The sequence below is a fragment of the Paraburkholderia sp. RL18-101-BIB-B genome (assembly GCF_046026985.1).
GTDB lineage: Bacteria > Pseudomonadota > Gammaproteobacteria > Burkholderiales > Burkholderiaceae > Paraburkholderia.
Window position 1 is genome coordinate 1 of record NZ_JARESV010000008.1, and the last position, 57671, is coordinate 57671.

The 57671-nt window shown below is 63.7% G+C and carries 50 protein-coding genes and 1 pseudogene (1 of these 51 running past the window's edge); 17 read left to right on the top strand and 34 right to left on the bottom strand.

Annotated features, from left to right (window positions below):
• Positions 1–126: 126 nt before the first annotated feature.
• The 3 genes from P0D73_RS14405 to P0D73_RS14415 all read left to right on the top strand — a co-directional run bounded on the left by P0D73_RS14405 (position 127) and on the right by P0D73_RS14415 (position 2830).
• On the top strand, positions 127–1419 hold the full coding sequence (locus P0D73_RS14405) for a THUMP domain-containing class I SAM-dependent RNA methyltransferase (RefSeq protein WP_132376029.1): 1293 nt from the start codon (positions 127–129) through the stop codon (positions 1417–1419).
• A 220-nt stretch (positions 1420–1639) separates the two neighbouring features.
• Positions 1640–2023: a VOC family protein gene (locus P0D73_RS14410; protein WP_408178339.1), complete on the top strand. Its 384-nt coding sequence runs from the start codon at positions 1640–1642 to the stop codon at positions 2021–2023.
• Between the two features lie 66 nt (positions 2024–2089).
• Complete coding sequence (locus P0D73_RS14415; protein ID WP_132376031.1) at positions 2090–2830, top strand: helix-turn-helix transcriptional regulator; 741 nt, start codon at positions 2090–2092, stop codon at positions 2828–2830.
• 57 nt (positions 2831–2887) lie between these two features.
• On the opposite strand, the gene P0D73_RS14420 is transcribed toward P0D73_RS14415, so the two are convergent.
• The 3 genes from P0D73_RS14420 to P0D73_RS14430 are packed head-to-tail and all read right to left on the bottom strand — an operon-like array spanning position 2888 to position 5822.
• Entirely contained in the window at positions 2888–4342 is a 1455-nt protein-coding gene (locus P0D73_RS14420; protein WP_408431747.1) for an NAD(P)(+) transhydrogenase (Re/Si-specific) subunit beta, read from the bottom strand.
• On the bottom strand, positions 4342–4668 hold the full coding sequence (locus P0D73_RS14425) for an NAD(P) transhydrogenase subunit alpha part 2 (RefSeq protein ID WP_012431753.1): 327 nt from the start codon (positions 4666–4668) through the stop codon (positions 4342–4344). Before P0D73_RS14425 ends, P0D73_RS14420 begins: the two co-directional genes overlap by 1 nt.
• A gap of 11 nt (positions 4669–4679) precedes the next feature.
• Positions 4680–5822 carry a Re/Si-specific NAD(P)(+) transhydrogenase subunit alpha gene (locus P0D73_RS14430; RefSeq protein ID WP_408178337.1) on the bottom strand — a complete coding sequence of 381 codons (1143 nt, stop codon included), beginning with the start codon at positions 5820–5822 and terminating at the stop codon, positions 4680–4682.
• Positions 5823–6089: 267 nt separating this feature from the next.
• Here P0D73_RS14430 and P0D73_RS14435 point away from each other — a divergent pair, with 267 nt between their 5' ends.
• The 8 genes from P0D73_RS14435 to P0D73_RS14470 all read left to right on the top strand — a co-directional run bounded on the left by P0D73_RS14435 (position 6090) and on the right by P0D73_RS14470 (position 15237).
• Positions 6090–6569 carry an NUDIX hydrolase gene (locus P0D73_RS14435; protein WP_408431749.1) on the top strand — a complete coding sequence of 160 codons (480 nt, stop codon included), beginning with the start codon at positions 6090–6092 and terminating at the stop codon, positions 6567–6569.
• A gap of 58 nt (positions 6570–6627) precedes the next feature.
• Entirely contained in the window at positions 6628–7773 is a 1146-nt protein-coding gene (mnmA, locus tag P0D73_RS14440) for a tRNA 2-thiouridine(34) synthase MnmA (RefSeq protein WP_408293050.1), read from the top strand.
• A 216-nt stretch (positions 7774–7989) separates the two neighbouring features.
• Positions 7990–9600, top strand: coding sequence for an FMN-binding glutamate synthase family protein (locus tag P0D73_RS14445; RefSeq protein ID WP_408431751.1), 1611 nt, complete (start codon positions 7990–7992; stop codon positions 9598–9600).
• A gap of 203 nt (positions 9601–9803) precedes the next feature.
• A complete protein-coding gene (gene glyQ, locus P0D73_RS14450) occupies positions 9804–10811 on the top strand; it encodes a glycine--tRNA ligase subunit alpha (RefSeq protein ID WP_106310562.1) in 1008 nt (335 codons plus the stop codon).
• Between the two features lie 15 nt (positions 10812–10826).
• The gene (glyS, locus tag P0D73_RS14455; protein WP_408431753.1) at positions 10827–12926 is read left to right on the top strand and encodes a glycine--tRNA ligase subunit beta; all 2100 of its coding nucleotides are present in this window, start codon (positions 10827–10829) and stop codon (positions 12924–12926) included.
• Positions 12927–12936: 10 nt separating this feature from the next.
• Positions 12937–13491: a D-glycero-beta-D-manno-heptose 1,7-bisphosphate 7-phosphatase gene (gene gmhB / locus P0D73_RS14460; protein ID WP_132376042.1), complete on the top strand. Its 555-nt coding sequence runs from the start codon at positions 12937–12939 to the stop codon at positions 13489–13491.
• Positions 13492–13531: 40 nt separating this feature from the next.
• Positions 13532–14290 (top strand): lysophospholipid acyltransferase family protein, encoded by a 759-nt coding sequence (locus P0D73_RS14465; protein ID WP_408178332.1) that lies wholly within the window; start codon positions 13532–13534, stop codon positions 14288–14290.
• A gap of 44 nt (positions 14291–14334) precedes the next feature.
• Positions 14335–15237, top strand: coding sequence for a M48 family metallopeptidase (locus P0D73_RS14470; protein WP_408312993.1), 903 nt, complete (start codon positions 14335–14337; stop codon positions 15235–15237).
• Between the two features lie 68 nt (positions 15238–15305).
• Here the strand turns inward: P0D73_RS14470 and P0D73_RS14475 are convergent, their stop codons facing one another.
• From P0D73_RS14475 to P0D73_RS14485, 3 genes are all read right to left on the bottom strand, one after another.
• Positions 15306–15704, bottom strand: a complete 399-nt coding sequence (locus tag P0D73_RS14475) for a hypothetical protein (RefSeq protein ID WP_132376045.1) — start codon at positions 15702–15704, stop codon at positions 15306–15308.
• A gap of 26 nt (positions 15705–15730) precedes the next feature.
• A complete protein-coding gene (gene gloA, locus P0D73_RS14480) occupies positions 15731–16117 on the bottom strand; it encodes a lactoylglutathione lyase (RefSeq protein ID WP_132376046.1) in 387 nt (128 codons plus the stop codon).
• A gap of 87 nt (positions 16118–16204) precedes the next feature.
• The gene (locus P0D73_RS14485) at positions 16205–17326 is read right to left on the bottom strand and encodes a porin (RefSeq protein WP_408431755.1); all 1122 of its coding nucleotides are present in this window, start codon (positions 17324–17326) and stop codon (positions 16205–16207) included.
• Between the two features lie 254 nt (positions 17327–17580).
• Here P0D73_RS14485 and P0D73_RS14490 point away from each other — a divergent pair, with 254 nt between their 5' ends.
• Complete coding sequence (locus P0D73_RS14490) at positions 17581–18516, top strand: DMT family transporter (RefSeq protein WP_408178331.1); 936 nt, start codon at positions 17581–17583, stop codon at positions 18514–18516.
• Between the two features lie 33 nt (positions 18517–18549).
• Here the strand turns inward: P0D73_RS14490 and rsmA are convergent, their stop codons facing one another.
• The 4 genes from rsmA to P0D73_RS14510 all read right to left on the bottom strand — a co-directional run bounded on the left by rsmA (position 18550) and on the right by P0D73_RS14510 (position 24350).
• Positions 18550–19380, bottom strand: a complete 831-nt coding sequence (rsmA, locus tag P0D73_RS14495; RefSeq protein ID WP_408431757.1) for a 16S rRNA (adenine(1518)-N(6)/adenine(1519)-N(6))-dimethyltransferase RsmA — start codon at positions 19378–19380, stop codon at positions 18550–18552.
• A gap of 146 nt (positions 19381–19526) precedes the next feature.
• On the bottom strand, positions 19527–20537 hold the full coding sequence (gene pdxA / locus P0D73_RS14500) for a 4-hydroxythreonine-4-phosphate dehydrogenase PdxA (RefSeq protein ID WP_408431759.1): 1011 nt from the start codon (positions 20535–20537) through the stop codon (positions 19527–19529).
• Positions 20538–20542: 5 nt separating this feature from the next.
• A complete protein-coding gene (locus tag P0D73_RS14505) occupies positions 20543–21904 on the bottom strand; it encodes a peptidylprolyl isomerase (protein ID WP_132376051.1) in 1362 nt (453 codons plus the stop codon).
• Between the two features lie 79 nt (positions 21905–21983).
• Entirely contained in the window at positions 21984–24350 is a 2367-nt protein-coding gene (locus P0D73_RS14510) for an LPS-assembly protein LptD (protein WP_132376052.1), read from the bottom strand.
• Positions 24351–24572: 222 nt separating this feature from the next.
• Between P0D73_RS14510 and P0D73_RS14515 the strand changes: the two genes are divergently transcribed.
• Positions 24573–25664 carry an aminoglycoside phosphotransferase family protein gene (locus P0D73_RS14515; protein WP_408257898.1) on the top strand — a complete coding sequence of 364 codons (1092 nt, stop codon included), beginning with the start codon at positions 24573–24575 and terminating at the stop codon, positions 25662–25664.
• Positions 25665–25667: 3 nt separating this feature from the next.
• Positions 25668–26381: an N-acetylmuramate alpha-1-phosphate uridylyltransferase MurU gene (gene murU / locus P0D73_RS14520; protein WP_408178327.1), complete on the top strand. Its 714-nt coding sequence runs from the start codon at positions 25668–25670 to the stop codon at positions 26379–26381.
• Positions 26382–26458: 77 nt separating this feature from the next.
• Here the strand turns inward: murU and P0D73_RS14525 are convergent, their stop codons facing one another.
• Positions 26459–28348 (bottom strand): ABCB family ABC transporter ATP-binding protein/permease, encoded by a 1890-nt coding sequence (locus P0D73_RS14525; RefSeq protein ID WP_408178326.1) that lies wholly within the window; start codon positions 28346–28348, stop codon positions 26459–26461.
• Positions 28349–28633: 285 nt separating this feature from the next.
• Here P0D73_RS14525 and P0D73_RS14530 point away from each other — a divergent pair, with 285 nt between their 5' ends.
• Positions 28634–29029 (top strand): acyl-CoA thioesterase, encoded by a 396-nt coding sequence (locus tag P0D73_RS14530; RefSeq protein ID WP_132376056.1) that lies wholly within the window; start codon positions 28634–28636, stop codon positions 29027–29029.
• Between the two features lie 62 nt (positions 29030–29091).
• On the opposite strand, the gene P0D73_RS14535 is transcribed toward P0D73_RS14530, so the two are convergent.
• Both P0D73_RS14535 and P0D73_RS14540 read right to left on the bottom strand, forming a co-directional pair.
• Positions 29092–29427: a DUF4148 domain-containing protein gene (locus P0D73_RS14535; RefSeq protein WP_408178325.1), complete on the bottom strand. Its 336-nt coding sequence runs from the start codon at positions 29425–29427 to the stop codon at positions 29092–29094.
• Between the two features lie 197 nt (positions 29428–29624).
• Positions 29625–30557 carry a LysR substrate-binding domain-containing protein gene (locus tag P0D73_RS14540; RefSeq protein ID WP_408431761.1) on the bottom strand — a complete coding sequence of 311 codons (933 nt, stop codon included), beginning with the start codon at positions 30555–30557 and terminating at the stop codon, positions 29625–29627.
• A gap of 158 nt (positions 30558–30715) precedes the next feature.
• Between P0D73_RS14540 and P0D73_RS14545 the strand changes: the two genes are divergently transcribed.
• Positions 30716–31330: a glutathione S-transferase gene (locus tag P0D73_RS14545; protein WP_408312984.1), complete on the top strand. Its 615-nt coding sequence runs from the start codon at positions 30716–30718 to the stop codon at positions 31328–31330.
• A gap of 18 nt (positions 31331–31348) precedes the next feature.
• Here P0D73_RS14545 and P0D73_RS14550 read toward each other — a convergent pair whose 3' ends face one another.
• Both P0D73_RS14550 and P0D73_RS14555 read right to left on the bottom strand, forming a co-directional pair.
• Positions 31349–34459: a sensor domain-containing protein gene (locus tag P0D73_RS14550; protein ID WP_408431763.1), complete on the bottom strand. Its 3111-nt coding sequence runs from the start codon at positions 34457–34459 to the stop codon at positions 31349–31351.
• A gap of 200 nt (positions 34460–34659) precedes the next feature.
• Entirely contained in the window at positions 34660–35136 is a 477-nt protein-coding gene (locus tag P0D73_RS14555; protein ID WP_132376060.1) for a nitrate reductase associated protein, read from the bottom strand.
• A gap of 149 nt (positions 35137–35285) precedes the next feature.
• Between P0D73_RS14555 and fdhD the strand changes: the two genes are divergently transcribed.
• Complete coding sequence (gene fdhD, locus P0D73_RS14560; protein ID WP_408431765.1) at positions 35286–36125, top strand: formate dehydrogenase accessory sulfurtransferase FdhD; 840 nt, start codon at positions 35286–35288, stop codon at positions 36123–36125.
• A gap of 51 nt (positions 36126–36176) precedes the next feature.
• Here fdhD and P0D73_RS14565 read toward each other — a convergent pair whose 3' ends face one another.
• The 19 genes and pseudogenes from P0D73_RS14565 to P0D73_RS14655 all read right to left on the bottom strand — a co-directional run.
• Positions 36177–36947 (bottom strand): enoyl-CoA hydratase, encoded by a 771-nt coding sequence (locus P0D73_RS14565; RefSeq protein WP_408178321.1) that lies wholly within the window; start codon positions 36945–36947, stop codon positions 36177–36179.
• Positions 36948–37089: 142 nt separating this feature from the next.
• Positions 37090–38289 (bottom strand): acetyl-CoA C-acyltransferase, encoded by a 1200-nt coding sequence (locus P0D73_RS14570; RefSeq protein WP_408431768.1) that lies wholly within the window; start codon positions 38287–38289, stop codon positions 37090–37092.
• 76 nt (positions 38290–38365) lie between these two features.
• Entirely contained in the window at positions 38366–40798 is a 2433-nt protein-coding gene (locus P0D73_RS14575) for a 3-hydroxyacyl-CoA dehydrogenase/enoyl-CoA hydratase family protein (RefSeq protein ID WP_132376064.1), read from the bottom strand.
• 138 nt (positions 40799–40936) lie between these two features.
• Positions 40937–42724: an acyl-CoA dehydrogenase C-terminal domain-containing protein gene (locus P0D73_RS14580; protein WP_408178318.1), complete on the bottom strand. Its 1788-nt coding sequence runs from the start codon at positions 42722–42724 to the stop codon at positions 40937–40939.
• Positions 42725–42822: 98 nt separating this feature from the next.
• On the bottom strand, positions 42823–43422 hold the full coding sequence (locus P0D73_RS14585; protein WP_106282004.1) for a TetR/AcrR family transcriptional regulator: 600 nt from the start codon (positions 43420–43422) through the stop codon (positions 42823–42825).
• A gap of 423 nt (positions 43423–43845) precedes the next feature.
• A pseudogene (locus tag P0D73_RS14590) lies at positions 43846–44082 on the bottom strand (tetratricopeptide repeat protein); the annotation flags it as partial.
• Between the two features lie 100 nt (positions 44083–44182).
• On the bottom strand, positions 44183–45442 hold the full coding sequence (gene clsB / locus P0D73_RS14595; RefSeq protein WP_408178317.1) for a cardiolipin synthase ClsB: 1260 nt from the start codon (positions 45440–45442) through the stop codon (positions 44183–44185).
• Positions 45439–45954 (bottom strand): dihydroneopterin triphosphate diphosphatase, encoded by a 516-nt coding sequence (gene nudB / locus P0D73_RS14600; protein WP_408178346.1) that lies wholly within the window; start codon positions 45952–45954, stop codon positions 45439–45441. The genes clsB and nudB overlap by 4 nt, the downstream gene beginning before the upstream one ends.
• A gap of 171 nt (positions 45955–46125) precedes the next feature.
• The gene (gene aspS, locus P0D73_RS14605) at positions 46126–47925 is read right to left on the bottom strand and encodes an aspartate--tRNA ligase (protein ID WP_408431770.1); all 1800 of its coding nucleotides are present in this window, start codon (positions 47923–47925) and stop codon (positions 46126–46128) included.
• 63 nt (positions 47926–47988) lie between these two features.
• Positions 47989–48642 (bottom strand): DUF502 domain-containing protein, encoded by a 654-nt coding sequence (locus P0D73_RS14610; RefSeq protein ID WP_012431717.1) that lies wholly within the window; start codon positions 48640–48642, stop codon positions 47989–47991.
• Between the two features lie 75 nt (positions 48643–48717).
• The gene (locus P0D73_RS14615) at positions 48718–49095 is read right to left on the bottom strand and encodes an FmdB family zinc ribbon protein (RefSeq protein ID WP_132376068.1); all 378 of its coding nucleotides are present in this window, start codon (positions 49093–49095) and stop codon (positions 48718–48720) included.
• Positions 49096–49277: 182 nt separating this feature from the next.
• Entirely contained in the window at positions 49278–49901 is a 624-nt protein-coding gene (locus tag P0D73_RS14620; protein WP_408312973.1) for a class I SAM-dependent methyltransferase, read from the bottom strand.
• Between the two features lie 23 nt (positions 49902–49924).
• On the bottom strand, positions 49925–51502 hold the full coding sequence (gene ubiB, locus P0D73_RS14625; protein ID WP_408178314.1) for a ubiquinone biosynthesis regulatory protein kinase UbiB: 1578 nt from the start codon (positions 51500–51502) through the stop codon (positions 49925–49927).
• A 15-nt stretch (positions 51503–51517) separates the two neighbouring features.
• Positions 51518–52162: a ubiquinone biosynthesis accessory factor UbiJ gene (locus tag P0D73_RS14630; RefSeq protein ID WP_132376071.1), complete on the bottom strand. Its 645-nt coding sequence runs from the start codon at positions 52160–52162 to the stop codon at positions 51518–51520.
• Positions 52163–52319: 157 nt separating this feature from the next.
• Entirely contained in the window at positions 52320–53312 is a 993-nt protein-coding gene (locus tag P0D73_RS14635; RefSeq protein ID WP_408431772.1) for a Tim44 domain-containing protein, read from the bottom strand.
• A gap of 38 nt (positions 53313–53350) precedes the next feature.
• Complete coding sequence (ubiE, locus tag P0D73_RS14640) at positions 53351–54082, bottom strand: bifunctional demethylmenaquinone methyltransferase/2-methoxy-6-polyprenyl-1,4-benzoquinol methylase UbiE (RefSeq protein ID WP_408312967.1); 732 nt, start codon at positions 54080–54082, stop codon at positions 53351–53353.
• A gap of 66 nt (positions 54083–54148) precedes the next feature.
• A complete protein-coding gene (locus P0D73_RS14645; RefSeq protein ID WP_132376073.1) occupies positions 54149–54562 on the bottom strand; it encodes a gamma-butyrobetaine hydroxylase family protein in 414 nt (137 codons plus the stop codon).
• 80 nt (positions 54563–54642) lie between these two features.
• Positions 54643–55071 (bottom strand): HIT family protein, encoded by a 429-nt coding sequence (locus tag P0D73_RS14650; protein ID WP_132376074.1) that lies wholly within the window; start codon positions 55069–55071, stop codon positions 54643–54645.
• 34 nt (positions 55072–55105) lie between these two features.
• Positions 55106–57671, bottom strand: partial view of a DUF3683 domain-containing protein gene (locus P0D73_RS14655; RefSeq protein WP_408284235.1) — the 3' portion only. 1529 nt of this gene lie beyond the right edge of the window; 2566 of the gene's 4095 nt are visible here — the last part of the coding sequence; its start codon lies beyond the right edge, outside the window; its stop codon occupies positions 55106–55108.

A 57671-nucleotide genomic window follows, 5' to 3' on the forward strand; every position in this document is an offset into this window, starting at 1 on the left:
CAATAAACCACCGTGAATTCAAGGAAAGGCCAACACCACAAAAACCGCCACGCAGGCACCCATGCAAAAGCACAACACCCCGACCGCGTACAATAGCGCCTTATCCAACGCCTTCCGGCAACCTCAATGTCCTTCGATTTCTTCCTCCCTTGCCCACGCGGCCTTGAAGCCTCGCTTGCGGCTGAACTCGCCGAAATTGCAGCCCAACACCTGAACGGCGCCCCGTTCACGGCCGGCGCACAAGTGCCGGGCGGCGTGCATTTCCGCGGAGGCTGGGCCGCCGGCATGGCCGCCAACCTGTATTCGCGTCTCGCAAGCCGCGTGCTGCTGAAAATCGCGCATCGCCCGTATCGCAGCGAGCAGGACATTTATGCGCTCGCAGTCGAACAGCGTTGGGAACAATGGTTTTCGGCGAACGAAACGCTGCGCGTGGACGTCACGGCGATCAAATCGCCGCTGCGCAGCCTGGAATTCACGACACTGCGCGTCAAGGACGCCATCTGCGATCGTCTGCGCGAAGTCAGCGGCGCGCGTCCAAGCATCGACACCGCCATGCCCGACGTGCGCGTGTTCGCCTTTCTCACCGCCACCGACTGCACGCTGTATCTCGACACCTCGGGCGATCCGCTCTTCAAGCGCGGCTGGCGCCTCGACAAGGGCGCAGCGCCGCTGCGCGAGAATCTGGCCGCGGGCATTCTGCGTTTGACCGGCTGGACCGCCGGCACTCCTCTGTACGACCCGATGTGCGGCAGCGGCACATTCCTCGCGGAAGCCGCGCAAGTGGCGCTGAATATCGCGCCGGGCGCGGAACGGCGCTTCGGCTTCGAGAAGCTCAAGCAATACGAAGCCAAAACCTGGCAAACACTCAAGGCCGCCGCGCTCGACGCGAAGCACGCCGCGCGCAGTTCGCGCGCCGATCTGCAAATCTTCGGCAGCGATATTTCCGGCGACATGCTCGACAAGGCGCGCGCCAACTTCCAGCGCGCCGGCTTGCCGTCGATTCCCCTCAAACAGGTCGACGCGCGCGGCATGACGCCGCCGACGTCCGCCGCAGGCATACTCGTCGCCAATCCGCCGTATGGCGAACGGATCGAAGTGCGCGGGCGCAATGCCCGCGGCGAGCTTCGCGAAGGCCGCGGCAATCGTGAGAGCCGCGAAGACGAGGGTTTTCGTCGCGCGCAGGAAGAAACGCCGGACAGCGAATTTTTCCAGTCGCTCGGCGATGCGCTCAAGCAGCGCTTCACCGGCTGGCACGCGTTCATCCTGACATCGGATCGCAAGCTGCCGGGCCAGTTGCGTCTGCGTGAATCGACCAAGACGCCGCTCTTTAACGGCGCGCTCGAATGCCGTCTGTTCCGCTTCGATCTGATCGCGGGCAGCGTGCGGCAGCGTCCGCAGAGCGACACGCCGGCGGCGTGAAATGCGCTGCGTCTGACAGGTAGTTTGGCGACGAAAACCGCGGACTGGCTCCGCGGTTTTTTTTCGCCTGTGGCTTGCGAGCCGTCCGTTTTTTTCGCTGCCCTGTCCATCGCTCCTGCCACCTCCTACTGACACCACGCTGTCAGTAGCACCCCCGCACACTCCTTCTCACGCCATCCGGCGCTTTACACGGCTTACCCGCCATCCACAGGAGAGTGACATGTCCGCATCATCCAAAGTTGTTGCATGGTTCGAGATTCCATCCGTCGATTTCGATCGCGCGGTCCGTTTCTATGAAGCGGCGCTCGACGTCAAACTGAATGTCCAGGAAGTCGGCGGCCAGCCGATCGCCGTGTTCGGCTACGAGGAGCCGGCGACCGGCGGCGCGATCGTCCACAGCCCGTCGATGACCCCGACCGACGACGGCGTGCTCGTCTATCTGAACGCGCAACCGACCGTCGACGCCACCCTCGCGCGAGTCGAGCAAGCCGGCGGCAAGACCGACGGCCCGGTGATCAAACTGCCGCAGGACATCGGCTATATCGCGTTCTTCACCGATACGGAAGGCAACCGCCTCGGCCTGCACTCGCGGACCAACGGCTAAACGCAACACAACGCTCGTGCGCGGCGGCCGGCGAGCACCGCGCACGAACGCCGACCGGAGCGCGGCATGCGGCGCTATCATCGCGGGACTGTCCCCGTCCTCTTCTACAAGACGCCCACGATGACGCGCCGCGCCGACCGCCTGTTCCAGATCGCCGAACTGCTGCGCGGACGGCGTCTGACCACTGCGCAACAACTCGCCGACTGGCTGCATATCTCGCTGCGCACGGTCTATCGCGACGTGCGCGATCTGCAACTGTCAGGGGTGCCGATCGAAGGCGAAGCCGGCATCGGCTACCGTCTGAGCCGCGCGGCGAGTCTGCCCCCGCTCACCTTCACCGCCGATGAACTGGCCGCGCTCGCCGCGGGCGCGCGCATGCTCGAGTCGTGGGGCGGCGCCGGCTTCGCGGGCGGCGCGCGCGGGGCGCTCGCCAAGATCGCCTCGGCCATGCCCGCCGACAAGCGCGCGACGCTGGAAAGGCTCGCGGTCTTCGCGCCATCGTTTCACATCAAAGGGGATTTTTCCGCGCAATTGGATGCGCTGCATCGCGCGATCGACACGCGGCATGTGGTGAGCTTTGCCTATGTCGATGTGAATGGCGCGGCGACCGAACGTCGTGTCTGGCCGCTCGCCCTCGCCTATTGGGGCGCGCGCTGGACACTCGGTGCGTGGTGTGAATTACGGAGCGATTTCCGCAATTTCGGGCTGGAGAAGATTCAGAACCTTCAGGTGCTCGAACAATATCCAGATCAGGAAGGCAGGCGACTCGCGGACCTGTTGCGGCATGTGAATGCGAAGCCGAAGTGAGGATCGCGGTTCGCCCCGCTGCGAGGCAAACCGCGATTTCGTTCCTTCCGCGCAGGCTTATTCCACGGCCTTCACCATGTCTTCGATCACCTTCTTCGCGTCGCCGAACACCATCATCGTCTTGTCCATGTAGAACAGGTCGTTGTCGAGCCCGGCGTAACCTGCGGCCATCGAGCGCTTGTTCACGATGACCGTACGCGCCTTGTACGCCTCGATGATCGGCATGCCCGCGATCGGTGACTTCGGATCGTTCTTCGCCGCCGGGTTCACCACGTCGTTCGCGCCGAGCACCAGCACCACGTCGACCTGACCGAACTCGCCGTTGATGTCGTCCATTTCATAGACCATGTCGTACGGCACTTCGGCTTCTGCGAGCAGCACGTTCATGTGACCTGGCATCCGTCCGGCCACCGGGTGAATCGCGTACTTCACCTCGATGCCTTTCTCGACCAGCTTGTCGGTCAGCTCCTTCAACGCATGCTGCGCCCGCGCGACCGCCAGACCGTAACCCGGCACGATCACCACGGTTTCAGCATTGCCGAGCATGAACGACGCATCATCGGCAGAACCCGATTTCACCGGACGCTGCTCAGCCGACCCACCTGCGGCTGCCGCTCCCGGCTCATTGCCGAAGCCACCGAGAATCACGTTGAAAAACGAGCGGTTCATCGCCCGGCACATGATGTACGACAGAATCGCACCGGACGAACCCACCAGCGAGCCCGCGATGATCAGCATCGGATTGTTCAGCGAGAAGCCGATGCCCGCCGCCGCCCAGCCCGAGTACGAGTTGAGCATCGACACCACCACCGGCATGTCCGCGCCACCGATCGGAATGATGATCAGCACACCCAGCACGAACGCGATCAGCGTCATGATGATGAACGGCAGCCACGACTGCGTGAGGAAGAACAGGATGCCGAAGCCGAGCATCGCGAGCGCGAGCATCAGGTTGATCAGATGCTGGCCGCCGTACACGACCGGCGCGCCCTGAAAGAGCCGGAACTTGTACTTACCCGAGAGCTTGCCGAACGCGATCACCGAACCCGAGAACGTGATCGCGCCGACGAACGTGCCGATGAACAGTTCGACCCGATTACCGTAAGGCAGGAAGCCCGGCGTCGTGTTCTCCGGATCGACGAGCCCGAACGCCGACGGCTCCGAAACCACCGCATACGCGATACACACGGCAGCGAGACCGATCAGCGAGTGCATTGCCGCGACCAGTTCCGGCATCTTGGTCATCTCGACGCGCGCGGCGACAAACGCACCGACCGCCCCGCCGATCACCAGCGCGATCAGCAGCAAACCAAGCCCCAGCCCAAGATTCGAACCGAGCCCGTTAGCCTGTTTGACGATCAGCGCGATGGTCGTAACGATCGCAATCGCCATCCCGACCATGCCGAAGGTGTTGCCGATGCGCGCCGTCTTCGGATTCGACAGCCCCTTGAGCGCCTGAATGAAGCAGACCGACGCGACCAGATAAAGCAGCGTGACGACGTTCAGACTCATTACGCGTTCTCCTTGGCGGCTGCGGGGAGCTTCTTCGGCTCTTTCTTGCGGAACATCTCCAGCATTCGTCGCGTGACGAGAAAGCCGCCGAACACGTTCACTGCCGCAAGCGCGACCGCGAGCGTGCCGAAGAACTTGCCGGGGGTGCCCAAGGTCAGACCCGCGGCGAGCATTGCGCCGACGATCACGATCGCCGAAATCGCGTTGGTCACGGCCATCAGCGGCGTGTGCAGCGCGGGCGTGACGTTCCAGACCACGTGGTAGCCGACGTAGATCGCCAGCACGAAGATGATCAGGTTGATGACGGTGTGGTTGATGACTTCCATCGCCGCTCTCCTTAAGCCTTGCGCGTGACTTCGCCGTCACGGGCCAGCAGCGTGGCCGCGACGATATCGTCCGCGAGATCGATGTTCAGGGCGCCTTCCTTGGTGATGATCAGCTTCAGGAAGTCGAGCAGGTTGCGTGCGTAGAGCGAGGACGCGTCGGCGGGCACCATCGAGGCGAGATTCGTATAGCCGACGATGGTCACGCCGTGTTTGATGACGACCTTGTCCGCTTCAGTGAGCGGGCAGTTGCCGCCGCGCTGGCCTTCGTACTCCGCGCCGCGGCCGGCCGCGAGGTCGATCAGTACGGAGCCGGGTTTCATCGCCTGCACGGTTTCGACCGAGATCAGCGTCGGTGCGGCGCGGCCAGGGATCAGCGCAGTGGAAATCACCACGTCGGCCTGTTTGGCCCGCTCATGGACCAGCGCCGACTGGCGCGTGAGCCACGAAGGCGGCATCGGCCGCGCATAGCCGCCGACGCCCTGCGCGGCTTCGCGCTCCTCGTCGGTTTCGTAGGGCACGTCGAGAAACTTTGCGCCGAGCGATTCGATCTGCTCTTTCACCGCTGGACGTACGTCGGAGGCTTCGATCACCGCGCCCAGGCGCTTGGCGGTCGCGATCGCCTGCAAACCGGCCACACCCGCGCCGAGAATCAGCACGCGCGCCGCTTTCACGGTGCCCGCTGCGGTCATCAGCATCGGCATGAAGCGCGGATAGAGCGTGGCGGCCAATAAAACCGCCTTGTAGCCCGCGATGTTCGCCTGCGACGACAGCACGTCCAGGCTTTGCGCGCGCGTGGTTCTCGGCGCGGCTTCGAGCGCGAACGCGGTCACGCCCGCAGTCGCCAGCTTTGATGAGTTTTCGGTATTAAACGGATCGAGCATGCCGACCAGCGTCGCGCCGCGTTTAAGCAACGGCAACTCGGCATCGGTGGGCGACTGGACCTTCAGGACGAGTTCAGCGCCAAAAGCGGTCGCCGCGTCGACGATCTCCGCGCCGGCGGCCGTAAAGGCATCGTCTGGAAAGCTGGCGCCGGTCCCGGCGCCGCTCTGGATCGTGACCCGGTGGCCCTGGGTCACATACTTCTTGACCGTTTCGGGCGTCGCGGCGACGCGGGTTTCGTGCGCGCGCGTCTCGGCTGGCACTCCGATGTGCATCTTGTTCCTCCTCGACTTCCTGTTTTACGACAGATCGGCCGACGAGGCCCGCCGGCTTGCGAGTGCAACGGCTAACGCCTCACTTTAACCGAAACAGGGGGGTGCGCAGAAATCGGGGACAATCCGGGGGTGCCCGGCGGACCGGCCCGACGTCGCGGACGACGAGCGGCCGGCCCCCCGGTCGTGCCTGTCACCCGCAACCGGCCGCCCGCCGCTGGCCGTCCGCTTCCCGGCAGGCGAGGCCCATAAACGGTAAAATGCGCACCCATGAAACCGGAAACCTGGCTGCCGCACGTCACCGTCGCGGCCATCGTCGAGCGTGACGGGCGTTTTCTCGTGGTCGAGGAACATACCGCCGACGGCCTGCGCCTGAACCAGCCCGCGGGCCATCTGGAAGCGGGCGAGACGCTGGTGGAAGCGGTGATCCGCGAAACGCTCGAGGAAGCAGCCCACCCGTTCGTGCCCGAGGCGCTGGTGGGCATGTACATGACCCATTTCGAGCGGCCCGGCAGTGAGGGCGTGACCTACCTGCGCTTCACCTATTGCGGCACCGGCGGCGCAGCCGATCCGCAGCGCGCCCTCGACCCCGACATCGTCCGCACGTTGTGGATGAGCGCCGACGAATTGCGCGCCTGTCCCGAACGGCACCGCACGCCGCTCGTCATGCAATGTCTCGACGATTACCTCGCGGGCCGACGTTTCCCGCTCGACTTCGTGCACACGCATTCGGTCGGGCAAAAAAGATAGCCGCAACGAGCGGCCAACCCACGATCCATGAAGTCACGCAGCACCCAGTGAGCATCTTATGAGCAAGCAGAAAGTCGTAGTAGGCATGTCGGGCGGCGTCGATTCGTCGGTTACCGCATGGCTGCTGAAGGAACAGGGCTACGACGTGGTCGGCCTGTTCATGAAAAACTGGGAAGACGACGACGACAGCGAATACTGCTCGACGCGGCAGGACTGGATCGACGTGGTCTCGGTGGCGGACCTGATCGGCATCGACGTCGAAGCGGTCAACTTCGCCTCCGAATACAAGGACCGCGTGTTCGCCGAATTCCTGCGCGAATACTCGGCCGGCCGCACGCCGAATCCGGACGTGCTCTGCAACGCCGAAATCAAGTTCAAGGCTTTCCTCGACCACGCCATGTCACTCGGCGCGGAAACCATCGCGACCGGCCACTATGCGCGCGTGCGCGAGAACGACGGCCGCTTCGAACTGCTGAAGGCGTTCGACCATACGAAAGACCAGTCGTACTTCCTGCATCGGCTGAATCAGGCGCAGTTGTCGAAGACGCTGTTTCCGCTCGGCGAGATTCCGAAAACCAAAGTCCGCGAAATCGCCGAGCAGATCGCGCTGCCCAATGCGAAGAAGAAAGACTCGACCGGCATCTGCTTTATCGGCGAACGGCCGTTCCGCGACTTCCTGAACCGCTATCTGCCGACCAAGCCCGGCCCGATGAAAACCACCGACGGCAAAGTGGTCGGTGAACATATCGGCCTCGCGTTCTACACGTTCGGCCAGCGCAAGGGCATCGGCCTCGGCGGCAGCAAGGACGGCAGCGGCGAACCGTGGTTCGTCGCCGGCAAGGACATTCCGTCGAACACGCTGTATGTCGCCCAAGGCCATGATCACTCGTGGCTGCTCAGCCATACGCTGTCCGCGGGCAATACCAGCTGGGTGGCGGGCGAACCGCCGGCGGACGGCTTTGCGTGCGGCGCGAAGACCCGTTACCGGCAAGCGGATGCGCCATGCACGTTTAGCAGAGCGGGCAGCGGCGAAGGCCTCTTCGAGCTGAATTTCGAAGCGGCGCAATGGGCTGTCACACCGGGGCAATCTGCGGTGCTCTACGATGGCGACGTGTGTCTCGGCGGCGGCATCATCGAACATGCGGTCACCGGACAGCCGGTCGCGCGTGAGCCGCAAAAAGCGGCGCTGCTGACCGCCCGTTGATCCAGACGTCCAATCGTGCGGCAACCCGGCCTGGCGCCGCACGCTTCACTTTCACGTTTCAATCTGCGCTGCGCGTGGCATCCACGCGTTCGCTCTTCAAACCGCAGCTAGCTTCACCATAACAAGCAGTCGCTCGTTTTCCTTTGCGGCGGATTCCGTCTGCGCCGGCAGCGCTGGCGATCCCGCCGTGACGATCCTCACTGCACTGGAGTCCCCATGTTTTCTCGACGTTATCTGGCCATGTGGTGCGCCGCCGCGCTGTTCGCCGTCTGCGCGGCGTTCGCCGCCACGCAGCACATTTCGTGGTTCTGGATCATCGTGCCGCTCGCACTGGTCGCGCTCGGCCTGTTCGACCTGACGCAGCAGCGCCACGCGATCCTGCGCAACTATCCGCTGTGGGGCCACTTCCGTTTCCTGTTCGAATTCATCCGCCCGGAGATCCGCCAGTATTTCGTCGAAGGCGACACGGACGAAAAACCGTTCTCGCGCGCCCAGCGCAGCATCGTCTATCAGCGCGCGAAGAACGACGTCGACAGCCGTCCGTACGGCACCGAACTCGACGTCAAAGCCATCGCGCACGAATGGATCAGCCACTCGCTCGCACCGACCACGCTCGAGAATCACGACTTCCGCATCGTCGTCGGACCGGATCGCGCGCAGCCTTATTCGATGTCGATCTTCAACGTCTCGGCGATGAGCTTCGGCTCGCTGTCGGCGAACGCGATCATGGCGCTGAACCTCGGTGCGAAAAAAGGCAACTTCGCGCACGACACCGGCGAAGGCTCGATGTCGAAATATCACCGCGAGCACGGCGGCGACATCATCTGGGAAATCGCCTCGGGCTACTTCGGTTGCCGCAACGACGACGGCAGCTTTAGCGCGGAGAAGTTCGCGAAACAAGCCGCCGAGCCGCAAGTGAAGATGATCGAGGTGAAGCTCTCGCAAGGCGCGAAGCCTGGGCACGGCGGCGTGCTGCCGGCCGCCAAGATCACGCCGGAAATCGCGGAGACGCGCGGCGTGCCGATGGGCCGCGACTGCATCTCGCCGGCCACGCACTCCGAGTTCTCGACGCCGCGCGGCCTGCTCGAATTCGTCGACCGTCTGCGCACGCTGTCGGGTGGCAAGCCAACCGGCTTCAAGCTGTGCATCGGGCATCCGTGGGAATTCTTCGGCATTGCCAAGGCGATGCTGGAAACGGGCATCCTGCCGGACTTCATCGTCGTGGACGGCGCGGAAGGCGGCACGGGCGCGGCGCCGCTCGAATTCACCGATCACGTCGGCGTGCCCTTGCAGGAAGGTCTGCTGCTGGTGCACAACACGCTGGTGGGCATCGGCTTGCGGCAACGTATTCGCATCGGCGCGAGCGGCAAGATGATCACCGCGTTCGACATCACCAAGACGCTCGCGATCGGCGCGGACTGGGTCAACGCCGCGCGCGGCTTCATGTTCGCGGTGGGCTGCATCCAGGCGCAGACCTGCCACACGGGGCGCTGCCCGACCGGCGTAGCGACCCAGGACCCGGTGCGCCAGCGCGCGTTGGTGGTTCCGGACAAGGCCGACCGCGTGGTCAACTTCCATCACAACACGCTGCATGCGCTGAAGGAAATCATTCAGGCCGCGGGACTGAAGCATCCGGCGGAACTGCGCGCGCATCACATCGTGCGGCGCGTGTCGTCGCATGAGGTGCGTTTGATGTCGGAACTGCTGAAGTATCTCGAACCGAACGATCTGCTCAACGGTCGCTACCGCTACTCGCTGTTCGAGAAGTATTGGCCGGTGGCGCAAAGCGATTCGTTCTCGCCGAAGATGGAGCTGGCGGCGACCTGATCCGCCCGCCGACGCGCCCGGTACGACGCAGGGCCGCCACACGCGGCCCTTTGTCGTCTAAAGCGCACTCGAACTCCCGTCCGACCCCGCAAAACGGACACCCCCCTCCCTTTCCGTTAAAATCTACGGTTTAGCACTTCGCTCCACGGCCACCCGGCGCGCTTCGGCGCTCACGGCGCGGCCCCATGCCCGAAAGGCACTTCATGCTCACGTTTCAGCAAATCATCCTGACACTGCAGTCCTACTGGGACAAGCAGGGTTGCGCGTTGCTCCAGCCGATCGACATGGAAGTCGGCGCGGGCACGTCCCACGTCCATACCTTCCTGCGCGCGGTCGGCCCCGAGCCGTGGCGCGCGGCGTATGTGCAACCGTCGCGCCGCCCGAAAGACGGCCGCTACGGCGAGAACCCGAACCGTCTGCAGCACTACTACCAGTACCAGGTGGTGCTCAAGCCTGCGCCGGAAAACATCCTCGATCTGTACCTCGGCTCGCTCGAAGCCCTCGGCTTCGACCTGAAGCAGAACGACGTGCGCTTCGTCGAAGACGACTGGGAAAACCCCACGCTCGGCGCCTGGGGTCTGGGCTGGGAAGTATGGCTGAACGGCATGGAAGTGACCCAGTTCACGTACTTCCAGCAGGTCGGCGGCCTGGATTGCAAACCCGTGCTCGGCGAAATCACGTACGGGCTCGAACGCCTCGCCATGTATCTGCAGAAGGTCGAGAACGTCTACGACCTCGTCTGGACCGAATGGGAAGAGCAAGGCCCGAACGGCCCGGAACTGCGTCGCCTGACTTATGGCGACGTGTACCACCAGAACGAAGTCGAACAGTCCACCTACAACTTCGAGTACGCGAACGTGGAGTTGCTGTTCTCGATCTTCAACAGCTACGAAGCCGAAGCGAAGCGCATGATCGAAGCGCAGATCGCGCTGCCCGCCTATGAGCTGGTGCTGAAGGCCGGCCACACGTTCAACCTGCTCGACGCACGCGGGGCCATTTCGGTCACGGAACGCGCGGCGTATATCGGCCGCATTCGTGCGCTGTCGAAGCTGGTCGCGCAGGCCTACTACGATTCGCGCGAAAAGCTCGGCTTCCCGATGCTCGGCAATCCGGTGCACGGCGTGCCCGGCCTCACGACCGACGAACAGGACGCCGCGATGCCCGCCTGGGCGCCGCCGCTGAAAGTCGAACGCAAGATCGACCAGGACTGACGAGAACATCAACACATGACTCAACCCCATCAAGCTACCCTGCTCGTCGAGCTGCTGACCGAAGAATTGCCGCCGAAGGCGCTCGCGCGTCTCGGCGACGCCTTCGCCGAAGGCATTGCGCAGCGCCTCGCGGCGCGCGACCTGGTCGAAGGCGAACTGTCGTTCGAACGTTATGCCACGCCGCGCCGCCTCGCCGTCACGATCAAGAACGTGCGCGCGGTTGCGCCGGAAAGACACGTGCGCGAAAAGGTGCTGCCGGTTTCCGTCGCGCTGGATAAAGACGGCCAGCCCACCGCGCCGCTCGCCAAGAAACTCGCCGCGCTCGGCTTCCCCGATTTTTCGGTGAACGACCTGGAGCGCGCGCAGGACGGCAAGGCCGAAGCCTTCTTCCTGCGCTACGCCGCGCCCGGCGCCACGCTCGCCGACGGCCTGCAAAGCGCGCTCGACGAAACGCTCGCCAAGCTGCCGATCCCGAAGGTCATGACGTATCAGCGCCCGGACGGCACCAACGTTCAGTTCGTGCGTCCGGCGCATCGGCTGACCGCGTTGCATGGCGAACAGATCGTGCCGGTGAGCGCGCTAGGCATCGACGCCGACGACACCACGCTCGGCCATCGCTTCCTCTCCGAAGGTTTCGTGCAGATCCAACACGCGGACTCGTACGCCGAGACGCTGCTGCACAAAGCCCACGTGGTGGCGAATTTCGCCGACCGCAAGGCAACCATCCGCACGCATCTGCTCGCGCAAGCCGACGGCGACCAGGTAGTGATGCCCGAATCGCTGCTGGACGAAGTGACGTCGCTGGTCGAATGGCCGGTGGTCTACGCGTGCCGTTTCGAGGACGAATTCCTGCAAGTGCCGCAGGAATGCCTGATCCTCACCATGCAGACCAACCAGAAATATTTCGCGCTGACCGATGCGAACGGCAAGCTGCGCTCGCGCTTCCTGATCGTGTCGAACATCGAGACGTCCACGCCGGGCGATATCGTCGAAGGCAACGAACGCGTGGTGCGTCCGCGTCTGGCGGACGCGAAGTTCTTCTTCGAGCAGGACAAGAAGAAGCCGCTCGCGGACCGCGTGCCGCTGCTCGCGAACGTCGTGTATCACAACAAGCTGGGTTCGGCGCTGCAACGCGTGGAGCGCGTCGAAGCGCTGGCCGGCGCGATTGCCGGATTGATCGGCGCCGACGTGGTGCTCGCGAAGCGCGCCGCGCGTCTGGCCAAGGCCGACCTGATCACCGACATGGTCGGCGAATTCCCCGAGTTGCAAGGCACGATGGGCACGTACTACGCGCGCCACGACGGCGAGCCGGAAGAAGTCGCGCTCGCATGCTCGGAACACTATCAGCCGCGTTTCTCCGGCGACGCGTTGCCCTCCACGGCAACCGGCACTGTCGTCGCACTGGCCGACAAGCTGGAAACGCTGATCGGCATCTGGGGCATCGGCCTGCAACCCACGGGCGAGAAAGACCCGTTCGCGTTGCGCCGTCACGCGCTCGGCGTGTTGCGCATTCTCGTCGAGAAGCAACTGCCGGTCGATCTGGTCGAACTGCTGCGTACCGCATACGCGCAATTCGCCGCGGTGCCGAACGTCGCCGATTCGACGCAAGCCATTTACGAGTTCAGCATGGACCGCCTGCGCGGTCTGCTGCGCGAGCGCGGCTATGCGCCGGGCGAAATCGACGCGGTGCTGGCGCTGAACCCCACGCGTCTGGACGACATCGTCGCGCGTCTGGATGCCGTGCGTGAATTCGCGTCGCTGGCGGAAGCGGCCTCGCTCGCGGCGGCCAACAAGCGCATCTCGAACATCCTGAAGAAATCGGAAGGCGCGGCGACCGGCGGCGTGCAGGCCACGCTGCTCGTCGAAGCGGCGGAAAAAGCCTTGCATGCGCAACTCGAACAGGTCGCGCCGCGCGTGCAATCGCAACTGGCCGCACGCGACTACACGGGCGCGTTGACCGCGCTCGCCGCGTTGCGCGAACCGGTCGACACGTTCTTCAACGACGTGATGGTCAACGCCGAAGATCCGGCATTGCGCGCCAACCGTTTGGCCTTGCTCGGCGCACTGCATCAGCAGATGAACTGCGTCGCCGATATTTCCCGACTCGCCGCCTGAGCCCCGCGCCATGCCAACCAAAAAAGTGGTGATCCTCGACCGCGACGGCGTGATCAACGTCGACTCCGACGCGTTCATCAAGTCGCCGGACGAATGGGTCGCCCTGCCCGGTTCGCTCGAAGCCATCGCGCGTCTGAACCAGGCCGGCTATCGCGTGGCGATTGCGACGAACCAGTCGGGCATCGGCCGCGGCCTGTTCGACATGAACGCGCTCAACGCGATGCATCTGAAAATGCATCGCATGGCGGCAGCGGTCGGCGGGCGCATCGACGCGGTGTTCTTCTGCCCGCACACGGCGGAAGATCATTGCGAGTGCCGCAAGCCTAAGCCCGGCATGTTGAAGATGATCGCCGAGCGCTTCGAGGTCGACCCGGAACATACGCCGGTGGTCGGCGACGCCATGCGCGATCTGCAAGCAGGCGCGTCGCTCGGCCATCCGACTCATCTGGTGCTGACCGGCAAGGGCCGCAAAACACTTGCGGCCGGCGGCTTGCCCGAAGGCACGATCGTGCACGACGACCTGCGCGCATTCGCACTCGACTTCCTCGCCGACGCTCAAGAGTGACGCGCGCCACGCGCGTCCCCATCCCTCACTGACCACGCCGATGCGCTTCATCCGTTCTTTGCTTCTGCTGATCTACTTCGTTCTGTTCACGGTGCCGTACGCGACCGCATGCTTCATCGCATTCCCGTTCATGCGCGCCGACAATCGCTACTGGATGGCCGCCGGCTGGTGTCGCGCGACGCTGCATACGGTGCGTTGGCTCAACGGTATCCGCTACAACATCGAAGGCTTCGAGAACCTGCCCAACGGTCCCGCGGTACTGCTCTCCAAGCATCAATCGGCATGGGAAACGCTGGCGTTTCCTGCACTGATGCCGCGGCCGCTGTGCTACGTGTTCAAACGCGAACTGCTGTACGTGCCGTTCTTCGGCTGGGCGCTCGGCATGCTGAAGATGGTTCATATCGATCGCAAGGAAGGCAAGTACGCGTTCGAATCGGTCATCAAGCAAGGCAACGCACGCATGGCGGAAGGCGCCTGGGTCATCATGTTTCCGGAAGGCACGCGCACGCCGACCGGCAAGCAAGGCAAGTACAAAACCGGCGGCGCGCGTTTCGCGACGGCCACTGGTGCGCCGGTCGTACCGATCGCGCACAACGCAGGACGTGTGTGGCCTCGCAACTCGTTTCTCAAATATGCGGGTATAGTCACAGTGTCGATCGGCAAGCCGATCGACACGACGGGGCTCACGCCCGATGAAGTGAACACGCGCGTCGAACAGTGGATCGAAGCTGAAATGCGTCGCATCGATCCTACCGCGTACCGCGCGGCGGAAAGCAGTTCCGCCGCCGCACCAATCTGACGCGCCCACGCCCTCGAAGGCGTATTTGCGCGAAGCCGAATCCGATGCAGAAGTCTCCCACGCCACAGCCCGCTGCGGCGCTCGATAACCGGCAACTCGATCTCCCGCTCTTCGCCGAGCCGGGGTCGACGTCGTCGTCCCCTTCACCTTCCGCGCCGTCGCCAGGGGTTTCGCAGAACTCGCCTGGCGGCCAGCAAACGGCCGTGCCGCTTGCGCCGGATGGCAGCAAGTTGCGCAGCCTCGCGATCGGCTCACGCACGCTCCATTACGCGCTCAAGCGTTCGGCGCGCCGCTCGATCGGCTTTGCGATCGACAGTACCGGTCTGACGATCACCGCGCCGCGCTGGGTCACGCTCGCCGATATCGAAACCGCGATCACCGAAAAGCAGCGCTGGATTTTCACGAAGCTGATCGAGTGGCAGACGCGTGTCGAGCAGCGCGCGTTGCCGAAGGTCGACTGGAAAGACGGCGCCGAGGTGCCGTATCTCGGTCAGCCGGTGCGCGTGAAACTCGGCGCGCCGCAAGGCACGCTCGCATTCAGCGCGGAAGATGCGGCGTTGCAAGTGCCGCTGCCCTTGCAGGCGGATCCGCAGCAGATCAAAGATCGCGTGCAAGGCTGGCTGCAGGGTGAAGCGAAGCGTCTGTTCGGCGAGCGCCTCGCGATTTACGCGGAGAAACTGGGCGTGAACTATCGCGCATACGCGCTCTCGTCAGCGGCGACGCGTTGGGGCAGTTGTTCGAGTGACGGCAAGATTCGCCTGAACTGGCGGTTGATTCACTTCCCGCTTTCCATCATCGATTACGTGGTCGCGCACGAGCTCGCGCACCTGCGTGAAATGAATCACAGCCCACGCTTCTGGCAAACAGTCGAATCGATCTTTCCGGAATTCCGCGAAGCGCGCCAGACGTTGAAGTCGCATCCGCCGGAATTGCTGCCGACGCTTTGAGGCCTTCCTCGCGCTTTGAATGAAACCGGCGCTTCAGCCTGAAGCGCCGGTTTGTCACGCACTGCCGCTCATTCCGAGCAGAAGGTTTCCTGCAGATGACGCCACGTCACCTTGCCATGCGCGTCGAGATCCATCACCGCCGTGGAGCGCCGCACGTTCGCGTTGCCGGCGTTGTCGCGCTGATACTCGCGATATTTCACCACCGCGCCTGACGGGTACTCAGCGACGATCTCCTTGTCGCGGATCGCGATTTGCGAGCCCGGACGCGCGCCGTGCAGCTTCGAGAAAATCTCGCGCAGGCCGGCATGATCCAGTGCGATGCCCGACGTCATGACCAGCGTGAATTGCGGTGCGAAGCGCGCCATGATTCGCTGCAGCGCGCCTTCGTCCGCGGAACCGTCGAACAGGGCTTCGATTTCGACGTGGATCTCGTCGAGTTCTTTGAAGTAGGGATTGATGTTATTCATTGTTTGATCTCGCCCTGCCGCCTGCCTTATTTCTTCTTCTGGATGAACTCGATCTTGTAGCCGTCCGGGTCCGTGACGAAAGCGATCACGGTCGTGCCGTGTTTCATCGGGCCGGCTTCGCGCACGACCGTACCGCCTTGTGCCTTGATTTTGTCACATGCGGCGTATGCATCTTCCACTTCCACGGCGAGGTGGCCGAAGCCGGTGCCGAGGTCGTAGGTGGGCGTGTCCCAGTTGTGGGTGAGTTCGAGCACGGTGCCATTGCGTTCATCTTCGTAACCGACGAATGCCAGCGTGAATTTGCCGTCCGGATAATCATCGCGGCGCAGCAGTTTCATGCCGAGCAGTTCGGTGTAGAAGGCGATCGAACGGTCCAGGTCGCCGACCCGGAGCATAGTGTGAAGAAGGCGCATTATGCACTCCCTGTTGCGTGGTAACGAGACCGTCAATGTACCCGGAATCCCGCGACGCTGCAGAGAGTGCCCTCTGTGAATCAGTACTCAGAATTGATGCCGCACGCCTGCCATCAAGCCGATCTGCGAGCCCTTCTGCGCGAGCCCGACGCTGTTGACCCCCTGCAGTTGCGCGCCGATCAGGTCGCCGCGGTACAGCGAATAATCGCCTTCCAGATAGACGTCCGTGCGGCGGGACAGGTTGTAGTCGGCGACCAGTTGGTACTGCCACGCGGAGCCGTCCTGCGCGGCGGTTTTGCCGTCCTGCAGCGTGCGCCAGACGTTCGCGGCGAAATGCCACTTGTTGCTGACCTGTTGCGTGATGCCGCCCATGATCATGCGGCGCCGCGCAAAGTCCGTGTACTTGAGCGCCGCCAGCACGGGCGCGGTGAACGGCCCGTTGGCGAAATTCGAAAAGCCCGGGTCGTTCTGATTGACGATGTAGCCGGCGGAAAAGCGCGTGAGGTTCCACGTATACGAGCCGCCGAACGTCCATGTCTTCGCGGCCGCGCCGTTGACCGAATCTTTCGACACTTCGTACGCGCCGCCGACGCTGAACGGACCGCCTACCGGCTTATAAGCCGCGGCCGCGCCGATCTGACTGCCATAGGAATTGCCCGCGTTGCCACCGAACGCGTAGCCGGCCGCGAACGTGAAGCCGTTGTATCTCGCCTGATATTGCACCTGGTTGCTGGTCCAGATGCCGCCCGTCATTGTGATTTCAGGTTGAAAACTGAAGTCGTACGGGATCCAGGAATTGCTGCCGTAGCCAGCCACCGTGACGCCTTCGATCACGACGTTGTATTGACGGCCGAGAATGATCTGGCCGTACGAATCCGAACGCACGCCGACCTGCGCTTCGTTGAAGAACGGCAGCGTGGGATCGCTTTGCCCGGTGTTGATATAGATGCGGTTTTCGAGTTTGAAGAAGGTAGACCAGCCGCCGCCGAGATCCTCGACGCCCTTCAGCCCCCAGCGGCTTTGCGTCATGCCGCCGGTACCGAGTCCGATCGACGAATCGCCCGCCTTGTTGGCGTGAGTCAGATAGCGCACGCTTTCGTCGACCACGCCGTACAGCGTCACGCTGGATTGCGCGTGCGCCATCTGACACCCCAACGACGCCAATGCCGCGGGCACCGCGGCCGCTGCCCACCTGCCTACGTTCTTCATGCCTTCTCCTCGTACAGGCTCCGCATCGCGCGGATAGTTTGTGCCTTGAATGTCCTGACGAAACGTTTGTGGCTGAACCTTATCGCGAAACGGCACCCGTGCGAAATTAGTCTGAAGCAGGTGTTGTTAAGTCAGCAAAAACGCTTGCCGGCTTGCTTTCGGCCCGTAAGAAGCACGCGTAGGCGGTGGGGTCATCGGCGGGCGGCTCGGGCAGGTTTGATATCGTACGGGCTGTTCCCGACTCGACCCACCCCATGAGCACCTCCGCCCTGCCCGCACGCCGCACCCCGGATAGCTTCGCCATCCTGTTGATGATCGGCCTGTGCGCGATCTGGGGTCTCCAGCAAGTGGCGATCAAGAGCACCAACGCGACGCTGCCGCCGGTCTTTCAAGCGGGCGTGCGTTCGGCGATTGCGGCGGTACTGGTATGGGGCTGGGCGCGCTCACGCGGCACGCCGCTCTTTCGCGACGACGGCACCCTGGGCGCCGGCCTGCTCGCCGGCGTGCTGTTCGCGGGCGAGTTCGTGTGCATTTTTCTCGGCCTGACGCTGACCAGCGCATCGCGCATGGCGGTCTTTCTGTACACCGCGCCGTGCTTCACGGCGCTCGGGCTGCACTGGTTCGTCGACGGCGAGCGCATGCGGCGGATTCAGTGGCTCGGTATCGTCGTGGCGTTCGCGGGCATGTCGCTCGCCTTCGCGGACGGCTTCCTGCACGGCCACGCCGCGCGCGGTTCGGTGCTCACGGGTGTTGTGGGCGACGCGCTCGGTGTGTTGGCCGGCGTCGCGTGGGCCGCGACCACCGTGGTGGTGCGCGCCACGCGCCTCGCTCAATCGAGCGCCAGCAAGACGTTGTTCTATCAACTGACGGTCTCGGCCGTGGTACTCCTCGCGCTTGCGCTCGGTCTCGGCCAGGCGCATGTGGCCACCGTCACGCCGCTGGCCGTGGTGAGCCTCGCGTATCAGGCGGTGATCGTGGCGTTCGTCAGCTATCTGGTGTGGTTCTGGCTGCTGACGCGCTATATCGCGTCGCGCCTGTCGGTGTTCTCGTTCCTCACGCCGCTGTTCGGCGTGACCTTCGGCGTGCTGCTGCTCGGCGAATCGTTCAGCCTGCGCTTTCTGATGGCCGCGGTGCTGGTGTTGACCGGCATTGCGCTGGTCAACGCACCGGCGAAGCGGGTGACGATCTAGAGCCTCGGCCCGTCAAAGCCCAAGCCCCAAGACTTAGGCTTTGGCCGCCACGATCTGCGCCACGCGCACGTACTCTGCCACCGGCACATCTTCGGCGCGACGTTGCAGGTCGAAGCCGAGCGCCTCGAAATCCACCGAATCGCGATACGCAGCGAGCGTGTTGCGCAACATCTTGCGACGCTGCGAGAACGCGGCCGTCACCACTTCGCCGAGCACGCGCTCGTCCACCGGCGCCAGTTCATGCAGCTCGTATGGGATCATCCGCACGATCGCCGAATCGACTTTCGGCGGCGGGTTGAACGCGTCGGGCGGCACGTCGAGTTGCTTGTCGATCACATAGCGATATTGCAGCATCACCGAAAGACGGCTGAACGCCTTGGTGCCCGGCTCCGCCACCATCCGCTCGACCACTTCGTTCTGCAACATAAAGTGCTGATCGATCACGCGATGCGCGAACGACGTCAGATGAAACAGCAGCGGGCTCGAAATGTTGTACGGCAGATTGCCGACAATGCGCAGCGACGCCTTGTCGCCGGGTGCGGCCAGCGAGCCGAAGTCGAACGCGAGCGCGTCGCCCGCATGCAGTTCGAGCAGGCCGCCGAATTTTGTCTTCAGACGGCCGATCAGATCGCGATCCAGTTCGACGGCGTGCAAGGGCGCTTCCGGCGTCGCCAGACGCTCGATCAGCGGTTCGGTGAGCGCGCCGAGGCCCGGCCCGATCTCGACCATACGCTCGCCGCGTTGCGGCCGGATGACATCGACGATCGAATCGATCACGCCCATGTCGACCAGAAAATTCTGACCGAAACGCTTGCGCGCGATATGACCCTGGTGCCGGCCCTGTTGCTGTCTGCTGGTGGACATCGAAGAAACGCTAAGAAAGAGAACTGCTTAAGAAAAGGAACCTGCTGAGCGGCGCGCGCTTGCTCGACGCGCTCGCCATGCCGCATACATAGCTAGCGGCAGGATACCAGCGAGACGCCGCGCACAGGCCGCGCGACAGCGCCGAATCAGCCCGCGCGGCGGTGCTGCGCCATCGACACCGCCGTCTCGATCGCGGCGATCAGACTGCCCGCGTCGGCGCGGCCCGTGCCGGCCAGATCGAGCGCGGTGCCGTGATCGACCGAGGTGCGGATGATCGGCAAACCGAGCGTGACATTGATGCCTTCGCCGAACGTGGCGTACTTCAACACCGGCAGGCCCTGGTCGTGGAACATGGCCAGCACGCAGTCGGCCTCATCCAGATAGCGCGGCTGGAACAGCGTGTCGGCCGGATACGGACCGCGCGCGTCGATGCCTTGAGCGTCCGCGAGGTTCAGCGCCGGCGTGATGACCTCGATTTCCTCGCGGCCCAGATAACCGTTTTCGCCCGCGTGCGGGTTCAGCCCTGTCACGAGGATGCGCGGCGCAGGCAAACCGAAGTGGTGCCGCAAATCGTGATCGATGATGCGCAGCGTTTCGACAATGCCTTCGATCGAAAGCGCGGCGGAGACATCCTTGAGCGGCAGATGCGTGGTCGCCAGTGCGACGCGCAACGGACGCTTGCCGGTGCCGGCCAGCATCATCACCACGCGCGGCGTGTGCGTGCGCTCGGCCAGATATTCGGTGTGGCCGGTGAAGGGCACGCCGGCATCGTTGATGGTGCTCTTTTGCAGTGGCGCGGTGACGATCGCGTCGAACGTGCCGGCTAGCGCCCCATCGATCGCGCTGTCGAGCAGATCGAGCACGTAGCGGCCGTTGGCCGCGTTGAGCTTGCCCGCGACGGCAGGCGCCCCGAGCGGCCGGTGTTGCAAGCGCACGCGCTTGCCATCCGCAACCAGTGCGCTCCAATCGACACCCACGGCACGCGCGCGTTCGGCGAGCAGGTCCGCGTCGCCCAACACGGTGAACTGCGCGTGGGGCCAATGCGCCGCCGCGCCCGCCAGTGCCTGCGCCGTCAATTCGGGGCCCACGCCGGCGGGCTCGCCGGTCGTGATCGCGATCTGCAACGGTGGGCGGGTGGACTGGGCGGCGCTTGTCATGACAGTTATTGCATGCTCGACTGAGTGGGCTTCACTTCCACGTACGCGGTATCGCGCAGTTCGCGCAACCAGTCGGCGTAAGCCTGTTCCGCCTTGCGCTGACCGATGGCCTGGCGCGCCAGATCCATCTGCTGCGAGACCGAACCTTCGGATTCGCGGCGGCCCAGCACCTGAATCAGGTGGTAGCCGTATTCGCTGCGAACCGGGTCGCTGATCTGGCCGTCCTGCAGGCTGTTCATGGCGCGCTCGAATTCCGGCACCGTCTCGCCCGGGCTGATCCAGCCGAGGTCACCGCCTTGCGACGACGAACCGTCTTGCGAGTATGTGTGCGCGAATTTCGAGAAGTCGCCGCCCGAAGCGATTTCGCTCTTGATTTCGAGCAGCTTCTGACGCGCTTGCGGTTCCGACATGCCGTCGCCGACGCGCAGCAGAATGTGACGCACGTGCGTTTGCACGAGCTTCGGCGCATCCGAGCTGGCGCCCTGACCCGCGCGGCGATCGACCAGACGCACGATTTCGAAGCCGTCGTTGGTGCGGATCAGATCCGGATTGACTTCGCCGGGACGCATTGTCGAAGCGGCCTTGACGAATTCAGGCGGCAGCTTGGACGGTGAAGCGAAACCCGTATCGCCGCCTTTCGATGCATCCGGCGCCTGCGAATTGGACTTCGCCAGTTTTTCGAAGTTGGCGCCGCCCTTGGCTTCGGCGAGCAATGCTTGCGCCTTCTGCTGCGCCGCTTCGATATCCGTTTCCGACGCGTTCAGCGGCGCCTTGATGAAAATGTGCTGCAGATGCAGATCGCTCGTCAGGCCGGCGTTCGGGCCACGCTGACTGGCGATGTAGTTCGCGACTTCGGCGTCCGACACCGTGACCTTGCTGTCCACTTCCTTCTCGCGCAGACGCGAGAGCGTCAGTTCGGTACGCGCGTCGCTGGTGAACGTGCTCCAGGGCACGCCTTGCGCCTCGATGCGCGAGCGATACACGTCGAGCGACAGGTTGTTCGCCGCGGCAAGCCGTTCGAGCGTTTTTTGCACGGTGGCGTCGTCGATGTTGATGCCGTCTTCCTTGGCCTTTTGCAACTGGATGCGTTCCAGCACCATCTGGTTGAGCACCTGCTGGCGCAACTGGTCCATCGGCGGGACCGGCGCGTTCTGCTGGTTCAGGCGGCGGGTGATCAGGCTCATGCGTTCGTCGAGCTCGCGCCGCGTGATGACACCGTTGTTGACCACTGCGGCAATGGTGTCGACCGTCTGGCCGCTACTGCCGCCCAGCGCCTGCGCCTGCACCGGCGCAACCGACAGGAAAGACGCCGCGGCGGCAATACCGGCCGCAAGCGTTGCCAAGCGAAGCTTTTTCATGATTGCCACAGATACTCCAATGATGTCGGGCGCGCCTGGCCCGTCTTTTCGCACTTTATAAATGATGCGCCATTCGTCAAACGATGCGTCATTCGTAGTTGGTGAACCGCGACTCCGGCGGCGGCGGCGGCGGCAACGGCGTATAGCCCGCCACGCTGGCGCGGAATGCGGTCATCAGCCCGTTGTCGACGCTCGACAAGCCCTTGAACGTCAACTGCGCGAGGAACCGCGTGCTCGACTGATTCTGCCCCGAGGTGTTCAGACCGTTCGCGTAGCGCTGGATCCCGGCCCCGAGCGTCCAGCAGTCGGCGTCGTACTGCAGGCCGACCAGACCGTCGACGATCCGGTGGCCGCCCAGGTCGTAATTGAACCGGCCCACGCCGTACACCCGGTGCGTGAGCGGCCACTGGCCCGAAATCAGCACCTGATTGATCGGCTGGTTGTCCAGCGTGGTGTTCGCGCGCGTGTAGCGGTACGCGACGTTGATCACCTTGCCGGTGGCCGGACTGAACCCGAAGCCGACGCTCGTCTTCACCAACTGGTTGTTGTCGGCATTATATTGGAACGCCGTTTCCGAAGCGAAACCGGCGCCGAGCTTGAACGACGCCCCGGCGATCAGGTCCGAATGCGTGGCCTGCGCGCTGGTCTGGGTAGGCTGCAGCGTGACGCGCTGGTCCTGGAAGTAATACTGCTGCGCGATCACGAATCGCGCCCGTTCGTCGCCCGTTGCCGCGTTGATGAAGCGCGTGGTGAGAGCAGCCGTCAGACGGTTCGCGTCGGCGATCCGGTCGTTGCCGACGAAGGTGTTCGGCGTGAAGATTTCCGCCAGCCCGAAGTCGGAGTCGGCGGTGTCGAACAGCGGCGCGGATTCCTGATTGCGGAACGGCGTGTACACGTAGTACAGGCGCGGCTCGAGCGTCTGGATGTAATCCTCGCCGAAGATCCGCACCGAACGGTCGAAGATCAGGCCCGTGTCGAACGACAGCGTCGGGATCGATTCGGTGAAATTCTTCGGCGTGCCGACCGGCACGTCGTCGCCGATATTGCGCAGGTTGTACGACGCAAAGTGCCACTGCACCTTCGGCGTGACGAAGTAACCCGGCCCGACTACCGAATACGAAATGTACGGGTTGAACATCACCCGCTGACCTTCGGTCATGTCCGCGGTGGTGATGCGGAAATTCGTGTAGTCGGCTTCCGCCCCGAAGTCGAAGCCGCCGACGTTGTACTTCGCGTACTTCACGTTCAACTGCGGCTCGCGGCCGTACGGCGCGACCGACGGCGTCAGCGTCTGCCAGTGCTGCTCGCGCGCGAGCACCGACCACGGGCCATTGTTGTAGGTCAACCCGGCTTCCTGTTGATACAGGAGCTGGGTGCCGTTCATGAACTGATTGACCGACGACGACAAATCTTCCGGATACGTGTTGTCCGAAACCTTGTTGTAGTAGATGTAGCCGCCGAACCCGTTGCCGAAGTTCTGGTTGTGCTGGATGTACAGCGCGTAGCGGTTGGTCTTGGTCAGGTGGTCGTCCGGCAGGAACTCGCCGGTGATCGAGCCGGAATACGTGGGCGACAGGTAACGGAAGGACGCCTGCGTCTGCACACCGCGCTTCGAGATCAGACGCGGCGTGAGCGTCAGATCGCGATTCGGCGCGATGTTGAAGTAATACGGCACCGACAGTTCGAAGCCGTTCGACGAACTCAGCGAGAACGTGGGCGGCAGAATCCCGCTGCGCCGCTCGCCCGAGAGCGGGAACGACAGCCAGGGCGAGGCGAACACCGGCACGCCCTGGAAGAACAGCACGCCGTTGTAGGCGACACCTTCGTCCGCGCCGGTGTCGAAATCGAACTCGCTGCCCTTGATGTACCAGGCCGGATCGTCCGCGCACGCGCAGGCCGTGTAGGTGCCCTTCGTGAAGACCGAGCGCTCGTTGTCGAGCAGGTCGACGCGCTCCGCGCTGCCCGAGCCGCCCGTCACGTTGAAGTGGTACTTCGGCGCGGTCATGAAGCCTTCGCTCGAATCCACGCGCATGTGCGCTTCCGGGCCGACGAACGAATTGCCGTTGTTGACTACGTGGACCTGGCCGTACGCGTCGGCCATATCCGTATCCTGGTCGTAATGCAGCGCGTCGGCCTTGATCACGACCGTATTGCGCCGCACCTCGGCCGAGCCCTTCGCGGCCATGTCCTGGTCAGTGGTGCCGGTGGTCGTGTCGCCGAGCACGAACGTGGCCGGTTTCTGGCCCTGCTGCAACGGACGTTCTTCCAGCTGCGGGGCAAGCTGCATGCCCCAGGGCGCGTCGATAGGTTGCGGCTGCGCGGCTTCCCCCACCAACTGGGCGTGCGCAAGCGCGGGCATCAGGCCCGGAACGGCGATCAACGCCGCGACGAGCCGCCTTTTGCGCGGCACAACAGCACAAGAGGGAGTCGTTTGGGAAAGCTGTCTAGGCGGCATGTATCGTTTGGCGAATCGGCTCGTCCGTCAGCATCTGCAGTCACGGTCCACCGCCTGCACACCCCGACCGTGACAGTCGGCTGCACATCAATATTTACAATCTGTCGAACGATGAGGCGGGCGGTAAAGCGGAATACGCGAAAGCTGGCGTGAGCCGCGTCAAAAAAGTCGTGGGGTATTATATGGCAAGACGTTGCCCCTCTGAATTTGCCGCCGGTTTTCATGACGCTGCCCCCATCCCAAGACTCCACCGATACCCGTCTCGAACTGCTCAAAGCCTGGCTGAAAGGCCACGTGGCGCGCTATGCGCTCGAGCTCGACACACTTGTCCCGGCTTCGTCCGACGCCAGTTTTCGCCGCTATTTCCGCCTGGCCGGTAAGGCGGCGGAAGGCGAAAGCAACGGCACGCTGATCGCCGTCGATGCCCCGCCGCCCGAAAAGTGCCGCGAATTCGTGCAGGTCGCGCAGTTGCTCGCGGCCGCCGACGTGCATGTGCCACGCGTGCTGGAGGTCGATTTCGAGGCCGGCTTCATGCTCGTCACCGATCTGGGCACGGCTTCGTACCTCGGCGCGCTGACCGAAGCGCAAAACGCGGACGACCCGCGCCGTGCCCGTGCGCTGATGCGCGACGCGCTCGACGCGCTGATCCGCTGGCAACTCACCTCGCGGGAAGACGTGCTGCCGCCGTTCGACGAAGCCTTCCTGCGCCGCGAGATGGAGTTGATGCCGGAGTGGTTCCTCGGCCGGCATCTGGGCCGCGGGACGGACGAAAAAGCGGACGAAAAGGTACGCGGCGTGCTCGATCGCACGTTCGCGCTGCTGATCGCGAGCGCCCGCGCGCAGCCGCAGGTGTTCATGCTGCGGGACTTCATGCCACGCAATCTGATGATCGCCGCCGAGCCGAACCCGGTGAACCCGGGCGTGCTGGACTTCCAGGACGCGGTGTACGGTCCGATCACCTACGACGTCGCCTCGCTGTTGCGCGATGCGTTCCTGAGCTGGGACGAAGAGTTCGAGCTGGATTGCTTCGTGTACTACTGGGAGCGGGCGAAAAAAGCCGGCCTGCCGGTCGATCCTGATTTCGGCGAGTTCTATCGCCAGATCGAATGGATGGGTCTGCAACGGCACATCAAGGTGCTGGGGCTCTTTTGCCGGATCAACTATCGCGACGGCAAACCGCACTACATGAAGGATCTGCCGCGTTTCATCGGCTATGCGCGCAAGGTTGCCGAGCGCTATGCACCGCTGCGTCCGTTCGCGAAGCTCCTCGACGATCTCGAGGGCCGCGCGAACGAAGTCGGCTACACCTTCTGACCGATGACGATGTCCCTGAAGAAAGCGATGATTTTCGCCGCGGGCCGCGGCGAGCGCATGCGTCCGTTGACCGACACATGCCCCAAGCCTTTACTCGACGTGGGCGGCAAGCCGCTGATCGTGTGGCAGATCGAGCGGCTCGCGCTTGCGGGCTTTCGAACCATTGTGATCAACCACGCGTGGCTCGGCGAGCAGATCGAAGCCACGCTTGGCGACGGCTCGCGCTGGCAAGTCCAGTTGCGCTACTCGGCCGAGAACGAGGCGCTGGAGACCGCGGGCGGCATCGTGCAGGCGTTGCCGCTGCTGGAGGATGACGGCGCGAGCGAAGTGTTCGTCGCGGTCAGCGGCGACGTGTATGCCGACTTCGATTACGCCACGCTGAATGTGCACGCCGAAAGATTGCGGGCCTTGCGCGAGCCGGGCATGCATCTGGTGATGGTGCCGAACCCGGCGTTTCATCCGAATGGCGACTTCGGTCTGGTTGACGGCGCGCTCTCGCTCGACGCCCGACCACGGTTCACGTTCGGCAACATCGGGCTATACGACACGCGCATGTTCCGCGATCTGCCGCGCGGCACGCGGCGCGCGCTCACGCCGTATTACCGCGACACGATCGGACGCGGTCTCGCGAGCGGCGAGTTGTATGAGGGCTTGTGGGAGAACGTCGGCACGCCGGCGCAGTTGGGCGAGCTCGATCAGCGTTTGCGCACGCGTTGAGCGCGACGCGTTCGGCGCCGGAATTTCGCATCACGCTGCATTGCCGAACGACAACGCAAAAAACCACCGCACAAGTTTTATTGCCCACCCTCTCCCGCACCCACTGCTTCCACCGCCTCCGGCGCCTCGGCCGCGCGCTGCTGCTGCAAGGCCCACATCTGCGCGAACAGGCCGTTCGCGCGCAGCAGTTCCGCATGCGTGCCGCGCTCGATGATCCGCCCTTTGTCCATCACGATGATCTGCTGCGCGTGCACCACCGTCGAAAGCCGGTGCGCGATGATCAGCGTCGTGCGCTCGCGGGCGATCTGATCGAGCTCATGCTGAATCGCGCGCTCGGAACGTGAATCGAGCGCGGAGGTCGCTTCGTCGAATAGCAGGATCGGCGGATTCTTGAGGATGGTCCGCGCAATCGCCACGCGTTGCTTTTCGCCGCCGGACAACTTCAGGCCACGTTCGCCGACCGGCGTTTCATAGCCCTTCGGCAAGCCTTCGATGAACTCGTGAATATGCGCCGCGCGCGCCGCCGCAATCACTTCCTCGCGCGTTGCCGAGGGACGGCCGTAGGCGATGTTGTAGTAGATCGAATCGTTGAACAGCACCGTATCCTGCGGCACGATGCCGATCGACGCGCGCAACGAATCCTGCGTGACGTCACGAATATCCTGACCGTCGATGGTGATCGCGCCGCCCATCGCGCGGTCAAGATCGTAGAAGCGGAACATCAGCCGCGCGAGGGTCGATTTGCCCGAACCGCTATGGCCGACCACTGCGGTGGTGGTGCCCGCCGGAATCGTGAAGCTCACGTCGTGCAGAATCTGGCGCGCCGGTTCGTACGCGAAGTTCACGCGCTCGAAGCGCACCTGCGCGCCGTTCACGCGCAGCGCGGGCGCACCCTCCAGGTCGGGCACTTCCCGCGCGGCGCCGAGCAGCGTGAACATGCGGTCCATGTCGGTGAGGCTTTGCTTCAACTCGCGATACACCACGCCGAGAAAATTCAGCGGAATATAAAGCTGCAGCATGAAAGTGTTGATCAGCACCAGATCGCCGAGCGTGAGACGCCCGGCCATCACGCCTTGCGTGGCGCGCCACAGAATGAACACGAGCCCCGTGCCGATAATCGCCTGCTGCCCGAAGTTCAGCGCCGACAGCGAGCGCTGCGACTTGATCGCCGCCGTGCGATAGCGCTTGAGGTTTTCGTCGTAACGGCTCGCTTCCCACTCTTCGTTGCCGAAGTATTTGACTGTCTCGTAGTTCAGCAGCGAATCGATCGCGCGTGAATTCGCCTTCGAATCGAGATCGTTCATGGTGCGGCGAAAATGCGTGCGCCACTCCGTGACCTTCACCGTGAACACGATGTACACGGCGAGCGCAATGAACGTGACCACCGCGTAATACGCCTCGTACTTGACGACGAAAAAGCCGAGCACGAGCCCGACTTCGACGAGCGTCGGCAGAATGCTGTAAAGCGAGTACGAGATCAACTGCGTGATGCCGCGCGTGCCGCGCTCGATGTCGCGCGACATGCCGCCCGTCTGCCGTTCGAGGTGAAAGCGCAACGACAGCGCATGCAGATGGCGGAACACTTTCAGCGCGAGTTGGCGCACCGCGCTTTCGGTCACCTTCGAAAACAGAATCTCGCGCAGTTCGGTGAACAGCGACGTGGACAGCCGCACCACCGCATACGCGACCACCAGCAGGCCGACGCCGCCCAGTAACACGATGGCCGGCGAATCGTGAGCACGGCCGAGCGCGGTGAGATGCTGCACCGAGGCGAGGCTGTCGACGATCCGCTTCATCACGATCGGCACGCCGAGATTGGCGACCTTCGCGCCGATCAGGCAGCTCAGCGCGAAACCGACCCGCCATTTATACGTGGCGAGATACGGCAGCAGCGACAGGATCGTCTGCCAGTCGTTGCGCGGCTGGGTGGAGATCGGCGAGGGTTCGGACGAGGGCGTGCGGCGCATGGAGATCGGCTGGGGAGAGTGTGGAGATGCCGGAGTTCGCAGCGACGCGGCGACCGCGGCATGCCCGGCGAGGCACACTGCTTGTTGTCGCGCGACCTCGCTGGGCGCTTTCCCGTACAATTCCTGATCTTTCTATTGTCGCAGAAGCCGGCTGGCGCCGCTTTTCATGGGTTGGCCCGCCGTGGGTGGCACGTTGGCCGCGCGGTGCGTGCCGTACCGTTGTCGTGAAATGCCCCGCCTGCCGGTCGAGCCGACCGAGCCAACACGTTTCTCAAGGGTGCCCCGATGACCGATATTCTTCAACTCCCGCAAAAGCACTGCGCGCTGCGCGTGGTGCCGCAGCCCTCGGACGCGAACGTCCACGGCGACGTGTTCGGCGGCTGGATCATGGCGCAAGTGGACATTGCCGGCTCGATTCCGGCAAGCCGCCGCGCCAACGGGCGGGTGGCGACCATCGCGGTCAATTCGTTCGTGTTCAAGCAGCCGGTGTTCGTCGGCGATCTGCTGAGCTTTTACGCGGACATCGTCAAGACGGGCAATACGTCAGTCACGGTGGCGGTCGAGGTCTACGCGCAGCGCATGAGCCTCACCGAAGATCTCGTGAAGGTCACCGAAGCCACGCTGACCTATGTCGCCACCGATAGCGACCGGCGCCCGCGCGCGTTGCCGCTGCTGGATTGAGCGGGTCGCGGTAAAAAAACGAGGCGCCGCGGCGCCTCGGTTTCTTCAGGCTTGGTACAAGGTCACTGGCTCGCCGCCGCGCCAATCCCCGCCTTCTTCTGCGCGTTCTGAATGTCGTTCGGATAATTCGGATCGTTGCGCGACGGCTGATAGCCGTTGCTCTCCAGCTGTTTCAACTCGGCGTTTTTCTTCGCCCGCGCCTCCTTGCGTGCGGCCTTGCGCTGAGCCTTGGTGCTCGGAGCCGCCTTCGATGCGGCCGACGGAATGGCCGCGTCGGAATCGCTGCCCGCCGGACCGCCACCGCCGCCGCTTTGCGCGAACGCCGGCGCGGCGCAAGCCACGCTCAGTACAACCGATGCCAGCAACACAGACAGTTTCTTTGCAGGTGACGACGTCATTGTTCTCTCCAGTCGGATCAGTCGGATTGGCGGATAGTCGACGGCGAAACGCCCATGACCTGGTGCGAGCAGCGAAAATCGGGCGCAACGCCGCGTGAATCGGTGCGCTTCGTGGTTCCCAGCGCAGTCTGAGTCGGGAATCACGAATATATCCGACCGAAACGCCCGCGCAAATCGAATACGCGCACGATTCCGCGCTAACCCGCACGACTCGAGACCGCAGGCGCGCCGTTGCTGCGCAGATAAGCGTCGACCTGCCCTTCGATCCACTGCGCGAAATGCGCCTGCGAGGCATTGAGCATTTCGCGTTGCTGCCAGACCAGCCAGTAGGGATAACGGTACGGCACGCGGATATCGGTGATTTGCACCAGCTCGCCACGCGCCAGCGCATAAGCGACCAGGCTGCGCCTTTCGAGCGCGACGCCCTGGCCTTGCAGCACGGCGCCGATCACGATATTCGAGTCGTTCGCCGACAGCACCACGGCTCCCTCGGCCGGCTCCGTCACCTGAGCTGCCTGACACCAGTCATGCCACGGCGTATCGGGACTCGACAGCAGCGGACAGGCCAGCACGTCCTCGGCGGTGACGGGCAAGCGGCCATGCGGCGCCAGTGCGAAATGCGGAGCGGCGACCACCACCATCTCGTCGTCGAACAACTTCTGTTGCGCGACGTCGGGCCAATGCCCCTGTCCCATGCGGATGCCGATGTCGCTCGCGCCGTGGCGAAAATCCTCGACCTGCAAGCTCGTCTGCAAGCGGATCCGGTAGTACGGATGCGCGTCGCGAAAACTGGCGAGGCGCGGCACGAGCCAATGCTGAGCGAACGAAGGCAAGGTGGTGATCACCAGTTCGCTTTCATGTGGGCGCGCCTGTGCACGGCGTGTCGCATGGGTGATGTCGCGCAGCGCCATGCGGATGTCGAGCGCGTAGAGCCGTCCTTCCTCGGTCAGCCGCAGCCCGCGCGCCTCACGCATGAAGAGCGCGACGCCCATCGAATCTTCCAGCACCTTGATCTGCTGGCTCACCGCCGAGTGCGTGACATGCAACTCGCGCGCGGCCTGCGTGACGCCGCCCAGGCGAGCGACGGCCTCGAAGCAACGCAGTGCGGTCAAGGGCGGGATCGGCTTCATGTAAGAAATTCTGACCTAAATCGTCGTTAATTGTCGCTTTTTTTGCAGTGCGGAGATGCTTAATCTATCGGTTCGATGCGCCCGGCCCCATGTAGGCAGGGGAACCACGGCAACAGCGGGCTCGGGCGTGCCATGATAGATGTTCTAACGGGAATGAGATGAAACTGATCGGAATGCTGGATTCGCCGTACGTACGCCGGGTCGCTATCTGCCTCAAATTGCTGAAGCTCGACTTCGAGCACGAGTCGATCTCGGTGTTCAGCACCTACGACCAGTTCGCGAGAATCAACCCTGTCGTCAAGGCGCCCACGCTGATCGCCGACAACGGCCAGACCGTGATGGACTCGACGGTGATTCTCCAGTACCTCGCCACGCTCGCCGGGCCGAACCAGCGGCTGTTGCCGACGCGGCCCGACGCCGCCTTGCGCGCCGCCCGCCTCACGGGCCTCGCGCTCGCCGCGTGCGAGAAGAGTGTGCAGATCGTCTACGAACGCAATCTGCGGCCGGCGGAGAAGCAGCATGAGCCGTGGGTGGATCGCGTGAGCACGCAGTTGTTCGCCGCTTACGCCGAACTCGAACGCGAACTCGCGGCGGCGGCGCTGCCGATCGAGGCGGACCAGTTCGACGCAGCCGACGTCACCGTGGCGGTCGCCTGGCACTTCACGCAGATGATGCTGCCGGGGATGGTCAGCAAGACGGAGCATCCCTTCCTGCAGTCGTTCTCCGAACTGGCGGAAGGTCTGCCGGTTTTCCTGGACACGCCGGCAGAGTAAGCGCCGCGGCGCGAGCGCTCAAACCGTCGCGAGTTCGCGCCCCACGCCGCCTTGCAGCAACTCGGAAATCGCGTCCGTCGACAACGGCTTCGCGAAGTAGAACCCTTGCATCTCGTCGCACGCGCGCTCTTTCAGGAAGTCGAGTTGCGCGGACGTCTCCACGCCTTCGGCGATCACCTGCAACTTCAGCGAATGCGCGAGCGCGATGATCGCCGAGGTGATCGTCTCGTCGTCGCCCGACACGCCGATGTCGGAGACGAACGAGCGGTCGATCTTCAGCCGATCCACCGGGAAGCGCTTCAGATAGCTGAGGCTCGAATAGCCGGTGCCGAAGTCGTCGATGGCGAGGCCGATGCCGAGCGCATGCAGTTCGTTGAGCATCGATACCGCTTCTTCGGCATTGCGCATGATGGTGCTTTCGGTCAATTCGAGTTCGAGGTACTGCGGCTCTAGGCCGGTCTCGGCCAGCACCTGCATGACCAGCTTGGCGATATCGCGTTGCTGGAACACCCGCGCCGACAGATTCACCGAAACCCGCGCCGGCGGCAAACCCTCGTCCTGCCAGGCCTTGTTCTGGCGGCACGCCTCGCGCAGCACCCACTCCGAGAGCGGCCCGATCAGCCCGCTTTCTTCCGCAACCGGAATGAACGACGACGGCGGCACCAGCCCGACTTCCGGATCGCGCCAGCGCACCAGCGCCTCGGTGCCGACAATCTGTCCGCTCTCGATGTCCACCTGCGGCTGGTAGTGCAACAGGAATTCGTTGTCGCGCAAAGCACGGCGCAAACGCCGCTCGAGATTCAGGCGCGCGCCCGCACTCGCGTTCATCTCCGGCTGATAGAACTGGAACGTGTTGCGGCCCATGTCCTTCGCGCGATACATCGCGAGGTCGGCCTTCTTCATCAGCGTTTCGGCGTCCTCGCCGTCTTGCGGGAACAGGCTCGCACCCATGCTGCATCCAACATACAGCTCGGTGCCGTCGAGCCACACCGGCTCGGAGATCGACGCGCGCACCCGCTCCATCCACGCGATCAGCGACTGTTCGTCGACGGTGTCGGTCATCACGATCACGAACTCGTCGCCGCCGTGCCGCGCCACCGTGTCGCTGGTACGCGTGCAGCGCGCGAGACGCTCGGCGACCACGCTCAGCAGACGATCGCCGACACTGTGGCCGAGGCTGTCGTTGACGTTCTTGAAGCCGTCCAGATCGATGAACACGACCGCGACGCCCTTGTGATGCCGTTGCGCGACGATCAACGCATGCTGCAAGCGGTCGCGCAGCAAATTGCGGTTCGGCAGACGCGTGAGGCTGTCGTAGTTGGCCTGGTATTCGAGCTGTTCCTGATAGCGCATCAGATCGGTCACGTCGTTGATCACACCGATGTGATGCGTGATCACCCCCTCCTGATTCGGCACCGGCGCGATGAAAAGCTGATTCCAGAACAGGGCGCCGTCCTTGCGATAGTTGCGCACCACCGCGCTGACTTCGCGGTTCGCCGCGAGCGCCTGACGGATCAGCGCGACGCCTTCCTGCTCGCGGTCGTCGCGCTGCAGAACGCGGCAATCGTGGCCGATCACCTCGGCGGGGTCATAGCCGGTAATGCGCATGAACGCCGGATTCACGTACTCGATCAGATTGCCGGTCGGCGACGGCGCGGTGATCAGAATCGCGTTGACGCTGGCATCGAGCGCGCGGCTTTGCAGACGCAAGGCAAGATCGGCACGCTTACGCTCGGTGATGTCCGTGTAGGAACCGAGCACGCCGATCACGCGGCCGTCGCCGTCGGTGAACGGCAGCTTGCTCGTGACCGTGGTGCGATGCACGCCGTCGATCACCAGATCGACTTCGAAGTTCATCTTCGGCACGCCGGTGCTCACCACTTCCTTGTCGTGGTCGTTCAGCAGCGTCGAGAAGTCGCGCCACGGCATGTCGGCGTCGCTCTTGCCCACCACCTGCTCGGGATATGCGAGCCCTGCATCGCGCGCGAACGCCATGTTGCAGCCGAGATAGCGCGACTCCATGTCCTTCCAGAAAATGCGCTGCGGAATATTGTCGATCACCGCTTCGAGCATCTGGTTCGAACGGTGCGCTTCGGCTTCGGCGTTGATCTGGTCGGTGACGTCGTCGGCCAGCACGAAGAACGCCGCGCGGCCCATGAAGTTCAGCGCGTGATACGAAATGTCGGCGCTGATCGTCGAGCCGTCCTTGCGCCGGTGATGCCAGATGCCCGCCATGGTGCGGCCGTGCTGGCCCGCGTCGCTGCGCTGCATATGCGATTCGAGACGCGAGATTTCGCCGTTCGGCCGGATCGTGCGAATCGTCATGCCGAGAAATTCGCTTTCGGTGTAGCCGTATTGCTGGATCGCGGCCGCGTTGACGGCGAGAAAACGCAGCGTCTCGCGATCGAAGATGTACATCGGCACCGGATGGTCGTCGAACAGGCCGCGAAAGCGTTCGTCGTGGCGGCCGAGCGCGCGCACGGTGCGCAGCTTCTCGCGCGCGCTGTTTTCGCGGGCGCCGAACGTGACGATCAGCAGCACGCTGCCGCCCAGCATGGTCACGATCAGCAGGAACATGGCCCGCTGCGTTTCGCTCGCCGAGGCCGCGAGCGACGCCTGCAAGGCGCGGCTCTCCGCGCCGCGCAGTGCCGCGAGGCCGTCTTCGACGCGATCCAGGCCGAGCCCGAGATGGGTGTAAGTCGAGGCCGCCCACGCGCGCGAGGCGTCCGGCACGGCATTGCCGCTCTGGAGCAGCGCGTCGTCGATGTCGTGTTGCAACGCGTGGCTGTCCGCGATCAGCTTCGCGAGTGCGTCGAGCATGGCGGGCTCGCCGGCCAGTTCACGGCGCAGATCGCGCTCCAGACCCGCGAGCGTCGTCGCCATGGCGGTGGCCGCGCCAGCCGGCGCCGCCTCGCCCGACGCCTCGAAGCGGCCGAGCGCGGCAAGGCCGCCGTCAAGCACCGCCCGGTAGGCGTCGAGATCCTCGCGCACGCTCGTCGAACGCAGCATGCGCGCGTCAGCGTCGCGTTGGCCGCAAATCTGCGTATAAGCGACGAACGCGTTCGCGCCGATCGCCGCGGCAACGACCGCCAGGTTGATCAGCAGCCGCTTCGATAAAAAAGGAGTCATGGGTTCCGAACGTCAATCGTTCTGCGGGCGGGAGCGCGCGGTCGCTTTCGATGCGTCGGGCCGCATCGATACGAGACTCTTTACGCGCCAACCCATGGATAACGGCAGAGTTCGGAACAGATTGAGGGTAGCGAGTGAAAAAAACTGGCGGGTCGCGCCTAGCCGGCCGCGCCTAGCCGGCCGCACCTAGCCGGCCGCGCCTAGCCGGCCGCGCCGAATTCCTTCATGGCCGGGACGAAGTCGTGATTGGCCTCCGGCTTGCGCGACAGCTTGGCGAGCACGTAGCGCTTGAACGGCTCCAGTTCGGCCCACTGGGCGACGCCCGGCGCGGCGAGACCGGCCAGTTGCGCCTGATGCGCGATGCCGTCCGGCACACTGTCCGTGCGGCGCCAGGCGGGCGCGTCCTCGGGCGTGAACCACTCCGGCTCGATGTTCGCGTGGGTACGCAGCATTTCGAACAGGGCATGATCGAAATTCGGCTCGATCTCCGCGTCTTCCTCGACCGGGAAACGCGCCAGCAGCTTGCGGTCTTCGAGCGGCAGCGTTTGCCATTGATCGAGCGAGATGCGCAGCCCGAACCGGTCGAGATTGAAGCGTACCGACATCGGGATGTAGGTGAAATTCTCCGAAGACTCGACCTCGAAGTTGAACAGAAGCGGTGCTTCGTTGAGTCCCATGACAATGTCCCTCGTGGATGGCGGCCAACACGCAAGCCCAGCTTGGGGTATTTTAGAACCTTATTCGCGCGACGGCGGCATGGCCGGCGGCAACATACCGGGCCGCCAACCGCCCACACGCGCGCAGCATGGCAAAGGAGTGAACTAGCTTGAACGAACTGGAAACAGCCGGGCAGCCGGGCGCCGTGGAGCGCCAGGTGCGCCGGCACCGCGGCGCGGCGGTCGAAACCGTCACCGACCACGTCGGTCAGGAGTGGCCGGTCGCGCTCGTCTTCAACGGCATTTCGCACGCGGTGATGATGTGCACGCCGCGCGATCTGGAGGCGTTCGCGGTCGGATTCGCGATTTCGGAAGGGATCGTGGCGCGCGGCAGCGACATTCAGGACATCGAGGTCGAGCTGCATGATGACGGCGAATTGCCGCATGCCGAAGTGCAGTTACAGGTGGTGCAGCAGGCGTTCGTCGCTTTGAAGGAAAAGCGTCGCGCGCTCGCCGGGCGCACCGGCTGTGGCGTCTGCGGCATCGAAAGCATCGATCTGCTGGATCTGGAACCGGAGCGTGTGCCGGACACCGGTTTTCTGCAACGGCTCGCGCCGGACGCGATCGCGCGCGCCGCCCGCGAATTGCCCGAGCATCAGGCGCTGACGCGGCTGACCGGCGGCCTGCACGCCGCCGCGTGGTGCGACGCGGCGGGCGCGATCCGCCATGCGTTCGAAGACGTCGGCCGCCACAATGCGCTCGATAAGCTGATCGGCCAGCTCGTGCTCGATCGCGTCGATACCAGGGAAGGCTTTGTGTTTCTGTCGAGCCGCGCCAGCTACGAGCTGGTGCGCAAGGCCGCGCGCGTCGACGTGCCGATGGTCGCCACGATCTCGGCGCCGTCGTCGCTGGCGATTGCGATTGCCCGCAAGGCGGGCGTGCGGCTGGTGAGCTTCTGCCGCGAGAAAAGCTACGTCGACTACGATACGTTGCAGCCGGCGCAGCCTTGAGCGGTTGAAGCGGCTGCATACCTGAGCGCCCGACGCGCTCAGGCACGGCACTCAGTCGAATTGCCGGAAGTCCGGCTTGCGCTTCTCGAAGAACGCCTTGAACGCCTCGCGTGCTTCGGGCGCGAGCAGCATCTTGCCGAAATGCACGGCTTCTTCGGACATCTGCGTTCGCAGTTCCTGATGGCTCGCGCGCTTCATCAAGCTCTTGGTCACGCGCAGCGACGAAGCCGGCAACGCAGCCAGCTTCGCGACTTGCGAAACAGCGAACGCGTCGACTTCGGCCGCGGGCAGCAGGCGATTCACGAAACCCATGCGCTGCGCTTCGGCGGCGTCGAATGCTTCGCCGAGCAGCAGTTTCTCCGCCGCCGCCTGGTAGCCGGCCACGCGCTGCAACAGCAGGCTCGACGCCGCTTCCGGACAGAGGCCGAGTTGCGTGAACGGCAGCGAGAAGCTCGCGGTGTCGGCCGCGTAGACCAGGTCGCAATGCAGCAACAAGGTCGTGCCGATGCCGACCGCCGGCCCCGCCACCGACGCCACCACCGGCTGCTCCGCCGAGCTGATCGCGCGCAGGAACTGGAACACCGGCGCGTTTTCGCCCATCGGCGGCGTCTTCATGAAGTCTTCGAGATCGTTGCCGGCGCTGAAAATACCCGCGCTGCCGCGAATCAGGATGGCGCGCACGGACGCGTCGCCTTGCGCTTCGACCAGCGCGTCGGCCATCGTCTGGTACATCGCGGCCGTAATCGCGTTTTTCCTGTCGGGCCGGTTGAAGGCAATCGTCAGCACGCCGTTGGCGCGCTCGACCAGGATATCCATCGTCATCTCCTCGTACTCCTGCTGAAAATGTAAAAACGGTTCGCAAGCTGGGTGGCCTGCGAACCGTTCCGCGGTTCTTAGCGGGTCGCCCTTGGGCTTCCCTCTGGAACCGAAGCGACCACCGGAGTGAACGCCGGGGTGGACATGCTTACAGGCGCTCGATGATGCCCGCCGCGCCCATGCCCGTGCCGACGCACATGGTCACCATGCCGTACTTGTAGTTACGGCGGCGCAAGCCATGCACCACGGTCGACGCACGAATCGCGCCCGTCGCACCCAGCGGATGGCCGAGGGCGATCGCGCCGCCGAGCGGGTTGATCTTCGCCGGATCGAGACCGAGGTCCTGAATCACCGCCAGCGATTGCGCGGCGAATGCCTCGTTCAGCTCGATCCAGTCCAGGTCGTCGATCTTCAGGCCGGCGGCCTTCAGTGCGGCCGGAATCGCTTCCTTCGGACCGATGCCCATAATTTCCGGCGGCACGCCGCGCACGGCGAAGCTGACGAAACGCGCGAGCGGCGTCAGGTTGAATTCCTTCAGCATTTTTTCCGACACCACGATCAACGCGCCCGCGCCGTCCGACGTCTGCGAACTGTTGCCCGCCGTCACCGAACCCTTGTTGGCGAACACCGCGCGCAGCTTGGCCAGACCTTCGAGCGAGGTTTCCGCGCGCGGACCTTCGTCGAGCGACACTTCGCGGGTCTTCACGCCGACTTCGCCGGTGGCGAGATCCGGGAAGCGCTCGGTGATCGTGTAGGCGGCGATTTCGTCGTTGAATTCGCCGGCTTGCTGCGCGGCGATCGCACGGCGGTGCGATTCGACCGAGAACGCGTCTTGCGCCTCGCGGCTGATCTTCCAGCGCTCGGCGACTTTCTCCGCTGTCAGGCCCATGCCGTAGGCAATGCCAATGTCTTCATTGCGATCGAAGATATGCGGCGACATGGACGGCTTGTTGCCCATCATCGGCACCATGCTCATCGACTCGCAGCCGCCCGCGATCATTGCGTCCGACTCGCCAACGCGGATGCGGTCGGCGGCCATGGCGAGCGTGGTCAGGCCCGATGCGCAGAAGCGGTTCACCGTCACGCCGCCGACGCTATTCGGGAGACCGGCCAGCAGCGCGCCCATGCGCGCGACGTTCAGCCCTTGTTCCGCTTCCGGAATCGCACAGCCGATGATCGCGTCTTCGATCATCTTCGTGTCGAGGCCGGGCACTTGCGCCACGGCTGACTTGATCGCGTGCACCAGCAGTTCGTCCGGGCGCGTGTTCTTGAACATCCCGCGCGGCGCCTTGCCGATCGGCGTACGGCTCGCGGCGACGATGTATGCGTCTTGCAATTGCTTTGCCATTTGAAGCTCCTTTGTCGACCAGAGTTAGCGCTTTAGCGCTTACTCTGGTCCCATGCAGTCTTATCGCGTTGGTCGCTTAGTTACGCACCGGCTTGCCGGTTTGCAGCATGCCCATGATCCGTTCCTGCGTCTTTTGCGTGCCGAGCAGATCGACGAACGCACGACGTTCGAGTTGCAGCAGCCATTCTTCATCGACCAGACTGCCCGCCTCCACGTCGCCGCCGCACACCGCTTCCGCGATACGGCTCGCGATCAGGAAATCGTGCTCGCTGATGAACCGGCCATCACGCATATTGACGAGCGACGCCTTGATGGTCGCGATCGCCGAACGGCCGGCCACCGGCACCTGCGTCACACGCAGCGGCGGACGATAACCCGACGCCGACAACGCGCGCGCTTCCTTCTTCGCGACATCGAGCAGTTCGAACACGTTGAAGACGATCGTGTCGGACGGCTTGAGATAGCCCATCGCGCGGGCGTCGAGCGCGGAGGCCGAGACCTTCGCCATCGCCGCGTTTTCGAACGACTTCTGCACGAACTTGAGCAGGTCGTTGGTCGCGCCCACTTGCGTCGCGGCTTCCGCCGCGCGCAATGCCGCTTCCTTCAGGCCGCCGCCCGCGGGCACGAGACCCACGCCGACTTCCACCAGACCGAGATAGCTTTCGATGTGCGCGACCCGCTTCGCGCTATGCAGCGCCAGCTCGCAGCCGCCACCGAGCGCGATGCCCGACACGGCCGAGATGACCGGCACGCTCGCGTACTTCACGCGCAGCATGCCTTGCTGGAATTTCTTCACGAAGGGCTCGATGCCCTTCGCGCCGCCCATCATGAACGCCGGCATCGCTTCTTCGAGGTTGGCGCCCGCCGAGAACGGGCCGCCCGGCGTGCCGAGTTTCAGCGACGTCGGCTGCCACACCACGAGACCCTTGTAGTCTTTTTCCGCCAGTTCGATCGCCTGCGTCAGACCGTCGATCACCGACGGTCCGATCGTGTTCATCTTGCTCTTGAACGACACGATCAGCACGTCGTTCTCGCCGGCGCGATCGTCGACCCAGGCGCGCACGGCGTCGGTTTCGAACAGCGTCTTGCCGTAGGTCTTCGGATCAGCGGTTTCGCCGACCAGCGGTGCACGGAACACCTGCTTGTCGTAGACCGACAGCGACGAGCGCGGCACGAAGGTCTTCGAAGCCGGCGACCACGAACCTTCGTTCGTATGCACACCGCCCTGCTCGGCCACTGGACCTTCCAGCACCCACGACGGCAGCGGCACGTTCGAGAGCGCCTTGCCGGCCGCGATATCTTCCTGCACCCATTCGGCGACCTGCTTCCAGCCGGCCGTCTGCCAGCCTTCGAAGGGACCTTCGTTCCAGCCGAAGCCCCAACGGATCGCCAGATCGACGTCGCGCGCGTTGTCGGCGATCGATTCCAGATGCACGCCGATGTAGTGATACACATCGCGGAAAATCGCCCACAGGAACTGAGCCTGCGGATGCTGCGATTCGCGCAGCAGCTTCAGACGTTCCGCCGGCGGGCGCTTCAGAATGCGGCCGACCAGTTCGTCCGCCTTGGCGCCGCCGTCGACGTACTCGCCCGTCTTCGGATCGAGCACCTTGATCGCCTTCCCTTCCTTCTTGTAGAAGCCGCCGCCGGTCTTCTGACCCAGCGCGCCCTTCTTCACGAGTTCGGCCAGCACGGCCGGCGTTTCGTAGACCGGGAAGAACGGGTCGTCCTTCAGCGTGTCCTGCATCGTCTTGATGACGTGCGCCATCGTGTCCAGACCGACCACGTCGGCGGTACGGAACGTGGCCGACTTCGCGCGGCCCAGACGCGCTCCCGTCAGGTCGTCCACTTCGTCGAAACGCAGGCCGAATTTGGCGGCTTCGGTCACGACGGCGAGAATCGAGAAAATGCCGACACGGTTAGCGATGAAGTTAGGCGTGTCTTTTGCACGCACGACGCCCTTGCCGACCACGCTCGTCAGGAACGATTCGAGTTGATCGAGGATTTCCGGGCGCGTGGTCGCGGTCGGGATCAACTCGACCAGGTGCATGTAGCGTGGCGGATTGAAGAAGTGCACGCCGCAGAAGCGCGCCTTCAGTTCATCCGAGAAACCATCGGAGAGCGCGGTGATCGACAGACCCGACGTGTTGGTCGCGAAAATCGCGTTCGGCGCGAGATGCGGCGCGACCTTCTTGTACAGGTCGTGCTTCCAGTCCATGCGTTCGGCGATCGCTTCGATCACGAGGTCGCATTCGGCGAGCTTTTCGATGTCGTCGTCGTAGTTCGCGGGCTGGATGTATTGCGCGTCGTCCTTCACGCCGAAGGGCGCCGGCGACAACTTCTTGAGATTCTCGATCGCCTTCAGCGCGATCGCGTTCTTCGGGCCTTCTTTTGCAGGCAGATCGAACAGCAGCACGGGCACCTTGGCGTTGATCAGGTGCGCGGCGATCTGCGCGCCCATCACGCCGGCGCCGAGCACGGCTACCTTGCGAATGATCAGATTGCTCACGTCGTTCCTCCGGGGAGTTATGCGATGTCGCGAAGCTTCATGGGACGCTTCGCGATGTGTGGCTGACGGCAGGCGCCGCGGGTTCGACACGCGCGGCGCCTGCCTTGATGGGTTTGCCTGGCGCTTGAAAACAGCGGCTTAGAACAGCGCTTCTTCGAGGTCCATCATCGACTTCGAGCCGGCGCGTGCCTGACGAATCGTCATCGCCGTTTCCGGCAGCAGCTTGGCGAAGTAGAAGCGAGCCGTGGCGAGCTTCGCCTTGTAGAACGGATCGCCCGAGGCTTCCTTGTCGAGCGCGACGCGTGCCATGCGGGCCCAGAAATACGAGAACACCAGATGGCCGACGGTGCGCAGATACGGCACGGCGGCGGCGCCCACTTCGTCCGGGTTCTGCATGGCCTTCATGCCGATTTCCATCGTCAGCTTCTGCACCTTTTCGCCGATGTCGGCGAGCGGGTTGATGAACTCCTGCATCTCCGGCTTCACGCCTTCCGCTTCGACGAAATCCGACACCAGCTTGCCGAACTTCTTCATCTTCGCGCCCATGTCGCCGAGGATCTTGCGGCCGAGCAGGTCGAGCGCCTGGATCGCGTTGGTGCCTTCGTAGATCATGTTGATGCGCGCGTCGCGCACGTACTGCTCCATGCCCCACTCGGCGATAAAGCCGTGGCCGCCGTAGATCTGCATGGCGTGATTGGTGCTCTCGAACGCGTTGTCCGACAGGAACGCCTTCAGGATCGGCGTCAGCAGCGCGACGAGGTCGGCGGCTTCCTTGCGCACCGATTCGTCAGCGTGCGACAGTTCCTTGTCGATATGCAGCGCGGACCAGTACGAGAAGGCGCGCGCGGCTTCGGCGTAGGCCTTCTGCGTGAGCAGCATGCGGCGCACGTCCGGGTGCACGATGATCGGGTCGGCCGCCTTTTCGGGCGCCTTCGGGCCGGTCAGCGAACGCATTTGCAGACGCTCTTTCGCGTACGTCAGCGAGTTCTGGTAACCGATTTCGGTCAGGCCGAGGCTCTGCATGCCGACGCCCAGGCGCGCGGCGTTCATCATCACGAACATCGCGTTCAAGCCCTTGTTCGGCTCGCCGACGAGCCAGCCCTTGGCGTTGTCGAGATTGATCACGCAGGTGGCGTTGCCGTGAATGCCCATCTTGTGTTCGATGGAGCCGCACTTCACGCCGTTGCGCTCACCCGGTTCGCCCGCATCGTTGGGCACGAACTTCGGCACGATGAAAAGCGAAATGCCCTTGGTGCCCTTGGGCGCATCCGGCAGACGCGCGAGCACCAGGTGAACGATGTTCTCCGCGAGATCGTGTTCGCCGCTGGAGATGAAGATCTTCGTGCCGCTGATCGCGTAGGAGCCGTCGCTGTTCGGCTCGGCCTTGGTGCGCAGAATGCCGAGGTCGGTGCCGCAATGCGGCTCGGTCAGACACATCGTGCCGGTCCAGACGCCCGCGACCAGCTTCGGCAAATAGCGCTGTTGCAGCTCCGGCGTGCCGTGCGCGTGCAGACATTCGTACGCGCCGTGCGAGAGGCCCGGGTACATGGTCCACGCCTGATTCGCCGAGTTCAGCATTTCATACAGCGCGTTGTTGACGAACGCGGGCAGGCCCTGGCCGCCATATGCCGGATCGCAACCCAGTGCGGGCCAGCCGGCTTCGACGTATTGTTTGTAGGCTTCCTTGAAGCCCTTCGGCGTGGTCACGACGCCGTCGCCGGCGTACGTGCAGCCTTCCTGATCGCCGCTGTGGTTGAGCGGGAACAGTACTTCCGAGCAGAACTTGCCGGCTTCCTCGAGCACCGCATTGATCGTGTCGGCATCGAGATCCGCGTGCTTCGGCATCTGCTTGATTTCGGCTTCGACGTTAAGCAGTTCGTGCAACACGAATTGCATGTCGCGCAGCGGCGCGGCGTACTGTCCCATGACTCTCTCCCAAGTTTGACAAGAAGCCAGGCCGTTAGCCGAGTCCGTGGATCGGAGCTTTCTGCGCCGCTGAATCCGCCTGATTGGCGGCGGCGCTGCTAACGGCTTTCGCTTTGATACGAAACAATCAATTTTTCCAGCGCGGCCCACGTGAGACGCACCGCATCCGGCAAGTGCAGGAAGCGCGCGTCGTGATGCAGACCGAGCGTGAAGCTGTACAGTTCGAACAGCATCAGTTGCGGATCGGTGTCGGCACGCAGATGCCCTTCTTCCATTGCCTGCGAAATCGCGCGCGTGAGCGCCGCACGCCAGACCGTCACGCTCGACACCAGTTGCTCACGCACCGGGTTATCCGCGCGGTCGTCGTATTCGACGGCGCCGCTGATGTAGATGCAACCGGTGGTGACTTCCTGAATGCGTTTCTCGATCCAGCGGGAAATCATCGCGCGCAAGCGCGGCAATCCACGAGGCTCGCGCAAACTCGGGAAAAACACCTCGTCTTCGAAACGACGGTGATATTCGCGCACGACTTCGACCTGCAAGTCCTCGCGCGACCCGAAATGCGCGAACACCCCGCTTTTGCTCATCTGCATGCGCTCAGCCAGCAGCCCGATCGTCAGACCTTCCAGTCCGTCGCGGCTTGCCAGATCAAGTGCTGCGTCGAGAATTGCGGCTCGCGTCTGTTCGCCTTTTCGCATAGCTTTTTACCGTTCTAATGTGACCGAAAGAAAAATCGAACGGCCGTACTATTATTGAGTGCCGCCGTCCGCGAAACAAGGACTTTATTAGAAACCGGTTTCTAACCTGGTTTCAATTCTGCGGCATCCGTCAATCAGAGGAAGGAGATTTTTTAGAGGCGTTTGCCTGAAGTTTGCCTTGAGACAGGGGTTGCCCGCCTAAGTGCACGCTTTCTTCTGATTAACGCAGCCGGCCGACATGATGCAGCAAGTCGGTGCGAATGCAGAAGCGTTTGACGTATCGCGGCTATTGGAAGGACGACGCGGTGCTGGGATTGCCGGGTGGAATGGCCGTCGATAGTTTCGTTAGACGCAGGCCGGACGTGGCGTTGCCGCCGTGTCAGGCCTGCTCGATCGGAACATGGAGGAGGAAAGAAGATCGCGTCAGGACGCGTTGTCGTGCGCTGGGAAAGTTTGCGTAAGCGCCGCGGCAGCCCGCGTCAGCACATCGTTCCGGTCACCACGCCGCATCTGGGTGAAAAGACGCAATCCGGGATACCACGGGCTGTCGTCCCGGCCATACAGCCAGCGCCAGCTTCCCGCGAAACGGTTGAGCAGCTAGACCGGGGCTTTACCCATCGCCGCGGCAAGATGGGCCGCCGACGTATCGACGGCGATCACTGCGGCCCGCCGTCCTTCGATGCAAAGCAAAGCGGCCCAGGCATTGCGTTCGAGCCGCTTCGTGCCTACCAGGCGTTGGTCGCAAACGCATTGCCGCGAGTCAGTCGTACCCACCCACCGTCAGCAACTTCATCACGGCCCGGTAGGTCGTGTAGGCGAGCCAGTTGAGCGCGCGCTCACCAGCCGGCCGGGCGTCGTAGCGCGCTTCGTCGATACGGCGCGAGTCCTTGAAGGCGACGAGGATCGCTTCACGCAACGCGTCGATCGACGGGTCGTTCACCAGCACCACATTGGCTTCGTTGTTGAGCATCAGGCTCAGTGCGTCGAGGTTCGACGAGCCGACCGTCGCCCAGTTCGAATCCACCACCGCGACCTTGCCGTGCAGCAGCGTTTTCTCGTACTCGGCGATCTGCACGCCGGCCTTGAGCAACGCGCGATAGAGAAACGGCACCGCGTAATCGAGCGCCTTGAATTCCTTGCGCCCGATGATGAGCTTCACCACCACACCGCGTCGCGCCGCGAACACCAGCGCGCGCCGCAGCTTGCGCCCCGGCATGAAATACGGATTGGCGAGCAGCACTTCGTTGCGCGCCTGGCCGATCGCCGCCAGATACGCTTTCTCGATAGCGCGCCGGTTGATCAGGTTGTCACGCGCGACAAACGCTACACAGGGCTGGCCGCCCGCCCACAATTCTTCATTGCGACGCCGGCGCCTGCGCCGCAGGCTGCCGAGCGAGGCCGTGGTCTTCGGCCCGAGGTCCGGCTCCATGGACTCGATCGGCCGATGCCCAAGTCGAATCCGCCGCCACTGCACCTCGAACGCCTGGCGGATATCGGCGACCACCGGCCCGTGCAATTCGACCGCGAAGTCCCAGCGCCGGTACGGCAGCTTCTCGCCATTGTTCTCGTAATCGTCGACGATATTGATCCCGCCGCAGTACGCGAACTGATCGTCGATCACCGCCAGTTTGCGATGCGTGCGCGAGAAGCCGAAGCGGCCGAACAGGTGCGGGTTGTAGATGCGATGGTCGATGCCGGCGACGGGCCACTCGTTGAACATCGGCAAACGCTCGGTGCCGATGCCGTCGGTGATCGCGCGCACCTTGACGCCGCGCGCGGCGGCGCGCAGCAACGCGGCGCTGACCGCCTGCCCGGCGTTGTCGTAGCAGAAGATATATGTTTCGAGCACCACGTCGCTCTGCGCGGCATCCACACGCGCGATCAGCGCGCTGAAAAACTCATCGCCGGAACGCAGCAGCTTGACGTCGTTGCCGCTGGTGAAGCGGTAACGCTGCCAATAGCGGCGGCCGAGCAGCGATTGCCGCAGTCGGGCGAAGCGGCGCGCGCCGCCGACGCTCACCGGCCACGCTCCGTGGGATGCCCAACGTCAGCACGCCCACTGAACCGCTCATGCAGCCTTTTAGGCAACTGCAGGATCGCATCGGCATTCGACGACGAAAAGCAGCGCGACGCCGCCTCGTCATACGGCAGCCACAGAAACGCGGTGTGCTCGCGCGGCGCCAGCGTGACCTCGAGTTGCTCCGGCACTTGCAGGCTGAACCAGTGCTCGGTGTTGTGGATCACGCCTTCGGCATAGCGATAGCGGAACTCCGGGTAGATCTCGTATTCGATCGAATATTGCCAATCGAACAACGCGCTATGCGGCACTTGCGCGCTGCCCACCACGATGCCGGTCTCTTCGCCGACCTCGCGCGTCGCCGTCTCGACGAGCGGCTCATCGAGCCGGTCTTTGGAACCTGTGACCGACTGCCAGAAACCGGCGTGATCGGCGCGCTCGATCAGCAGCACGTCGAGCGCGGGCGTATGGATGATGACGAGTACGGATTGCGGAATCTTCGGCGGTTTCGGCATGGCGTGAAAACTGGGCGCAACGCTTGCGCGGTACATGTCGGAGATTGGTCCAGGAAACGGTCGAACGCAGTTGCATCGACTGTAACGCAAAAAACGAAAAAGGCGCATGACGCGCCTTTTTCGATTGCTTCCGCTGTCGTTTTTCAGACAGCACTGACTGGCTTCAAGCCGTTACACCTTCGGTTCCGGCTGACGCAGACGGATGTGCAACTCGCGCAACTGGCGCTCGTCCACTTCGCTCGGTGCCTGCGTGAGCAGACACTGTGCGCGTTGCGTCTTCGGGAACGCGATCACGTCGCGGATCGAATCGGCGCCGGCCATCATCGTGACGATGCGGTCCAGGCCGAACGCGATACCGCCGTGCGGCGGCGCGCCGTATTGCAGCGCGTCGAGCAGGAAGCCGAACTTGGCTTGCGCTTCTTCCGCGTTGATCTTCAGCGCGCGGAACACCTTGCTCTGCACTTCTTCACGGTGAATACGCACCGAACCGCCGCCGATTTCCCAGCCGTTCAGCACCATGTCGTAGGCCTTCGCAAGGCAGCGCGCCGGATCCGTTTCCAGATACTCGAGGTGCTCGTCCTTCGGGCTCGTGAACGGATGATGCGCGGCGATGTAGCGGTTGTCTTCCTCGTCGTATTCGAACATCGGGAAGTCGACCACCCACAGCGGCTTCCAGCCGGACTCGACGAGACCATTGGCCTTGCCGAATTCCGAATGGCCGATCTTCAGACGCAGTGCGCCGAGGCTGTCGTTCACCACCTTCGCGCGATCCGCCGCGAAGAAGATGATGTCGCCGTCTTGCGCGCCGGTGCGCTCGATGATCGCCTTGACCGCTTCGTCGTGCAGGTTCTTGACGATCGGGCTTTGCAGACCGTCACGGCCCTTCGCCACTTCGTTGACCTTGATCCACGCGAGGCCCTTCGCGCCGTAGATGCGCACGAATTCCGTATAGCTGTCGATGTCGCCACGCGAGAGCTCGCCGCCCTTCGGCACGCGAATTGCCGCGACACGGCCGTCTTTCGTGTTGGCCGGCGTGCTGAACACCTTGAAGTCGACGTCGCGGACCGCATCCGTGAGGTCCGTGAATTCGAGCTTCACGCGCAGGTCCGGCTTGTCCGAACCGAAGCGGCGCATGGCTTCCGAATACAGCATGACCGGGAATTTCTCGTCGAGCGCGACGCCGATCGTTTCTTTGAACACATGACGAATCATGTCTTCGAACAGATCGCGAATTTCCTGTTCCGACAGGAACGAGGTTTCGCAGTCGATCTGCGTGAATTCCGGCTGACGGTCGGCGCGCAGGTCTTCGTCGCGGAAGCACTTGACGATCTGATAGTAGCGATCGAAGTTCGCCACCATCAACAGTTGCTTGAAGAGTTGCGGCGACTGCGGCAGCGCGAAGAACTGGCCCGGGTTCGTGCGCGACGGCACGAGGTAGTCGCGCGCGCCTTCCGGCGTGCTCTTGGTCAGCATCGGCGTTTCGATGTCGATGAAGCCCAGTGAGTCGAGGTACTTGCGCGCCTCGATCGCGACGCGGTAACGCAGACGCAGGTTGTGCTGCATCTGCGGACGGCGCAGGTCCAGCACGCGGTGCGTGAGACGCGTGGTTTCCGACAGGTTGTCGTCGTCGAGCTGGAACGGCGGCGTGATCGACGGGTTCAGCACGATCAGTTCGTGGCACAGCACTTCGATCTTGCCGCTCTTGAGCGCGGCGTTCGTGGTGCCTTCCGGACGGGCACGAACCACGCCCTTGATCTGCAGGCAGAACTCGTTGCGCACGCCTTCGGCCGCCTTGAACATCTCCGCGCGGTCCGGGTCGCAGACGACCTGAACGAGGCCTTCGCGATCGCGCAGGTCGATGAAGATGACGCCGCCATGGTCGCGGCGGCGACTCACCCAGCCGCACAGCGAGACGGATTGGCCCAGCAGTTCTTCGGTCACCAGACCGCAGTATTGAGATCTCATCGACATGATGTTTGTCTTTCGTTATGCATTGGTTGAACGGCGCGTGGCATTAAAACGCTACGTGCCGCGTTACAGCGGAGGCTCGACTGTCGTGCGGCGCACCGGCGCCGGCGGCGCGGACGGCGCCACGACGCCCATCGAGACGATGTACTTGAGCGCGGCGTCGACCGTCATGTCGAGTTCGATCACTTCGCTCTTGGGCACCATCAGGAAGAAGCCGGAAGTTGGATTCGGCGTAGTCGGCACATACACGCTGACGTGATCTTCTTTCAGGTGGTTGATTACGTCGCCGCCCGGAATGCCGGTCAGAAACGCAATCGTATAGGAGCCGCGGCGCGGGTACTCGATCAGGAGCGCCTTGCGAAACGCGTTGCCGCTGCTCGACAGCAGGGTATCGGACACCTGCTTGACGCTGGTGTAAATCGGGCCGACCACCGGAATGTGAGCGACCACGACTTCCCACCACTTCACGAGCTTCTGCCCAATGAAGTTCTGCGTCAACAGTCCAACGACAAAGATGAAGGCGAGCGTGAGCACTGCGCCGAGGCCGGGCAGGCGAAAGCCGAACAGGCGCTCCGGCTGCCACGCGCGCGGCAGCAGAAGTAGCGTCTGGTCCATCGTGCCGATGATCAGACCGAGCACCCACAGTGTGATGGCCAAAGGCACCAGCACCAGCAGGCCAGTCAGGAACACCGATTTGAGCGTCGTTTTTTTCGTCGTCATGTGTACCGCCAGAAAGCCGCGCGGGCCGAAGCCCAACGTGCGGCGTGTGCGCCGCCCCGAAGGGCGGCAGTCCTGCTAGGCGCTGCCGGAATCGCTCGAACTCGCCGAAGCGGCCGGTGCGGCAGCAGGCGCGGACGGCGTTGCAGCCGTGCTGCTGGCCGGCGCCGCGTCGGATTGCGCGGCGCCGTTATTGGCGCCCGCGTTCTCGCCCGAAGCGCCATTCGAGGCGCCGTTGGCGTCGGGCTTGGCAGGCGCGCTCTTGCCGCCATTGCCGCCGCGAAAATCGGTCACGTACCAGCCGGAGCCCTTCAACTGGAAGCCGGCAGCCGTGACCTGCTTGCGATATGTGTCTTTCCCGCACTCGGGACACTGCGTCAACTGGGGGTCGCTGATCTTCTGAAGCACGTCCTTCCCGAAGCCGCACGATTCGCAACGATAAGCGTAGATCGGCATGATCTTTTTCCCTACTGAAATCTAGTAAACGCTTGCAAAGCCTTGAATTATAGCCGCAAACGATTCCCCTCCCCCGGATTTTGGGGACAAGCGCTCGACGCAGCCGCCGCTCGCTTAAGTGGGGGCGGCCGCGGCCGAATCAAGTACGGCGCGCGTCGCCGTGGAGCGCCGCAGCCGCATCGTCAGGCGCGGCGGCGCCAGGTTAGCCAGCGCTCACGTCCCGCGAAAATGGCAATCGAATCATGCACCGCTTCGTCTTCAATCAGCTCGAAGTACGGCGTGAGCAGCGCGTCGAGTTCCGCACGCTCGATGCCGAACGGCGGCCCTTTCGGCGTCGCGCCGATGAAAAAGAGGCCCGCGAGCAACGCGCCGTCGGGCAGCAGCTCGGCCATCCGTCGTGCATAGTCCGCGCGGCGCGCGAGCGGCAGCGCGCAGAAGAACGCGCGCTCGTAAATCCAGGCCGGCGTGAAAGGCGGCTCATACGTGAAGAAATCCGCCTGTTCCACCAGTTGCGCGTGCTGCGCGCCCAACTGCTCATGCGCCGCCGCGACGGCGGCCGGTGAAAAGTCGATCGCGCGGACCGGATTGCCCTGCCCGGCCAGCCAGACCGCTTCGTACGCGCTGCCGCAACCTGGAATCAACACGGCCGCGCCGCTGTGGCGAGCGGCAAACGACTGAAACGCGGACGGCACGCCCGCCTGATCCCACGGCATGAACCCGCGCTCGAAACGCTCGTTCCAGAACTCGGGCGAGTTGGGGTCGCGGCTCTCGAAGTCGGGCGCGGAGGGTTGGGTCGGGTCGCTCATTGGTTACCTCGCAGGGATCGCAATCAACCGCCGTAAGCGAGCACCAGAAACGCCCGCGCCAGCACCGCGCCGACACCGACCGCCACGCCGAACAGCAGCAAGCTTTGCAGCAGCCGGTTGGTGCGTTTTTGCTCGAGCAGGATCTGGCGAATCATGTCGTCGTTCGTGCCGCGCTTGTTGTCGTGGCGCTCGGCCAGCACGTGATGAATCAGGCGCGGCAACTGCGGCAGCGTCTTGCTCCACTGCGGCGCCTCGATCTTCAGGCGCTCGTACCAGCCGCGCACGCCGATCTGTTCGTTCATCCAGCGTTCGAGATAAGGCTTGGCCGTCTTCCACAGATCCAGTTCGGGATCGAGCGAGCGGCCGAGGCCTTCCACGTTCAGCATGGTTTTTTGCAGCAGCACCAGTTGCGGCTGGATTTCGACGTTGAAGCGACGCGAGGTCGAGAACAGGCGCATCAGAACCTGGCCGAGCGAAATATCTTTCAGCGCGCGGTCGAAGTACGGCTCGCACACGGCACGGATCGCGCTCTCGAGTTCTTCGACGCGGGTAGTCGGCGGCACCCAGCCCGACTCCAGATGCAGCGTGGCGACGCGATGGTAGTCGCGCTTGAAGAACGCGAGGAAGTTCTGCGCGAGGTAGTTCTTATCGAAGTCCGACAGCGCGCCGATGATGCCGAAATCGAGCGCGATATAGCGGCCGAAGTGGGCCGGATCGAGACTCACCTGGATGTTGCCCGGGTGCATGTCGGCGTGGAAAAAGCCGTCGCGGAACACCTGGGTGAAGAAAATCTCGACGCCTTCGCGCGCCAGCTTCGGAATATCGACGCCGGCCGCGCGCAGCGTTTCCACCTGGCTGATCGGCACGCCGACCATACGCTCCATGACCAGCACCGTGGGCGTGCAAAACTCCCAGTACATCTCCGGCACCAGCAGCAGGTCGAGCCCGGCGAAGTTGCGCCGCAACTGGCTGCCGTTGGCCGCCTCGCGCATCAGGTCGAGTTCGTCGTGCAGATATTTGTCGAATTCGGCCACCACCTCACGCGGCTTCAGGCGCTTGCCGTCGGCCCACAGACGCTCGGCCCATACGGCGATGTCGCGCAGCAAGGCGAGGTCGGAATCGATCACCGGCAGCATGTTCGGGCGCAGCACCTTCACGGCGACGGCCTTGCCGGCGTGCTGTCCCGCTTTCACCGTGGCGAAGTGCACCTGCGCGATCGAGGCGCTCGCCACCGGCACTCGCTCGAAGTCGTCGAACAGCACGTCGACCGGTGCGCCGAGCGACTTCTCGACCAGCCCGATCGCCACCGCCGAATCGAAAGGCGGCACCTGATCCTGGAGCTTTGCCAGTTCGTTGGCGATATCCACCGGCAACAGATCGCGCCGCGTGGACAACACCTGCCCGAACTTGACGAAGATCGGCCCGAGGCTTTCCAGCGCGAGCCGCAAACGCACGCCCGGCGGCGCATCGAACTTGCGCCCGATGGTGGTGATACGCAGCAGCAGACGCACGCGCCGGTCGTTGATGCGGCTGAGCATCATCTCATCGAGACCGAAGCGGATGACCGTGAAAAAAATCTTGAGGAAACGCAGAAAACGCATAGTTGTGCCCGGTGACTAGCGCGTGCCGCGCGACGTGGCGGCGCCGCCCGGCGCATCGGCGCCGCGGGCTTCGACCTTCTGTTCAAGACGCTCGAGGCGTTTTTCCACGCGCGCCAGTGCGTCGCGCGCGCGGGCCAGTTCAACGTTGAAATCCTCCAGCGCGGCGCGGCGCACCAGTTGCGGATTCTCGTCGAGCAGATATTCGGCGGCGGTGTCGAGCAGATTGCGCCCGGTGCGCTGCACATGTTCGCCGACCGTGCGCACGACCGACGCCACCCGCCACGCCGGGCCGTCGCCGATGAGCTTGGCCAGATCTTCTTCCGGCTCCCAGCGCAGATGTTCGGCGAGCTTGGCGATCACGGTGGCGAATTCGGCGTCGCCTTCGATCTTCACGTGCTTCATCACCGCCGCCTGGCCGCCTTGCACGAAAGCGGGCAACGCGTCGGAGGGCACCGAGATGGTCACGTCGAACTGTTGCGCCTCGGTGGCGGCAACCGCGCTCAGATAGCCGTCCGGTTGCACCAGCAGCATCAACACGACCGGCGGACACGACAGTCTCGCGGTCTTGCCCGCGTAGGGGGCGAGGCGCTCACGAGCCCACGATTCGCGGGCGAGCAGATGATTGACAGCAGCAGCGAAGGGCTTGGCGGCGAGGGTCATTGAAAGTGGCAAGAAAAAACCCGCGCGAGCGAGGTGCCCGCGCGGGTTCCTATTGTAACGTCCGTTCGCTTTGCGGCTTGCTATGCCGAACGGCCAACGCCAGGTGCGATTCAAGAACGCGCTGATCCGTCGCGCGGCCTCTATCGCACCGCCTGTTTCAGTGCTGCGTGACCTGCTGGATGCCGGCCAGCAGCCAGCCTTCGCCGGCACGGTTCGCCTTGGACAGGTTCCAGACTTCGACGAACGGCTCGGCCGCCGCGCCCGGCGCTTCGCGAATCAGGCCCGAGAAGCGGACGCTGGCGAAGTATTCGTTCGCGCGCTCTTCCACGCCGAGCAGCTCGGCGTGCAGTTGCACCACGTCCGTCTGATTCGTCTGCGCACCGCGCGACGACAGATCGACCTTCACCTCGGCGAACATTTCCGGCGTGGTGAATTCGCGGATGTCGTCCATGTTGCCGACGTCCCATGCGGCTTGCAGACGCACGAAGTAGACCTTGGCATTACGCAGGAACGCTTCCGAGTCGAAGCCGGCCGGCACCACAGGCACGGCGTTGATGGTCGGCGTGCTCAGCGGATTGCCTTGCGGTTCGAGATACGAGCCGGTGGGCGGCGCGTTATAGCGCGGTTCCTGCGAGTAGCCCGTACCGCCCGAGTTGAGCGACGGCGAACTGCCCGCGTACGCCGGCTGCGCCGAGTCGCGCTTGCGGCCCATGAAGCGGCGGATCAGCCAGATACCGATCATCGCAATAATCGCAATCACGATGATATTGGCCATGGCGCCGGCGAACGCGCCGCCCAGGCCAAAGTGCGACAGCAACGCAGCGATGCCGAGACCGGCCGCCAAACCGGCGATCGGCCCGAGCCAGCGCGAACGGTTAGGTTGCGCAGCGGGTGTCGGCGCGGGCGCCGGTGCCGGCTGCGCACGCTGCTGCATGGCCTGATTGCCTTGGGAAGGTTGCGACGGCGCGGACTGCTGCGTCACGCTATTCGACTGACGGCCGATGCTACGGCCACCGCCCATGCGGCGAGCTTCCGCATCGAGCGAAGCGAGGGAGCCGGCCATGATCAGGCCGACCATCGCGATCAGTCCGATTCTTCTCACCAGCGACCGCCCAACCTTACGGGGAGATAACACACCTGAATCGGACATTTTCGTACTTTCCTTTAAAAATCGATGGGTTAGGAACCCTAGTATTTGGTCCCCACATGTAAAGCTACCACGCCAGCTGACAAATTGTAATATTTGACGCCGTCCAGGCCTGCTTGTTCCATCATTGTTTTCAAAGTTTCCTGGTCCGGATGCATCCGGATCGATTCCGCGAGGTACTGGTAGCTCTCGGCATCTTTCGCAAAGCGTTCGCCCAACCACGGCAACACCTTAAAAGAATAGACGTCGTAGACCTTTTTGAGCGGATCCCATACCTTCGAAAATTCCAGCACCAGCAAACGCCCCGCCGGTTTCAGCACGCGCCGCATTTCCGCCAGCGCGACGTCCTTGTGCGTCATGTTGCGCAGGCCGAATGCCACCGTGACCACATCGAAGTAATTGTCCGGAAAGGGGATTTTCTCTGCGTCGCAAAGCAGCGCCGGCGTGATCACGCCCTTGTCCAGCAAGCGGTCGCGCCCCACGCGCAGCATCGATTCATTGATGTCGGTATGCCAGACTTCGCCGGTTTCGCCCGCCTGCTTCGCGAAGGCCTTCGACAGATCGCCCGTGCCGCCCGCGATATCGAGCACCTTGTAGCCCGGCCGCACGTTGGCCTGGGCGATCGTGAACATCTTCCACGTCCGGTGCAACCCGCCCGACATCAGGTCGTTCATCAAGTCGTAGTTGGCGGCAACCGAGTGGAACACGCCCGCCACCTTCTGCGCCTTGTCCTGTTCGTCGACCGATTGAAAGCCGAAGTGGGTTTTGCTCATCGCGCTTGTCCTTTCGCGTATTCTGAATGTTGCGCCGCATCAGTGCGGCGATCGGGGCGAATCGTATCAGTGACAGTGCCCGTGCGCAGCGCCGGCTTGAACCATAGGCGTATCGCGGTCGACGCCGGCCGCCTGAAGTTTGGCGAGATAGTCGCGCCAGAGTTCATCCTGGCGCACGGCCATGTCGTACAGCAGGTCCCACGAATAGATGCCGGTGGCGTGTCCGTCGGAGAAAGTCGGCTGCAGGGCATAGTTGCCGACGCCCTCGATCATCGTGATCGTCACGTCGCGCTTGCCGGTCTGCAGGGTTTCCTGGCCGGGCCCGTGGCCCATCACTTCCGCCGACGGCGAATACACGCGCAGCAGTTCGAACGGCAGGCGATACGATTCGCCGTTTGCGTACTGCAATTCGAGCACACGCGATTTGGAATGCACGACCACGCCGGTCGGCACCGGAGTATCGGGAGTCAGTCCACTCATATTGACCTCATAGAAAACGCCGTCTCAAGTTTCCCTGCTCCCTCGGCCGCAAACGCACGACACGATAGGTGCGCGGTCGCTCAACCCAGCGCCTGTTCGATTTCCTGCCGCACCGCTTCGCGCAGCAAGGTGGCTTGCGCGCGGCGCGACGACAGCATGGCTTCGGACACCGTGCGCTGGCGCGGCGCCCAGATGGGCAGCGGAAAATGAGCGTCGTTCGAAAAACGCGGAATCACGTGCCAGTGCACGTGCGGAACCTGGTTGCCGAGGCTCGCCAGGTTGACCTTGACCGGCTGCAGGATGCGCCGGATCGCGCGCTCGACCGCATACACGGCCTTCATCACGCGATCGCGGTCGTTTCCGTCGAGGTCGGAAAACTCGGCCACATGCTCGTTCCAGATGACCCGGCAAAAGCCCGGGTAATCGTGTTCGTCGGCGAGGACGACACGCAAGGTGTCGTCGTGCCACAGCACATCGCCGCCATCTTCACGGCAAAAAACGCAATCCATCGTCGTCCTCAGGCAAAAATCGTCGGTCGTGCCATTAAACCAGCACGCGCTCGATTCCGCCATTGTTCGCACGCTGCACGTAGTCGACCATCCAGTCTTCACCGAGCACGTGACGTGCCATCTCGACGACGATGTAATCCGCCTCGATGCCCGCATCTTCGTTGTAACGCGACAGACCTTGCAGGCAAGACGGGCAGCTCGTGAGGATCTTCACGTCGGTGGCGCCCTTCGGCTGCGGGCCGTCGCCGGCCTTGAGCACGGAGCCGTTCGGCGCACCCGCCGAGCCGGCCGATGCATTGGCCGGATTGATCCCGTTCGCGCCCGCTTCAGCGACGAGCGGAACGCCGCGCAGCTTCGCCGCGCCCTTGCGGATCTCCTCTTCCTTGCGGAAGCGCACCTGCGTCGAAATATCTGGACGCGTGACCGCGAGTGTGCCGGATTCGCCACAGCAGCGATCGTTCTTCTCGATCTGGTAGCCGTCCTTCTCCGAGCCCATCAGCTGATTGACGAGCTTGACCGGGTCCATCGTCTTGATCGGCGTGTGGCACGGGTCGTGGTACATGTAGCGCACGCCGTTCACGCCGTCGAGCTTCATGCCTTTCTCCAGCAGAAACTCGTGAATGTCGATGATCCGGCAGCCCGGGAAGATCTTCTCGAATTCGTAACCGGCGAGCTGGTCGTAGCATGTGCCGCACGACACCACCACCGTCTTGATGTCGAGGTAGTTCAGCGTATTGGCGACGCGGTGGAACAGCACGCGGTTGTCCGTGACGATCTGCTCGGCCTTGTCGTACTGGCCCGAACCGCGTTGCGGATAGCCGCAGCACAGGTAGCCCGGCGGCAGCACGGTTTGCACGCCCACTTCCCACAGCATGGCCTGGGTGGCGAGACCGACCTGCGAGAACAGCCGCTCGGAGCCGCAGCCCGGGAAGTAGAACACGGCTTCCGTGTCGGCGGTGGTCGTCTTCGGATTGCGGATGATCGGGACGATCTTGTTGTCCTCGATGTCGAGCAACGCGCGCGCGGTCTTCTTCGGCAGGTTGCCCGGCATCTTCTTGTTCATGAAGTGGATCACCTGCTGCGTGACCGGCGGCTTGCCGACGGTTGCCGGCGGGTGCGCCGTCTGCTTCTTCGCGAACTTCTTCAGCACGTCGTTGCCGAGGCGCTGCGCCTTGTAGCCGATGCCCATCATCGCGGTGCGCGCGAGGTTGATGGTCTGCGGGTTGGTCGCGTTGAGGAAGAACATGCCGGCCGCGTTGCCCGCGTTGAACTTCTTCTTGCCCATCTTGCGCAGCAGGTTGCGCATGTTCATGGTCACGTCGCCGAAGTCGATCTTCACCGGACACGGCGTCACGCATTTGTGACAGACAGTGCAGTGATCGGCGACGTCGTTGAACTCGTCCCAGTGCTTGATCGACACGCCGCGGCGGGTCTGCTCTTCGTACAGGAACGCCTCGACCAGCAGCGAAGTGGCGAGAATCTTGTTGCGCGGGCTGTACAGCAGGTTCGCGCGCGGCACGTGGGTCGCGCATACCGGCTTGCACTTGCCGCAGCGCAAGCAGTCCTTGATCGACTCGGAAATCGCGCCGATATCGGACTGCTGCATGATCAGCGATTCATAGCCCATCAGGCCGAAGCTCGGCGTGTAGGCGTTGCGCAGGTCGGCGCCTTCGAGCAGCTTGCCCGCATTGAAGCGGCCATGCGGATCGACGCGCTGCTTGTAGGCGCGGAATTCGCTGATCTCCTCGTCGGTGAGGAATTCGAGCTTGGTGATGCCGATGCCGTGCTCGCCGGAAATCACGCCGTCGAGCGAACGCGCCAGCTTCATGATGCGCGCGACCGCCGTGTGGGCGTCCTGCAGCATCTCGTAGTTGTCGGAGTTGACCGGCAGGTTCGTGTGAACGTTGCCGTCGCCCGCGTGCATGTGCAGCGCGACGAACACGCGGCCACGCAGCACCTGCTTGTGGATCGCCTGGGCTTCGTCGAGGATCGGCTTGAACTCGCCGCCGTTGAAGATCTGCCGCAGTTCGGCGCGGATCTCCTGCTTCCACGACACGCGGATCGTACGGTCCTGCGTGACATGGAACACGGTGGCGTCGGGCTGCGCATCCGCGCGGTCGGCGAACTTCTCCGCCAGCGCTTCGTAGCCGAGACCGACCAGATAGTGCTGCGCCTCACGCAGCGACAGGTCGAGCTTGTCGCGCAGGAATTCCCAGCGCGTGCGCACGCGCTTGAGCAGATCGAGCGCCTGCTGCACGCGGTCTTCGAGCAGTTCGGCGCTCGGAATTTCGTTGGCGTCGTCGCTCTTGCCGAGCGGCAGCTTGCCGGCCTGGAAGAACGCTTCGAGCGCGTCGACCAGTTGCAGCTTGTTCTTGATCGACAACTCGATGTTGATGCGCTCGATACCGTCCGTGTACTCGCCCATGCGATCGAGCGGGATCACCACGTCTTCGTTGATCTTGAACGCGTTGGTGTGCTTGGCGATCGCGGCCGTGCGGCTGCGGTCGAGCCAGAAACGCTTGCGCGCCTCGGCGTTGACCGCGACGAAACCTTCGCCGCTCTTGCCGTTGGCCATGCGCACGACTTCCGAGGTGGCTTGC

Excerpts from the sequence above, each read along its gene's own strand:
- P0D73_RS14535 (WP_408178325.1), bottom strand. The coding sequence starts at position 29,427 with ATGACGTCGTCACCTGCAAAGAAACTGTCTGTGTTGCTGGCATCGGTT.
- glyQ (WP_106310562.1), top strand. The coding sequence starts at position 9,804 with ATGCTCACGTTTCAGCAAATCATCCTGACACTGCAGTCCTACTGGGAC.
- P0D73_RS14430 (WP_408178337.1), bottom strand. The coding sequence starts at position 5,822 with ATGCACATCGGAGTGCCAGCCGAGACGCGCGCGCACGAAACCCGCGTC.
- P0D73_RS14470 (WP_408312993.1), top strand. The coding sequence starts at position 14,335 with ATGCAGAAGTCTCCCACGCCACAGCCCGCTGCGGCGCTCGATAACCGG.
- P0D73_RS14615 (WP_132376068.1), bottom strand. The coding sequence starts at position 49,095 with ATGCCGATCTACGCTTATCGTTGCGAATCGTGCGGCTTCGGGAAGGAC.
- P0D73_RS14565 (WP_408178321.1), bottom strand. The coding sequence starts at position 36,947 with ATGACGATGGATATCCTGGTCGAGCGCGCCAACGGCGTGCTGACGATT.
- P0D73_RS14635 (WP_408431772.1), bottom strand. The coding sequence starts at position 53,312 with ATGTCCGATTCAGGTGTGTTATCTCCCCGTAAGGTTGGGCGGTCGCTG.
- P0D73_RS14425 (WP_012431753.1), bottom strand. The coding sequence starts at position 4,668 with ATGGAAGTCATCAACCACACCGTCATCAACCTGATCATCTTCGTGCTG.
- P0D73_RS14645 (WP_132376073.1), bottom strand. The coding sequence starts at position 54,562 with ATGAGTGGACTGACTCCCGATACTCCGGTGCCGACCGGCGTGGTCGTG.
- P0D73_RS14555 (WP_132376060.1), bottom strand. The coding sequence starts at position 35,136 with ATGGGACTCAACGAAGCACCGCTTCTGTTCAACTTCGAGGTCGAGTCT.
- ubiB (WP_408178314.1), bottom strand. The coding sequence starts at position 51,502 with ATGCGTTTTCTGCGTTTCCTCAAGATTTTTTTCACGGTCATCCGCTTC.
- P0D73_RS14545 (WP_408312984.1), top strand. The coding sequence starts at position 30,716 with ATGAAACTGATCGGAATGCTGGATTCGCCGTACGTACGCCGGGTCGCT.
- P0D73_RS14465 (WP_408178332.1), top strand. The coding sequence starts at position 13,532 with ATGCGCTTCATCCGTTCTTTGCTTCTGCTGATCTACTTCGTTCTGTTC.
- P0D73_RS14410 (WP_408178339.1), top strand. The coding sequence starts at position 1,640 with ATGTCCGCATCATCCAAAGTTGTTGCATGGTTCGAGATTCCATCCGTC.
- P0D73_RS14490 (WP_408178331.1), top strand. The coding sequence starts at position 17,581 with ATGAGCACCTCCGCCCTGCCCGCACGCCGCACCCCGGATAGCTTCGCC.
- P0D73_RS14585 (WP_106282004.1), bottom strand. The coding sequence starts at position 43,422 with ATGCGAAAAGGCGAACAGACGCGAGCCGCAATTCTCGACGCAGCACTT.
- P0D73_RS14610 (WP_012431717.1), bottom strand. The coding sequence starts at position 48,642 with ATGACGACGAAAAAAACGACGCTCAAATCGGTGTTCCTGACTGGCCTG.
- glyS (WP_408431753.1), top strand. The coding sequence starts at position 10,827 with ATGACTCAACCCCATCAAGCTACCCTGCTCGTCGAGCTGCTGACCGAA.
- pdxA (WP_408431759.1), bottom strand. The coding sequence starts at position 20,537 with ATGACAAGCGCCGCCCAGTCCACCCGCCCACCGTTGCAGATCGCGATC.
- P0D73_RS14630 (WP_132376071.1), bottom strand. The coding sequence starts at position 52,162 with ATGACCCTCGCCGCCAAGCCCTTCGCTGCTGCTGTCAATCATCTGCTC.
- P0D73_RS14405 (WP_132376029.1), top strand. The coding sequence starts at position 127 with ATGTCCTTCGATTTCTTCCTCCCTTGCCCACGCGGCCTTGAAGCCTCG.
- mnmA (WP_408293050.1), top strand. The coding sequence starts at position 6,628 with ATGAGCAAGCAGAAAGTCGTAGTAGGCATGTCGGGCGGCGTCGATTCG.
- P0D73_RS14445 (WP_408431751.1), top strand. The coding sequence starts at position 7,990 with ATGTTTTCTCGACGTTATCTGGCCATGTGGTGCGCCGCCGCGCTGTTC.
- P0D73_RS14420 (WP_408431747.1), bottom strand. The coding sequence starts at position 4,342 with ATGAGTCTGAACGTCGTCACGCTGCTTTATCTGGTCGCGTCGGTCTGC.
- P0D73_RS14525 (WP_408178326.1), bottom strand. The coding sequence starts at position 28,348 with ATGCGCCGCACGCCCTCGTCCGAACCCTCGCCGATCTCCACCCAGCCG.
- P0D73_RS14415 (WP_132376031.1), top strand. The coding sequence starts at position 2,090 with ATGCGGCGCTATCATCGCGGGACTGTCCCCGTCCTCTTCTACAAGACG.
- P0D73_RS14475 (WP_132376045.1), bottom strand. The coding sequence starts at position 15,704 with ATGAATAACATCAATCCCTACTTCAAAGAACTCGACGAGATCCACGTC.
- rsmA (WP_408431757.1), bottom strand. The coding sequence starts at position 19,380 with ATGTCCACCAGCAGACAGCAACAGGGCCGGCACCAGGGTCATATCGCG.
- P0D73_RS14550 (WP_408431763.1), bottom strand. The coding sequence starts at position 34,459 with ATGACTCCTTTTTTATCGAAGCGGCTGCTGATCAACCTGGCGGTCGTT.
- aspS (WP_408431770.1), bottom strand. The coding sequence starts at position 47,925 with ATGTCGATGAGATCTCAATACTGCGGTCTGGTGACCGAAGAACTGCTG.
- P0D73_RS14620 (WP_408312973.1), bottom strand. The coding sequence starts at position 49,901 with ATGAGCGACCCGACCCAACCCTCCGCGCCCGACTTCGAGAGCCGCGAC.
- P0D73_RS14650 (WP_132376074.1), bottom strand. The coding sequence starts at position 55,071 with ATGGATTGCGTTTTTTGCCGTGAAGATGGCGGCGATGTGCTGTGGCAC.
- gloA (WP_132376046.1), bottom strand. The coding sequence starts at position 16,117 with ATGCGCCTTCTTCACACTATGCTCCGGGTCGGCGACCTGGACCGTTCG.
- P0D73_RS14570 (WP_408431768.1), bottom strand. The coding sequence starts at position 38,289 with ATGGCAAAGCAATTGCAAGACGCATACATCGTCGCCGCGAGCCGTACG.
- P0D73_RS14510 (WP_132376052.1), bottom strand. The coding sequence starts at position 24,350 with ATGCCGCCTAGACAGCTTTCCCAAACGACTCCCTCTTGTGCTGTTGTG.
- P0D73_RS14515 (WP_408257898.1), top strand. The coding sequence starts at position 24,573 with ATGACGCTGCCCCCATCCCAAGACTCCACCGATACCCGTCTCGAACTG.
- P0D73_RS14485 (WP_408431755.1), bottom strand. The coding sequence starts at position 17,326 with ATGAAGAACGTAGGCAGGTGGGCAGCGGCCGCGGTGCCCGCGGCATTG.
- P0D73_RS14530 (WP_132376056.1), top strand. The coding sequence starts at position 28,634 with ATGACCGATATTCTTCAACTCCCGCAAAAGCACTGCGCGCTGCGCGTG.
- ubiE (WP_408312967.1), bottom strand. The coding sequence starts at position 54,082 with ATGAGCAAAACCCACTTCGGCTTTCAATCGGTCGACGAACAGGACAAG.
- P0D73_RS14540 (WP_408431761.1), bottom strand. The coding sequence starts at position 30,557 with ATGAAGCCGATCCCGCCCTTGACCGCACTGCGTTGCTTCGAGGCCGTC.
- gmhB (WP_132376042.1), top strand. The coding sequence starts at position 12,937 with ATGCCAACCAAAAAAGTGGTGATCCTCGACCGCGACGGCGTGATCAAC.
- nudB (WP_408178346.1), bottom strand. The coding sequence starts at position 45,954 with ATGCCGAAACCGCCGAAGATTCCGCAATCCGTACTCGTCATCATCCAT.
- P0D73_RS14435 (WP_408431749.1), top strand. The coding sequence starts at position 6,090 with ATGAAACCGGAAACCTGGCTGCCGCACGTCACCGTCGCGGCCATCGTC.
- murU (WP_408178327.1), top strand. The coding sequence starts at position 25,668 with ATGACGATGTCCCTGAAGAAAGCGATGATTTTCGCCGCGGGCCGCGGC.
- P0D73_RS14580 (WP_408178318.1), bottom strand. The coding sequence starts at position 42,724 with ATGGGACAGTACGCCGCGCCGCTGCGCGACATGCAATTCGTGTTGCAC.